The 57671-nt window shown below is 48.2% G+C and carries 47 protein-coding genes and 1 pseudogene (1 of these 48 cut by a window edge); 30 read left to right on the plus strand and 18 right to left on the minus strand.

Annotated features, from left to right (window positions below):
* Both H595_RS0100855 and H595_RS0100860 read left to right on the plus strand, forming a co-directional pair.
* Positions 1–1323, plus strand: partial view of a coiled-coil domain-containing protein gene (locus H595_RS0100855; RefSeq protein WP_027669480.1) — the 3' portion only. The gene continues 462 nt to the left of window position 1, outside the view; the window shows 1323 of its 1785 coding nt (coding positions 463–1785); the start codon falls outside the window, past its left edge; the stop codon is at positions 1321–1323.
* A gap of 127 nt (positions 1324–1450) precedes the next feature.
* On the plus strand, positions 1451–2518 hold the full coding sequence (locus tag H595_RS0100860; protein WP_027669481.1) for an MBL fold metallo-hydrolase: 1068 nt from the start codon (positions 1451–1453) through the stop codon (positions 2516–2518).
* A gap of 14 nt (positions 2519–2532) precedes the next feature.
* Here H595_RS0100860 and H595_RS0100865 read toward each other — a convergent pair whose 3' ends face one another.
* From H595_RS0100865 to H595_RS0100875, 3 genes are read right to left on the minus strand one after another with little or no spacing between them, the layout of a single operon-like run.
* Positions 2533–2811 (minus strand): superinfection immunity protein, encoded by a 279-nt coding sequence (locus H595_RS0100865; protein ID WP_027669482.1) that lies wholly within the window; start codon positions 2809–2811, stop codon positions 2533–2535.
* A gap of 3 nt (positions 2812–2814) precedes the next feature.
* Positions 2815–2970 (minus strand): hypothetical protein, encoded by a 156-nt coding sequence (locus tag H595_RS24235; RefSeq protein WP_169338530.1) that lies wholly within the window; start codon positions 2968–2970, stop codon positions 2815–2817.
* A 43-nt stretch (positions 2971–3013) separates the two neighbouring features.
* Positions 3014–4489 carry an amidohydrolase family protein gene (locus H595_RS0100875; RefSeq protein WP_027669483.1) on the minus strand — a complete coding sequence of 492 codons (1476 nt, stop codon included), beginning with the start codon at positions 4487–4489 and terminating at the stop codon, positions 3014–3016.
* Positions 4490–4664: 175 nt separating this feature from the next.
* Between H595_RS0100875 and H595_RS0100880 the strand changes: the two genes are divergently transcribed.
* Positions 4665–5189 (plus strand): RNA polymerase sigma factor, encoded by a 525-nt coding sequence (locus H595_RS0100880; protein ID WP_027669484.1) that lies wholly within the window; start codon positions 4665–4667, stop codon positions 5187–5189.
* Positions 5179–5760, plus strand: coding sequence for a hypothetical protein (locus H595_RS0100885; protein ID WP_027669485.1), 582 nt, complete (start codon positions 5179–5181; stop codon positions 5758–5760). Before H595_RS0100880 ends, H595_RS0100885 begins: the two co-directional genes overlap by 11 nt.
* A 161-nt stretch (positions 5761–5921) precedes the next feature.
* Here H595_RS0100885 and H595_RS21425 read toward each other — a convergent pair whose 3' ends face one another.
* Positions 5922–6869, minus strand: coding sequence for a glycoside hydrolase family 16 protein (locus H595_RS21425; RefSeq protein WP_051219686.1), 948 nt, complete (start codon positions 6867–6869; stop codon positions 5922–5924).
* Positions 6870–6963: 94 nt separating this feature from the next.
* The gene (locus H595_RS21430; RefSeq protein ID WP_156885893.1) at positions 6964–7791 is read right to left on the minus strand and encodes a kinase; all 828 of its coding nucleotides are present in this window, start codon (positions 7789–7791) and stop codon (positions 6964–6966) included.
* 112 nt (positions 7792–7903) lie between these two features.
* Between H595_RS21430 and H595_RS0100900 the strand changes: the two genes are divergently transcribed.
* The 4 genes from H595_RS0100900 to H595_RS0100920 all read left to right on the plus strand — a co-directional run bounded on the left by H595_RS0100900 (position 7904) and on the right by H595_RS0100920 (position 12055).
* Positions 7904–8491, plus strand: a complete 588-nt coding sequence (locus H595_RS0100900; protein ID WP_037053298.1) for an ABC transporter ATP-binding protein — start codon at positions 7904–7906, stop codon at positions 8489–8491.
* A complete protein-coding gene (locus tag H595_RS0100905; RefSeq protein WP_027669487.1) occupies positions 8481–9566 on the plus strand; it encodes a DUF6136 family protein in 1086 nt (361 codons plus the stop codon). Before H595_RS0100900 ends, H595_RS0100905 begins: the two co-directional genes overlap by 11 nt.
* A 36-nt stretch (positions 9567–9602) precedes the next feature.
* Positions 9603–10910, plus strand: a complete 1308-nt coding sequence (locus H595_RS0100910) for a short-chain fatty acid transporter (RefSeq protein ID WP_027669488.1) — start codon at positions 9603–9605, stop codon at positions 10908–10910.
* A gap of 233 nt (positions 10911–11143) precedes the next feature.
* Positions 11144–12055: an aspartyl protease family protein gene (locus tag H595_RS0100920; protein WP_027669490.1), complete on the plus strand. Its 912-nt coding sequence runs from the start codon at positions 11144–11146 to the stop codon at positions 12053–12055.
* Between the two features lie 62 nt (positions 12056–12117).
* On the opposite strand, the gene H595_RS0100925 is transcribed toward H595_RS0100920, so the two are convergent.
* From H595_RS0100925 to H595_RS0100935, 3 genes are read right to left on the minus strand one after another with little or no spacing between them, the layout of a single operon-like run.
* Complete coding sequence (locus tag H595_RS0100925) at positions 12118–15525, minus strand: 7TM diverse intracellular signaling domain-containing protein (protein WP_027669491.1); 3408 nt, start codon at positions 15523–15525, stop codon at positions 12118–12120.
* Between the two features lie 14 nt (positions 15526–15539).
* Positions 15540–16043: a chemotaxis protein CheX gene (locus H595_RS0100930; RefSeq protein ID WP_027669492.1), complete on the minus strand. Its 504-nt coding sequence runs from the start codon at positions 16041–16043 to the stop codon at positions 15540–15542.
* A complete protein-coding gene (locus H595_RS0100935) occupies positions 16036–16419 on the minus strand; it encodes a response regulator (protein ID WP_027669493.1) in 384 nt (127 codons plus the stop codon). Before H595_RS0100935 ends, H595_RS0100930 begins: the two co-directional genes overlap by 8 nt.
* A 310-nt stretch (positions 16420–16729) precedes the next feature.
* On the opposite strand from H595_RS0100935, the gene H595_RS21435 reads away from it, so the two are divergent.
* From H595_RS21435 to H595_RS24670, 3 genes and pseudogenes are all read left to right on the plus strand, one after another.
* Positions 16730–17038 (plus strand): hypothetical protein, encoded by a 309-nt coding sequence (locus H595_RS21435; protein WP_037053301.1) that lies wholly within the window; start codon positions 16730–16732, stop codon positions 17036–17038.
* Between the two features lie 134 nt (positions 17039–17172).
* Positions 17173–17904: pseudogene (locus tag H595_RS24520) on the plus strand (DUF2235 domain-containing protein); the annotation flags it as partial.
* A 132-nt stretch (positions 17905–18036) separates the two neighbouring features.
* The gene (locus H595_RS24670) at positions 18037–18429 is read left to right on the plus strand and encodes a PilZ domain-containing protein (RefSeq protein WP_276202254.1); all 393 of its coding nucleotides are present in this window, start codon (positions 18037–18039) and stop codon (positions 18427–18429) included.
* An 81-nt stretch (positions 18430–18510) separates the two neighbouring features.
* Here H595_RS24670 and H595_RS0100955 read toward each other — a convergent pair whose 3' ends face one another.
* The 3 genes from H595_RS0100955 to H595_RS0100965 are packed head-to-tail and all read right to left on the minus strand — an operon-like array spanning position 18511 to position 21168.
* Positions 18511–19254, minus strand: a complete 744-nt coding sequence (locus H595_RS0100955) for an ABC transporter permease (protein ID WP_027669494.1) — start codon at positions 19252–19254, stop codon at positions 18511–18513.
* Positions 19251–20180: an ABC transporter ATP-binding protein gene (locus H595_RS0100960; RefSeq protein ID WP_027669495.1), complete on the minus strand. Its 930-nt coding sequence runs from the start codon at positions 20178–20180 to the stop codon at positions 19251–19253. Before H595_RS0100960 ends, H595_RS0100955 begins: the two co-directional genes overlap by 4 nt.
* Before the next feature lie 10 nt (positions 20181–20190).
* Positions 20191–21168 carry an alpha/beta fold hydrolase gene (locus tag H595_RS0100965; RefSeq protein WP_027669496.1) on the minus strand — a complete coding sequence of 326 codons (978 nt, stop codon included), beginning with the start codon at positions 21166–21168 and terminating at the stop codon, positions 20191–20193.
* Between the two features lie 106 nt (positions 21169–21274).
* Between H595_RS0100965 and H595_RS0100970 the strand changes: the two genes are divergently transcribed.
* Together H595_RS0100970 and H595_RS0100975 are read left to right on the plus strand one after the other, a co-directional pair.
* On the plus strand, positions 21275–22435 hold the full coding sequence (locus H595_RS0100970) for an ATP-binding protein (RefSeq protein WP_240474802.1): 1161 nt from the start codon (positions 21275–21277) through the stop codon (positions 22433–22435).
* Entirely contained in the window at positions 22435–23031 is a 597-nt protein-coding gene (locus tag H595_RS0100975; protein ID WP_027669498.1) for a response regulator transcription factor, read from the plus strand. The genes H595_RS0100970 and H595_RS0100975 overlap by 1 nt, the downstream gene beginning before the upstream one ends.
* A 9-nt stretch (positions 23032–23040) precedes the next feature.
* On the opposite strand, the gene H595_RS0100980 is transcribed toward H595_RS0100975, so the two are convergent.
* Positions 23041–23952 carry a CE1 family esterase gene (locus H595_RS0100980; RefSeq protein WP_027669499.1) on the minus strand — a complete coding sequence of 304 codons (912 nt, stop codon included), beginning with the start codon at positions 23950–23952 and terminating at the stop codon, positions 23041–23043.
* A 249-nt stretch (positions 23953–24201) separates the two neighbouring features.
* Between H595_RS0100980 and dgt the strand changes: the two genes are divergently transcribed.
* Entirely contained in the window at positions 24202–25659 is a 1458-nt protein-coding gene (dgt, locus tag H595_RS0100985) for a dGTPase (protein ID WP_156885894.1), read from the plus strand.
* A 3-nt stretch (positions 25660–25662) separates the two neighbouring features.
* On the opposite strand, the gene H595_RS23360 is transcribed toward dgt, so the two are convergent.
* Together H595_RS23360 and H595_RS23365 are read right to left on the minus strand one after the other, a co-directional pair.
* Complete coding sequence (locus H595_RS23360; RefSeq protein WP_051219690.1) at positions 25663–26526, minus strand: alpha/beta fold hydrolase; 864 nt, start codon at positions 26524–26526, stop codon at positions 25663–25665.
* A gap of 20 nt (positions 26527–26546) precedes the next feature.
* Positions 26547–27470, minus strand: coding sequence for a CE1 family esterase (locus tag H595_RS23365; RefSeq protein ID WP_051219691.1), 924 nt, complete (start codon positions 27468–27470; stop codon positions 26547–26549).
* 107 nt (positions 27471–27577) lie between these two features.
* On the opposite strand from H595_RS23365, the gene H595_RS0100995 reads away from it, so the two are divergent.
* The 3 genes from H595_RS0100995 to H595_RS0101005 all read left to right on the plus strand — a co-directional run bounded on the left by H595_RS0100995 (position 27578) and on the right by H595_RS0101005 (position 30749).
* Positions 27578–28654: a winged helix-turn-helix domain-containing protein gene (locus H595_RS0100995; RefSeq protein ID WP_027669501.1), complete on the plus strand. Its 1077-nt coding sequence runs from the start codon at positions 27578–27580 to the stop codon at positions 28652–28654.
* 48 nt (positions 28655–28702) lie between these two features.
* Positions 28703–29644, plus strand: a complete 942-nt coding sequence (locus tag H595_RS0101000) for a TolB family protein (protein ID WP_027669502.1) — start codon at positions 28703–28705, stop codon at positions 29642–29644.
* Between the two features lie 127 nt (positions 29645–29771).
* Positions 29772–30749 (plus strand): aldo/keto reductase, encoded by a 978-nt coding sequence (locus H595_RS0101005; RefSeq protein WP_027669503.1) that lies wholly within the window; start codon positions 29772–29774, stop codon positions 30747–30749.
* Positions 30750–30753: 4 nt separating this feature from the next.
* Here the strand turns inward: H595_RS0101005 and H595_RS0101010 are convergent, their stop codons facing one another.
* Positions 30754–31401, minus strand: coding sequence for a TetR/AcrR family transcriptional regulator (locus H595_RS0101010; RefSeq protein WP_027669504.1), 648 nt, complete (start codon positions 31399–31401; stop codon positions 30754–30756).
* Positions 31402–31403: 2 nt separating this feature from the next.
* Positions 31404–32861: a coniferyl aldehyde dehydrogenase gene (locus tag H595_RS0101015; protein WP_051219692.1), complete on the minus strand. Its 1458-nt coding sequence runs from the start codon at positions 32859–32861 to the stop codon at positions 31404–31406.
* Between the two features lie 461 nt (positions 32862–33322).
* Here H595_RS0101015 and H595_RS0101025 point away from each other — a divergent pair, with 461 nt between their 5' ends.
* From H595_RS0101025 to H595_RS0101075, 11 genes are all read left to right on the plus strand, one after another.
* Positions 33323–36295 (plus strand): TonB-dependent receptor, encoded by a 2973-nt coding sequence (locus tag H595_RS0101025; RefSeq protein ID WP_027669506.1) that lies wholly within the window; start codon positions 33323–33325, stop codon positions 36293–36295.
* 144 nt (positions 36296–36439) lie between these two features.
* A complete protein-coding gene (locus H595_RS0101030) occupies positions 36440–38005 on the plus strand; it encodes a tryptophan halogenase family protein (RefSeq protein ID WP_027669507.1) in 1566 nt (521 codons plus the stop codon).
* 40 nt (positions 38006–38045) lie between these two features.
* Positions 38046–38783, plus strand: a complete 738-nt coding sequence (locus H595_RS0101035; protein WP_027669508.1) for a SapC family protein — start codon at positions 38046–38048, stop codon at positions 38781–38783.
* Positions 38784–38790: 7 nt separating this feature from the next.
* A complete protein-coding gene (locus tag H595_RS0101040) occupies positions 38791–39807 on the plus strand; it encodes a cupin-like domain-containing protein (RefSeq protein WP_156885895.1) in 1017 nt (338 codons plus the stop codon).
* A gap of 45 nt (positions 39808–39852) precedes the next feature.
* Positions 39853–41343: a tryptophan halogenase family protein gene (locus H595_RS0101045; protein WP_027669510.1), complete on the plus strand. Its 1491-nt coding sequence runs from the start codon at positions 39853–39855 to the stop codon at positions 41341–41343.
* A gap of 2 nt (positions 41344–41345) precedes the next feature.
* A complete protein-coding gene (locus H595_RS0101050; RefSeq protein WP_027669511.1) occupies positions 41346–42056 on the plus strand; it encodes a DUF6445 family protein in 711 nt (236 codons plus the stop codon).
* A 69-nt stretch (positions 42057–42125) separates the two neighbouring features.
* Positions 42126–43454, plus strand: a complete 1329-nt coding sequence (locus tag H595_RS0101055; RefSeq protein WP_027669512.1) for a GH1 family beta-glucosidase — start codon at positions 42126–42128, stop codon at positions 43452–43454.
* Between the two features lie 42 nt (positions 43455–43496).
* Complete coding sequence (locus H595_RS0101060; protein ID WP_027669513.1) at positions 43497–44825, plus strand: glycoside-pentoside-hexuronide (GPH):cation symporter; 1329 nt, start codon at positions 43497–43499, stop codon at positions 44823–44825.
* 49 nt (positions 44826–44874) lie between these two features.
* Positions 44875–45876, plus strand: coding sequence for a LacI family DNA-binding transcriptional regulator (locus H595_RS0101065; RefSeq protein WP_027669514.1), 1002 nt, complete (start codon positions 44875–44877; stop codon positions 45874–45876).
* A 375-nt stretch (positions 45877–46251) separates the two neighbouring features.
* The gene (locus H595_RS0101070; RefSeq protein ID WP_027669515.1) at positions 46252–47535 is read left to right on the plus strand and encodes a sugar MFS transporter; all 1284 of its coding nucleotides are present in this window, start codon (positions 46252–46254) and stop codon (positions 47533–47535) included.
* Positions 47532–50096: a glycoside hydrolase family 3 protein gene (locus H595_RS0101075; RefSeq protein ID WP_156885896.1), complete on the plus strand. Its 2565-nt coding sequence runs from the start codon at positions 47532–47534 to the stop codon at positions 50094–50096. The genes H595_RS0101070 and H595_RS0101075 overlap by 4 nt, the downstream gene beginning before the upstream one ends.
* 304 nt (positions 50097–50400) lie before the next feature.
* On the opposite strand, the gene H595_RS0101080 is transcribed toward H595_RS0101075, so the two are convergent.
* Positions 50401–53400: a TonB-dependent receptor gene (locus H595_RS0101080; RefSeq protein ID WP_027669517.1), complete on the minus strand. Its 3000-nt coding sequence runs from the start codon at positions 53398–53400 to the stop codon at positions 50401–50403.
* Positions 53401–53426: 26 nt separating this feature from the next.
* Complete coding sequence (locus tag H595_RS0101085; RefSeq protein WP_240474803.1) at positions 53427–56063, minus strand: glycoside hydrolase family 16 protein; 2637 nt, start codon at positions 56061–56063, stop codon at positions 53427–53429.
* Between the two features lie 424 nt (positions 56064–56487).
* Between H595_RS0101085 and H595_RS24350 the strand changes: the two genes are divergently transcribed.
* Together H595_RS24350 and H595_RS21450 are read left to right on the plus strand one after the other, a co-directional pair.
* Positions 56488–56625 carry a hypothetical protein gene (locus H595_RS24350; RefSeq protein ID WP_205623142.1) on the plus strand — a complete coding sequence of 46 codons (138 nt, stop codon included), beginning with the start codon at positions 56488–56490 and terminating at the stop codon, positions 56623–56625.
* Between the two features lie 11 nt (positions 56626–56636).
* Entirely contained in the window at positions 56637–57656 is a 1020-nt protein-coding gene (locus H595_RS21450; protein WP_205623143.1) for a DUF1996 domain-containing protein, read from the plus strand.
* The last annotated feature ends 15 nt before the right edge of the window (positions 57657–57671 follow it).

Here is a 57671-nt window from a genome sequence, read left to right on the forward strand (position 1 = left end):
CAGCAGGAACTGGATGACGCCAGATCGCAATTGTCGCAACAACTGGATACTATTGAGCAGACCGAATTAGAACTGCAGTCTCAGAAAACGGCTCTTGAACAAGTACAACAACAGCTACAGACAGCTGAGCAAGACCTGGCTGCCGCGAAACAAGAAACTGAGCAAGCAAAGCAAGATGCAGAACAGTTACAGTTAAAAATAATCAGCCTGCAACAGTCACAAGATGAACTGGAACAACAGCTGCAAGGCGAGCAAGAGCTTAACCAACAAAAGCTTCAGCAGTTGCAAGATGAACTGGCGGCTAACGAACAAGAGTTAGAACCGTTAAAAGCCAAATTAGAAGCAGCACAGCAAGCAGAACAGCAGCTGAAAGCGCTGGAGCAAGCCGAAGAAAAAGTTAAAGCAGAGTTAGCCGCTGCACATAAAACCAGCAAAAAGTTACAGCAAGACTTACAAACACGCGAGCATGATGTTACAGAGCTCGAGGCAATGTTAAGTGAGTTTGAAAATAAACTTCAGCAGGCAACCAAGACCGAAACTCAGGCAGTAGCATTAAATAAACGATTGCAAGCTCAGTTAGAGCAAGCGCAACGAGCATTGAATGATCAGGATGACGGAGTTACACCCACAGCATCCGCAGCCGACAATTCAGCGAATAGCGCGTTATTAGCTGATCTTGAGACTGCACAGCAAGAACTGGCAAGCGCGCAGCAAATGGTTGAGCAGCTGAGCGCTGAACGTGACCAGGCGCTAAGCAAACTAGAGCAGGTACAGCAACAAGAAGGTACCGTAGTTGTTGAGGCGCAAGCCAATAACGATGAAGCCCAAGCCAGAATTACACAGCAAGAGCAAGAGTTAGATGCGCTTAATACACAAATTAGCGAGCTGAATAAAGAGCTTGATCATATTCGCCGTGAAGCTGACGTACAGCGCGACAATGCCGTTAAAGCGCAAGAACAGTTAGATGCCATGCAAAAAGCGCAGTCTACTGAAATAGATGACTCACAAGATATTCAGGCAACATTGGAACAGCTGCGCACCAACAATGCCATGTTAAAAGAGCAAAGTGCTATTACCGCGGGTCATCAGTCGGAGCAACGCGAGGTCATTCGCCAGTTACGCGAAGAATTACAGCAACAGCGTGATTTAGTTGCCGATATTCAGCTGGAAAAAGAAAAGCTGAAGAAAGAAAGAGCCCAACTTGAACAACAAGTTAGTTTTGTAAAAGACAATGCCGCGTCAACCATTGAGCGCTTAACGCGTTACCGCGAACAGGCTCAGGAAAAAATTGAAAAGCTGGAGAAAAAGCTTAATAACGCTTAACTAAGCCTTATTGCTTGCACGTTATACAAAACCACTACCGGGCATATTGCCCGGTAACGGCTAAATTTATTCACTCTGCACTTGTAACCACCCCGCGCCAAACTTAGTTGAACCTACAGGATTATTCATGAAGTTGACATTCGTTCTCGCAACGACACTCCTGGGTAGTTTAATGCTACTGAGCGCATGCAGCACATCAAATACCGTGCAACAGCTTAACGGAATACCAGATAACGCCGCCGATATCGTAAAAAATAAAGCCTATTTTCAAAATATGTACCGCGGTGACATTCCGTACCCTGCCAACTGTGAGCAGGATTGCTACTTACCTCACCCGTTAGTAGAGTGCCAAACGCCAGCAGAGCAGTGTCGCTATACCGGCGCTAAAGCATCACCGGAGTTAAAAACCGGTTTTAGCGTGCACTGGTTAGGGCACGCCAGTTTCAGTATTAATACACCAGACGGTCAGCAACTTTTGCTAGACCCGGTAACCGGTCAGTTTGACTGGCCAGTTAACTGGGCTGCACACCTCTTTGGCACTAAGGCTCGACCTACTATGCCTGAGCTTAGCCCAGAACAATTGGCTGCCACTGATGCTGTACTGTATTCGCATTTGCACTATGACCACTTTAGTACCCGCGATATTAAACTTATTGGCACCAGCGCTCATTATTATTTGCCCTACGGTATGGCAGCATACATGCCAAACGGCGGCTATCAAGTCACTGAAATGGCTTGGTATAGCAGCGCGCAACAGGGCAAGCTAACCATTGATGCTGTACCGGCACGTCACTTTAACAGCCGTACCCTAAGTGATGAAAACCAAGCATTGTGGGCAGGCTGGCTAATTCAACACGGCGATAAAAAGCTATTTTTTGCCGGTGATACCGGCTATTCACAGCATTTTAACGACATAAGGCAAAGGTATGGTGTTATTGATATTTGCCTGCTGCCCATAGCCTCTTACCATGGGCCAAATTACCGCGCCGTACATATGACACCAGAAGATGCACTCATGGTAGCGGAAGAATTGGGCTGTAAAGTGATGATCCCCTGGGGGTACGGCAATGCCAGCTGGCAGATGGGGGATCACAGTTCACACTCACCACTGCTGCGTTTACTTTATATGCAGCAGCGGCTAAACAGTAAGGTGCCGCTGCTGATTTTAAATGAAGGCGATCGTGTTGCTCTGTAACGCAGCACTGGGAATTACAGCACCGGTTTTAACCGGGCTTTAGTGGCCAGCCTATTGCTGAGTTTTCCGGTAACGGCCCACACCAGTAGCGCCAGCCAGGCAATCCAGGAAACACCGGCCGGAATATTTAGCAGTGCAATTTTGCCAAAATGCTGGCGGTTAAACGCCAGCGCTAGCAGGCTGGGTAAAAACCACACCGTTAAAAAGAACAGACCAAAGCCAACTAAAAACAGTACATCAGCTTGTTGCCAGGCCGTGCTGAAGGTGGCGATAAAGTGGTTTATAGTTTCCATGTTTTAGTCCTCGTTTGTTACTTTTTTAACTGCAGCTTCAAGCACCACGGCAATCAGCCACATTGCCGCAAAAAAGATGCCGAAAGATACTAACTCGTTGCTATCGACCTGGTACCAAGCGGTTGTCAATGGTGTTATTAAGTGTTGTAGGGTTTCCATTATTATTTCCTCATCATGTGTAAGATAAATTTGCTAATCAGATTTACAGTTCAATTTTGGTCAGGTTTTCCAACTGGTTTTTTAGTTCTTCAACGCGCCAGGCGTAGCCTTGCTGCACCACGGTGTGCACAGTATTTAGCGCAGTAAGATTGGTAAGCGGATTAGCTCGCATCACAATAAAGTCAGCAACAAAGCCTGGTGCAAGCTGGCCGGTGTTAGCCAGGTTCAGATGGCGGGCGCCGCCTATCGTAGCCAGTTGCAATATTTGCCAGTTCGTTAAACCTGCACCCTGGCTAAGTTGTAATTCACGCAGATAAAAGGGGCCGCTGGCTACACTGTCAGTGCCGATGGCTAATGGCACGCCGGCGTCAAATAAACGTTTAAACAATTGCTGTACTTTTGGTAGTTGCTGCTGCGCAGTAGTAAATTCTTCTGCTGTCCAGTCATAACTTGGCGCCGCCATCGTTGCGCGCCAACGCTTGCGCATCTGTGGGTGAAATACCCACATATCATCCTCAGAATAAAGCGCGTCTAACTCGCGGGCGAAATATAACAATTCATTAACAACCAACGTTAAATCAATCCGGGTTTGTTGCTTAACTAAGCTGCCGATCAATCGCTGCACTGGCTCACTGTCGTAGTCTACATGCTGGAACCAGCTGTAAATAAATCGCTGATTAAGCAGATTTTTTCTTTCAGCAAGATAAGAGACTTTAGATGCCCCGGTTAACAGCTCAGCACTGGTTGGCAGAGCATGGGTTAATATATCAACGCCGAGCTCTGCCGCGTACTGCCAACTAACACTGTCCAGATGCGCGACTGTTTTCAAGCCTGCCTCATTAGCCAGGCGCACGCCCATTGCCACCTCATCTTTACTCAGACCCGCATAAAGCTTGATGTAATCGGCCCCCTGCGCTTTTTGGCTAGCTATTTCTACCTGCCAACCGGCTTCATCTTTCGGATGTACAGAGCCTCCTAAAATCGGCGTGGGTTCAAAGATATAACCAGCATAGCTGAGCTTTGGCCCAGGCCAACTCCCTGATTGCTGTTGACGCAGATACTCAGCATTCGCAGCCGCGTCGCCCGCCGGACTAAAAGCCGTGGTCACGCCGGTGGCAAGCGTACTGATGGCGTGATAACGGGTCATTTCACTGTTGCCTTGCAATGTCAGTGCTGGCTTACCGTCCTGCATCACCACCCGTGGTGGGCCGGCGGTCAAATGCAGGTGAACATCAATCAAGCCAGGCATGACATATTGGCCCTGCAAATCAATCTGATTTGCCGCCTCAGGTAAGCCGGCATCTGCCTGAAGCTGCCCCATTTGCACTATGTTGCCATTTTTTACCAACAACCAACCGTCGTTAAGCTGTTGCTCAGTTGCCGGATTTAGCAAGGTAGCGTTGTGATACAGCACCGTGTCTTGCTGAACAGCGCTTAAATTATCTGCCAGCACCAGCTGCGATGAAAAACCTGCGACCAAACAGACAAGTAATGATTTTTTCAAGTTTATTGTTTTCAAGGTAAGGCTCCTGCTATTTTCTGTATTTGCTGATTAAGTCGTTGATTTTTTGTCAGGTGTTACAGATTATTTTTTTATTTATTTGTGTAACACTTGGTCTGACTTAACAGACTAAACGGGTAGGCGCGGTAAAAGCTGCGTAACTCAGACAGACTTAATAAAAGGGCGTCATCGTTTGATAACAGCACCCAACAGCGGGCAAAACGCTACCAATTTCGTTTTGAAACTATGGCAGCAACACCAGGGCGCCATTGGCCGTGCTTTAATGGCCAACGAGGCAGATCCGGCAGCGCGGCAAGATTTAAAACAGGATATTTTTTTGGCATTGCATCAGGCGGCAGACAGGCTAAAAGCTGCAGAAATGCCGCGCGCTTACCTGTTTCGTATCGTGCACAATGTCACTGTCGATCATATAGCCCGTGCACAGCGGCATAAGTGGCAGCCACTGGATGACGAATTACAGCAACAGATGCTGGATGATTGCCCGTCAGAACTATTAGGTGAACAACAACAAAGCCAGCAGTTAATGCGAGCCGTAAGGCAATTGTCTGCAGCTAACCGGCAGGTGATTTTGCTGGCAATGGAAGATTTAGATGCACCAGAGATTGCAGATATTCTGCAAATTAGCCACGGTGCAGTGCGGGTGCGGCTTAATCGCGCCAAAACAGAATTGATGGAGCTGATGCAAAATGGCAGATAACTTTGACTTTGACGCCCTGGCGAAAAGCTGGCAGCAGCAACCTGCGGACGAGGCGGCTCCAAGCACCACTGATTTAGCCGAGGCCAGTCAGCGCCTGCGCGAGCAAAAATTGCTGATGTATGGCGAGTGGCTCGGGGCGGTTATTATGGCTATTACTGCAGTGTGGTTATTATTTAACCTGCCTGGCTGGCTAGGGGGAGTTTCAGCCCTATTTCTGGCACTTGGGGCCTTAAGTACAGCATATATTAGCTGGCAGATACACCGGCCAATACTGGCTTATGACAACTGGAGTAGCAACGGCTTGCTGCAATTTCGCCGCCGGGCCTGCCAGCTTAATGTACAGCATTATCGCTATACCCAGCTCAGCTGCTTGGCACTACTGTTATTTACGCTGGTACTGTGGATTTTGCACCTGTGGCAACTGGACGATACCCCACTTACCATGCTGCTATTTTACAGCCTGATCGTATCGCCGGCCTGTGTGTTTGGCATTTACCGGCTGCAAAAAAAGGTTCATCAAAAAGCCATTGAGTTGGCGCATTTAGATGCGCTGGCCGCGGACTTTGACTAAGCAATTGTCCCAGCACTAAGCTGCCGGCAAACACCGGCAGCAACTAGCACTGACATATACGCCAGAAAGGCAGCTACGATACGCTACTGTAAACATCGCTGAGTAAAAGCGGCTGCATTTCTGCAGCCGGGGAGCAGCATAAGAATATTTACTACCTTGGTTTATAAACCGCAATAGGCCGCTAAGCCTTTGTCGGCAACCTCGTCCACAGCATGTTGTCCGCCAGCGCGCAGCGCAGCAACTTTGGCTTCAACTTCAGCGGTGTTGAGTAATTGATCTTCAACATGCAAAACCCAGTCAATGTCCTGCTGATACTGCCTGGGCTCAGCTGAATCAATCGGACCAACAGAGCCGTCGGCGCCTTTAGGCATAAACCACAGGTTAAAATTCATCGACATCGGCACTTCCGGCGCCACGGCGGCACTGTGCTCGCCAATTTCGCTACCATCAACATAGTAGCGCACCGACTCTGACGTTACATTCATCACCAGCGTATGCCAGCCGGCATAATCACCCGGTACGCGGCTAAACTCGTTCACTTTAGTCCAGGGCTCTAACTGAAAGGTTTCCCAGGTGGTGGTCCACATCGCACTATCGCTGTTTTCGCCCCAACCACCGTTTGGCAGATACTCAAAATCCACTTCGCTGTAATCCGGATCCAGTGGTGCGGCAAGCGGGCTTATAGCATAAAAGGTCTGGATCACTTCATCGCCATCCGCACCATAAGTGGGCTCGTTGCGAAAAAACACTCGTGCAGCATAGGTGCCGTACAAATATTTACGCGCATGACAAATTTGCGTATGGCGTGTGCCGGCACCGCTACCATCCGTGACCGAGCTCATACGGGCAATGCCGAACTGCGCTTGCTCTGGTGCAGGGTGAACACTTATGCCCTCTGCCGACCAGGTGGCAGCAGCAATACCGGGATGGCCGGTTTCGGTGCGGGCAGTCCAGCCATTGGCAAACAACGCCTCAGCACTGGTGTAGTTAAAATCGTCAAACATCAAACCAGTTTGATCAGGCATTGCCGCAGTTTGATTTGAATTGGTAACCGTAGCTGGCCCACAACCGCCCAGTAGCAGCAATACAGCAAATGATGAATAGCGCATAATTTTCCCCGTTTTTTGTTTAAAAAACAGCCTAACGGCTAAATGACAACGCTGTCAATTGCTAATTCCATATACTCTTCTGTTGTTTGGTTAATTATCTGCCAGTAATTAACGTCATATTTTGTTGCTGATCTAAAGTGATAATACTATTAGCCCGCTGCGGCATCTGCTGCCAACCGGCCTGCGTTAAACGTTGAAACGGCAACATAAAGCGTGCCAGTTCGATATCTGTCATGCCGCTGCCGCGTTGTTGCCATAACTGTTGCTCTTGCCTGGCGCGCCAGCGGCATACGCAATCCCAGTTGGGTGCTTGCAGCCAAATAAGCGATTTTAGTAAATGCCAATATTCAGTATAAGGCCCGGCAAGCTGCGCATTAATGTAATGGCGCCAGCGGCCATCTTCATCCTCACTGGCTTCCAGCGTATTTACCGGCATAGCCAATTCAGCCTCTGTTTGTGGGGTAACACCAACACACCAGCCTTCAACAATCAGTATATCCAGCTGTTGCAACGGCAAAGGCGCAGCCGGTTCATCCAGTGCTTTATCAAACTTCGGCAGCGTAACGGCCTCTCCCGCCAGCACTGCGTAAGCATCTTTAATAGCTTGCTGAATGTTGTGGGTACCCGGCACCCCGCGCAGTGCCAGCAAAGGATGAATACTCTGCGCCAGCTGCGTACGCTGCACCTTGCTCAAATAGTAGTCATCAAGCGACACAGCTGCTGCTTTGATGCCGTGCAGGGTTAGCTGCTGTACTAACAATGCTGCCAGCGTACTTTTCCCACTACCCTGAGCACCACTGATGCCAACAACTGCAGGGAGCGACAGCACCGCCATCTTATGCAGTAACAATGTAATGACAGAGTCATAATGTTGCTGCGCTGTGGGGTCAAGCTTTAGTTGTAACGGCAATGTCAGCGGCATGTTTTTATCCTATTGCCTTTCACAGGGGGCTACTTTATGGTGAGCATATCCGGCCGCTTAGCCGCCAAAACAGTACCTTACAGTGTTGCAGAGAAATAAGTAGATAAGCGCTATGTCAGTCAAAATCAACAACCTTAGTGTACACCGCAGCGGAAAAATAGTATTGCAGCAGTATGAGCAACAATTTACTCAGCGCCTTAGCTGCATTACCGGCGCCAATGGAAGTGGTAAATCCAGTTTACTCTGTGCTATCGCCGGCATTTTGCCTTATCAAAGCGGTGACATTCGCTGGCAGGACGCACTCATTACAAAGGCGCGCGCCGATATCGCTATTGCCAGTGACGCCATTACGTTGCCGGATTTCGCCAGCGCACGGGATGTTATATTGCTAACCCAACAACTTTGGCAATTAGGCTGGCCGCAACAGTTAATTAACGACTTTCAGTTTCAGCCCCAACTTGATACTCAATGCGCCAGCTTATCCACGGGTAATCTGAAAAAATTACAGCTAATCCTCGCTTTTATGCGCCAGCCAGCCCTGCTCCTGTTAGATGAAGCTAATATTGCGTTGGATGCACAGGCCCAGGCATTGCTATGGCAACTCATCGCGAGTTTTAACGGCTGGATCATTGCCGCCAGCAATGAAGCCCAGTTATATGCTGATAAGGGTTTTACTCTGGTTGCCCTGCATGAGGTTTAGCGTCTATCTGCGCTTTCGCTGGCGCTGTTTTGGTAGCGCCACGCGACAGTTAATGCAGCAACTGCAGCAGCTAATGTTATGGCTTGTCATATTACTGGGGCCTGCACTGGCTGCTTTATTATTTATGCTGCTATTGGCGTTGGGTGTATTGTACCGACCCGATCTGCCGGTGCAGCAACGCCTGCTGCTGTGCTGGTGTTTAATTTGCGGTCAGACCTTGCTGTTGTGGTTGTATCAGGATGCCGTTCTGGCCAGTCGCTACCAAATATTTTTACGTAGCTTCGCTGTGCCGTCGGTCTGGCAGCGTAGCGCTGATATGCTGTTAATGCTGCTATGCAGCCCAATGTTACTGCTGCATTTGCTGATTATCGCTAGCGCAGATCTTAACCTGTGGCACACGGTATTACCCCAGCTAAGCTTTGCCATACTGCAACTGCTTTTTACTGTAAGCGCCCTGTACCGGCCTCAGCCGACTGCTTTGCTATTATTGCTTTGTTTACCGGCCATGCTGCTATGGCCACTTTCTTTTAGTAGCGGCCTTGGATTACTGGCGCTACTTTGGCTTAGCGCTCTTTTGCCGTTTCGGTTTCCATCACTACAGTTTAGAAGCCGCAATGCGCTGTTATTCTGGTTAAAATGCTGGCGCCATCAGCTGCCACAATGGTTAAGCCGCTGTATGCTGCTACTACTATGCCTGCTCATGGCTTATATCAGCCTGCAACAGCGGCCGGACCTTAGTGCGTTAATCAGCTTTATCTGCGGTCTGTGTTTACTCGTGCTAAGCACCAGTATGCAGCTCAATAGTAATAACACCGTGCAGCACTATGCGTTGTTTTTTAACTTGTACCCACAAGCTTTGCAACGTTGGCAGTATCTTCCGCCATTATTATTGTCAATGCTTAGTCTTAGTCTGCTGTATATTATCTGGCCAGAACCGGGCCTGATTTTAGTACTACTACCCACTTTTGCAATTAGCTGGTATCTGGCCTGCCACCAACCAAAGCACTTTATTAGCGGCTGGTTAACAGGCGCAAGTTGCAGCACATGCCTGTTTATTCTGGTTGGTTTTGGCTAAAGTATAACCACAACAATAGCTTACCCTGGTGAACTGATGCTAAACGCCGCTGCCAAACCCTTAGTTAAACTGGTTGAACGTTACCTGCCTGACCCTTACATTTTTGTGTTGCTGCTCAGCATAGTGGTGTTTGTTGCTGCAGTATTGGTTGAACAGCAAAGTCCACTGCAAGTACTGCAATATTGGGGTGATGGTTTCTGGGGTCTACTTAGTTTTTCGATGCAAATGCTGTTGGTGCTGGTTACCGGCTTTATGTTAGCCAGTACACCGCTGGTAACCGGCATACTAAACCGCCTGGCAACACTGGCTAAATCAGCTGGCCAGGCCATTATTTTGGTAACGGTGGTATCGCTGGTTGCCAGCTGGCTAAACTGGGGCTTTGGTTTAGTGGTCGGAGCCTTATTTGCCAAAGCTTTGGCGCGGCGTATTAAAGTGGATTACCGCTTGCTGGTAGCCAGCGCCTACTCTGGTTTTGTCGTCTGGCATGGCGGTCTGGCGGGCTCTATTCCGCTGACTATTGCTACCCCCGGCCATTTTAGCGAAGCGCTTATTGGCGTTATAAGTACCAGCAATACCATTTTTGCCGGTTTTAACCTGTTATTAGTCGCGTTGTTGTTTGTGGCAATACCACTGGTCAATTATCTGATGCTGCCCAAGGCCGGCGACAGTGTTTATGTTGACCGCGCCAAGTTGCAGGATACGCCGCCCGCGCAAAGTGGTAACGCCCGCCCGGCTGATAAACTGGAAAATAGCCTGCTGCTAGCATTGCTAGTGGGTTTAGCCGGTATTGCTTACTTGGTACAATATTTTGCCAAGGGTGGCAGCCTTAACCTGAATATCGTTAACTTCCTGTTCTTGTTTTTAGCGATAGTGTTGCACGGTACGCCACGGCGGTTACTGCATAGCCTGCAGCAGGCCATTCAGGGCGGTGCTGGCATTGTTATTCAGTTTCCGTTTTATGCCGGTATTATGGGCATTATGCTGCAATCTGGCTTAGCGCAAAGTATGTCACAGTGGTTTGTCAGCTTTGCCAGCGTCGAATCACTGCCGTTCTGGAGCTTTATCAGCGCAGGCATTGTGAATATTTTTGTGCCCTCCGGCGGTGGCCAGTGGGCTGTACAAGCGCCGGTAATGCTGCCCGCAGCATTGGAATTAGGTGCCGATGTCAGCCGCATAGCTATGGCCGTTGCCTGGGGTGATGCCTGGACCAACCTTATTCAACCCTTTTGGGCCTTACCGGTACTGGCTATCGCCGGCTTAAAAGCGAAAGACATTATGGGGTTTTGCCTGGTGCAACTGCTCATCACCGGCGTAATTATCAGCCTGGTACTGAGCTTTGTCTGAGCCGAACGAGTATGGCGCTATTTAATAACCTGCCTAGCATTACAAACTTGGTAGCTGGGCAACTAATCACTAGCAGGGATTTACCACCAAATCTATATTTGTCTCTAATAGCTATTAGAACTAAAAAAACCGCACCCCCATTAAAACTTTTAATTAACTTAAATGTACTTTTAGCTGCTGGTTGTTTAACATGCGTTTTCGGTTTTTTTAATTAAGAAAGGACGCTTTCTGTTATGAAAGTATTATTCACTTTGTGCTTTGCAGTTTTAACAGCCCTACCGGCTCTTGCTGGCGTTACGCCTTGGATAGAACTTAAGATTGAGAATGGCCATATTTCAATACCCATCACCATTTCAGGCATTGAAACAAAAGCAATTATAGATACCGGCTCACAAATTAACGCATTAAACAGCGCGTTTCGTAATAAAAACGAGCTGAGCTTCGGCACTGGACAGAATTATAAACTCAAGGGCGTGCACGGCACGGAGATGGTCAACAGTTTTAACCAGGTACCGGTAAATTTGTTCGGCGCCGAGATGAAGTTGGATGGGCTAGCTGACATTTCCTTAGGCCACCACTCAACAGGGTTATTATTGGGCGCCGGTTTCCTCGAGCAATTTGTATTACAAATTGACTACCCTAATCAGCGCATCCGTTTTGTCACCCACGGTGTACTTAAGATGTCTGAACTACAAAATATCGACTTTCAACTGCAAAAAGGCAGTGGTATGCCAATAGTAAAAGTGGGGCTGGGAGAGGATAAATCAGCCTGGGTGCTTTTTGACACAGGTAGCAACGGCGGCTTACTGTTTAATAAATCCATGTCTGAAGCTATGGGCTGGCATGACACCTTGTCTGCTGAGCAAAGCCTTTCTAAGGGCGCTACCAGCCATGTCGCCGTAATGGACAACTACCGTGTTCCAGAGGTCGTGTTTGGCCCTTATACTCTGGAACATGTGTTGGTTAGCATTCCTGCTGATGACAGCCGCATTTTTCAGCAAGCACAGTATAAAGCGCTCGGGTCTAATATCCGGGGCAAAAAAATACAGGGTATTCTTGGTTACGATATACTGCAACACTTTGTATTAACTGTCGATTATAAAAACGGGTATGCCCATGTTGGGCTGCCAGAAGACAGTGAATAATATAAACGGCTTTGAATAGACACTTAACGGGGTTTTGCAGTAGCGTTGAAGCTTTGTACTGTCTAGCTGAGCGATTCATTTGCCGTCTGATCGAGTATAAAAGTACCTCCCGCCAGCGGGACAACCATTTCAAAGCTACATCCCTGGCCCGCAAGAGAACTTACCCGGATCGTAGCGGAAAACTTGCTACACTGGTGTTTTAATGCTGACAGCCCAACACCCCGGCCTGACAACTGTGTTACTGCAGATTTTGTTGTCAGCTCTTCTGCAAAAATAAGATGCAAAATGTCATCATCATTCATTTGCTGCAGGGCCGCGTTGTCGGCCAGTGCCTTTTCCACAGCATAGTGTTTAACCTGCTCAACGGCGATGCCTCTGCCATCATCGGAAATATTGATAAATAGACGCTGGTCCCGATATTGCACATCACAGCTAAGGGTAGCGGCAGCGGTTTTGCCATCCGACAACCGTTCTTCCGGCAGTTCAATACCATGGTCTACCGCATTGCGGAATAAATGCACCATGGCATGTATTAACGGCTGGTAATAATTTGTATCCAGAAACACGGTATCACCGAGGTAGTTTACCGGTTGCAGTAACTTACCTTGCTGGCGGGCCAGCCGTTGTGCGGTAACAAAATGACAAGCTAGCGCCTCTTTTAGCGATTTATACTGCAGTTGCTGCAGCAATTTAGCTAACGGTTGGTTACCTTGAGCGGCAAAGTTTGCCTGTAGTTGCTGCACTAAACTCAATGGTACCGGCAACATTTTTTCCTGGGTAAAGAAATTGCCCCCCAGGTGTTGCTCTAGCACAGCCATAACATCTGCTAGTAGCGCAGAAAGCTGTTCAAATTGCGCTTCAGACAGATGGAAACCTACTGCCATTGCCGGGTCATTGAGTATGTTCTGTAATGCTTCTTCCAATTGATGTAATACTTCAGGAAAATGTGGGCAGTAAATTTGTGCCAGCAGCCCCTTGTAGGTATGGACCTCGCGGAACAACTCCCTCAGTTCGGCGTTACCGGGGTTTGACCAGATTTTATTGGCCAGCTGAGTATCGATAAATTGACGGAAAGCTAATAAGGTGGCCCGGACCTCATCAGACTGCGTAAGGGCATAAACAATAAATCCGGCCTGCTGTTGCTGCTGCAACAGTTCGTGTTGCAATGTTTTTTGTTCGGTAATGTCACTTAAAATCACCATCACCTGATCAACACTGATTTTTTTGTACTGTAGGTCGTAATACCGGCCTGCCAACTGCAGTTCGTTCGGTAACAGACTGAGGTAGGTATGCACCATATCCGCTGGCTGATCAGCCATCAGCACTTCGGGCAAAACGTCCTGATATAACGCTTGCAGGTTGTTATTGTCAGCCGCCAGTAAGTTCACAATATCGCCACTAAGACGAGGAGCATTAAAAATTTTCAGACACTCTTTGCTGTAATCCGGCTCTAACTGCAATGCACTATTACAGGTTAAAAAGCCCTGACCTGTATTGTCCAGCAGGGCTTTAACTTGTTTCAGATGCAGCTGAGTTTGTTTATCCGCCAGATTAAGCTGCCGGTTAACCTGCTCCAGCGCTTGCATACTGTCACGATAAGCCTGAGTTCTTTCTTGCACCTGCGCTTCGAGTTGTGCCCGGTATTGTTTGCGTTGCAGCGCCTGTGAAATATGCCTCGAGACGTATTCCAGCAGTCGTCGCTCCTCGTCGGTATACCCAGGCCGATCATCATAAATCTGCAAGCAAAGTACGCCGTAGGTTTGTTGCTCGCTAAATAAAGGCAACCCCAGCCAATATCTGGCAACACTGCCAAACCGTGGCTGCAAACCACTTTGCTTAACAATTTTATCTTCATCACCATACAAGGCTATGCCATGCTGCAGGATCCATAAGGTCCAACTGCCGTTTAGCTTTTCGACCGCGACCTTGTCTTGTGGTTGCGGTAAATCGGTATCCTTTTCATCAGCGATGTAGGGAAATTGTATGGTTTGTTGTTGCTTATCGTACAAGGCGACAAAGAAATTTCTGGCAAATAGTAATGATGATATGGATTGATGCACGTCTTTTAGAAAACTGTGCATGTCAGCATCACCTGCCGCCAACTCACTGATAGTAAATAAAGTTTTTTGTACTTTTTCGGTCTGAATCCGCTCTGCTACCTCTTGTGCCAACTTGGCGTTAACGTCAGACAGCGCCTGCAGAGACGTCTCTTTACTATGTAATAAGCTAGCCCTGGCCTGGTCTTTTTCCTGCTCCAACCTGTCGGCTCTAAGTGCTAAACCACTGGATAAAACAATCGCCTCAAGAATGGCACCTAAAAACAAAATATATTCCGTGGCAGGGTAGGCCGCAATATAACCATAGGTTTTCAAAAATTGCAGTACACCGCCGGTCAGCACAAAAAAGCGGCCAACCAAATACAGTCTGGCACCCTGCATGCCTTTGAGGCTAGCTAGCAACGCCACGGTAAACAGAATAAACACCATCACCAGGGCATTATAAACGGCCAGCAACATAGCAGTAGCGTAACTAAACAAGCCGCTTAACAGCAGCAGTAAAACCGACCAGCAAACCAGCGCTTTTAAAGCGATTGCTACCTTGCCTGGTAAGGCTCTGCTATGGAAATACTCCAGCGTAAACAAGTAACTAGATATACTGAAGGCATATAGTGAAACAGGCACCAGCCAAAGCATGTTAGGGCCAGCATCCGGCCACAAATGAGTACTGCCTATGCCGGTAACAGAAATAAATACTGATACTATAGTTACCAGAAACAGCACATAAATGGCGTTGGCTTTATCTTTTGTCCAAATAGCGACCAAGGCGTTGTAAATAACTAACAATAACAACACACCCAGGATAAAGCCTACCCAAAGGTATTTTTGTACAATACGTTGCTCACGCTGTGTTGCAGAAACAATTTCAACCGGCACCGACACGCTGGTGTTACTGACAATACGCAACAAAAAAACGTTCTCTGACGCTGCAGCGCCAACCGGAATATAATGTACTGTGGTGCCGGAGGTCCGCTCGGCCATGGGTATCGCGCTGCCTGCGCGGCCAATACGTTCCGGCTGACTATTGACCGGCGCAGTACGTGGCAGTTTGTACACTTCAATATCTTGCAATAACGGGTAATCCAGGCTGATAAAATGAGGCTCAGCTAATCCCTCCCAGCCTTTGCCTGGAGTGATCCGTAACCAGAAAGCAGACTGACTGTAGCCGGCACTAAACTTCGTTAAGGCTAATGGCGTGAAAGCCGACTGGCTTGCATCAGAAGCAAGCTGCATAACGGTTAGCTGTTGTTCTTTATCTTCTAATACCGCCAACGAAAACGTTAATTCGGGTAGTGGAGCGCTGTGCTTTGATAACGCCGCATCTGCTGGTGAAAATAGTCCGGCGCTTAGTAGCAACAAGGCCAGCAAAGCCGGAACTAATAAGGTTAAGGTATAACGCAGGTTAGTGATCACTTAGCGATCAAGCCTTAATCCGTTTCAATTGCATCGGGTATCGCCGGAGTAACACAATACACGTCTAATTTCCCCAGCTCATGTTCCAGGCTGGAACGTTGGATCAGCACCTCATTCAGGCCAGGCCGTATTTTGGCAGAGCGAAAAATCAAGGGTAATGACAAATGCACAGTCTGCCCGGCAAAAGCCAGGCTTGTAGTGGCATTGCCACCGATAATATTAGTGATTTCACCCAACACCGCTTCAAGCGTTTCGTCATTTTCTGTCATCCCCAGCTCCCGCACTTCTTCCTGCATCAGTCGCCAAGCCATGGCATAGTCAAAGTTAAGCAATAGCATCACACTGACAGGTCCAGTAAGACTGATCATTGAAGAAACATCGCGAATTGGTTCAATAACCGACACGGATTCAAACGGGGTAAAAGCATGACCTTTAGCCAGTAAGTGAGCAAGAGAGGTGTTTAACAGGGGAGTAAAAATCTGGTCCGGCTTTAGGCCGGCATCGGCATTTTTACTCATACACCTTCCCCAACTCCAACGCTCGCGCTAAATGCTCACTGAGCTTGGCTGCATCAATAGGTTTCATTACATACCCTTTGGCACCCGCTTTTAATGCCTTTACTACCATATTCTGCTGCCCATGGGACGTGACCATGACAATACGCGCATCCGGGTGCTGGGCCAGCAACTGCTTCGCCGTTTCAATGCCGTCCAAACCCATCATGGTGATATCTAATGTCACTACATCAGGGATTAACTCTGGGTACAGCCTAAGTGCATCATGCCCGGATTGTACTGTTGCACAAACCTCATATCCCAATGATTCAATTAGTTGCTTGAGTTTCGCTAACATTATTGGCGAGTCATCAACACACATCACGCGCTTTCCAAGCATTCCCGCCCTCGTTAGTATTCAATGATTAATGGATAAGGAGTCCTGTTCAAAGTAGCGCAACTTCGGGTCATAGGATTGTTTTATTAATGTTTTTTTCTAATTTAGAAGATATTGCGATCACCGCTTTGGTACATGTTCGTAAAAAATTTGTTAGCAGCTGCACAGCAAATGGCGCCATAAAAGGGTTGCACTGCGCACAGGTAACAGCCACACTTAAATTAAAAATATATTCGACAAACAAAGCTTAATTACCAGCACCTCAGCAATGTATTAGCCAGTGCGCCGGTATAAGACAGTAAAAGGATGCTTCATGGGCGTAACAGCCGTTATTTTTGCGCTGGATGTGCTATTAACGTCCTGCTGTGTCTATCTGGCCAGTCGCTTAGCCTGGGTTAAGGCTGAGCTAAAAGTATTATTGTCCGTCGTGTTTGTGGTATCTGTCATAGCATTAATCCCCAACTATGGCTGGCTGCTCAGTATTATTGCCTACATTTATCTGCTAATGCGTGCCACCAACGCCGATTTCAAAGACTGCGTCTGGATAGTGATTTTTACCAAACTTTTATCAGCGCTGATAGTACTGTTTTTATACCAGGCCGGTTTGCTGAACATAGTTTAATCTGCATCTGACACTGCTCACTAATATCACCCTAACTGTGCATTTTTTAATCAACATTAGACTATACTTGATGCTCTAACCGACACCGTTATCGCTAAGCGATATGCCGGTTATTTTTTAACAGGAGTAAAGTTATGGCGGCAGCAAAACGTATTATCATTTGTTGTGATGGCACCTGGAATGAGCCTGATGACATCCCGACTAACGTCACTAAAATGGTTAGGGCTATTTCCCCTGTCAGCCCTGACGGCATTCATCAGGTGGTATTCTACGATCAGGGCGTAGGCACCGGCGGAAAAATAGATAAATTTATTGGTGGTGCCTTTGGTAGTGGGCTGGAAAAAAATGTACTGGATTGCTATCGGTTTTTAATTCATAACTATCAGCTGGGCGATGAAATATATGCTTTCGGATTCAGCCGTGGCGCCTATACCGCTCGCGCCTTTGTTGGCCTAATTAATGCGGTTGGGCTGTTGTAAAAAAGCACGCTGGATAAGCTAACTCAAGCCTACAAGCACTATCGCACTGAGCCTGAAGAACGCCAGCAAGGACTATACGAAGACAACTATCGCCCAGATATTCGTATGGTTGGCGTGTTTGACACGGTTGGCGCTCTTGGCGCACCAACACCTTTACTTGGTAAGTTTACCCGCAATTGGGTGGGCTTTTTTAATACCCGCATCTGTGCACAAGTTAAATATGCCTACCACGCTCTGGCACTGGATGAAAAGCGGGCGCCATTTCAACCCGATATGTGGACCGGCACCCTGCAAGATGACCAATATATGGAGCAATGTTGGTTTGCCGGTGCCCATTCAGATATTGGCGGTGGCTACGCCGAATGCGGTTTGTCCGATATCGCCTTGCAGTGGATGGTAGGCAAGGCTTCGGCACTAGGATTGGTGTTTAATCAGACCTATTTGGATGCACAGTGCAAGCCAGACCTGCATATGCAACCGCATGACTCTTACAGCTTTAGCTATAAATTGCTGGAAAAAATGGCCAGTGCAGAGTCGGTACGGCTCGTGTTCGGTGATCCAGCAAATCCGCCAATCAATGTCAGTATTCACGACAGTGTCTACCAGCGTGTTGCGAAAGGTAATTATCAGCCGCAAAATCCGGATTTTCCTGCGGCTGATAAATTGGCTGACCGGCGTAATGCCATGCGCTTTCAGGTAAACGATACCCCGCAAGCGCAGCTGACACTAAAAGAGTTTGCCGCCAGCTGTAAGGTGCTCGACTTTAGTAAAGGCGGTGGCGCCCGCATTCAATTTGACGGTGAGTTAAAAACGGGCGATAACGTAAGCATTGACAGCGAGCGCTTTGGCCACAATATCGCACAGTGTGTCTGGCAAAAAGGCAACCAGTATGGTTTACAATTTGCTGCCTGACATGCCAGGCAGTAAATTGTATTTTCCCCCTGCGCTTGCTGGTTCAGATAGGTTCGGTTTAGTTCAGGCTTATTCATTGTTTCATGCTTTCTGTCCTGTCAGGCGTTTAAACGACCACACCGCCAGGGCAGCTAACAGCACACTGCTGACAACCAGTACTAACAAATGTAGCCACAGCGCATGGCCCTGATCCATATCGATAACTTTGAGACCCAGTTGTGACAAGTGATAGCTGGGCCAAATCCAGCTGGCTTGCTGCAATACCGTTGGCAACAAATGAATTGGCAGCCACAGGCCGGATAAAAACGCCATCGGTAGATAAAGTAAGTTGACCACACCCGGCGCAGCTTTATCGCTAAGTGTTAAACCTAAAATCAGCCCGATTAAGGCAAACGGCAAGGTGCCCAACAACAATACCATCGCCAGTAGAAACCACTGTGCACTATGCAACCTGACATCAGCAAACAGGGCGGCCACGGTGAACAACGCCACGATAATTACCAGCGAAAACACCAGCGCGGTACTGAATTTAGCCAGTAAGTAAGCCGGAACCGGCATTGGCGATAGTCGTTTTAGGGTTAACCAACCGTGAGCGCGATCGCTGGCAATATTCATGGCAAAGTTAAACATCGCCGGCCCCATAATGCCAAAACATGCGTAAGTCACCAGCATATAAGTACTGGCAGCGCCTGTATTGAATACCACACCAAAAAACAGATAAAACATCAGCGGAAATGCCAGCGACGGTATAACAAAACCGGGCGTACGCCAAACACTGATTAAGTCGTACCAGGCTTCTTTACGATAGATTGCGGCAGTGCTCATGCGGCTTGCTCCTCTGTTGTTTTGCTACCTTGGGTCAGCTGCAAGAAAGCCTGTTCCAGCGCTACCGACCGCACTTCCAGCTGATGTAAACTTTCGTCTGCCAGTAGCAGGGCTTTAACCGTTTGTTCAGGCTGGCTGCTATGTAAGGTAATCCGTTTGTTGTCACGGCTTAGTTCTTGTACGCCGGGCAGTGCAAGTAAAGCGGCATTGTCCAGTGCACTATGACAGCTGATAACTTTGTACTGCGTTAACGCTTTAAGCTCAGCCGGGCTACCGCTGGCAACAATAACCCCCTGATCCAGCACTAAAACGCGGTCGGCCAGTTGTTCGGCCTCTTCCAGGTAATGTGTGGTTAGCACCACAGCAACGCCTTGCTGTTTTAACCGGCCAACCTGCTGCCATAAACTACGACGGGCTTCAACGTCCATACCCAGTGTCGGCTCATCCAGAAACACCAGTTGCGGCTTACCGGCAAGTGCCAACGCAAACAATAAACGCTGCTTTTGGCCACCTGACAAGCGACTAAAACGTTGTTTAACATGGCCCTCCAGTCCGGCAAGGCCAACCAGTTCTGTCGGGCTATAGCCGTTGTGGAAATAACTACTGAATAAATCGCATTGCTCAAACACGGTTAAATTGGCGCTAAGGCTGCCCACTTGCATCATCACACCCAGCTTCTGTCGTATAGCCATACTGCGCGCCATGCTGTCTTGCCGTTGGCCCAAGAGGCGTATTTCACCGCTGTCAGTCTTAACCAGGCCTAAAATAGCCGAGATCAGTGTGGTTTTACCTGCACCATTTGGCCCCAGTATCGCAAGTACTTCGCCAGGAACAACATCCAGTGTTACCCCTTGCAGTACAACGTTGCTGTTGTAGCTTTTGTGCAGGTTGCTTACCTTTAGCGCTGCATCGGTCTGTGGTTTCATCTTGCCCCCTTTAACCTTGCTGCTTAGACAAAAACTGCTGAATGTGCTGGTTTAGCCACTCAGGTGCGTCAGCCATAATAAAGTGTTTGGAATCATGGGCAAAAGCGAAACTGTGAAACGCTGCCGGGGCATTAGCCAACTGACTTTCGTAATTTTTCTGCACCTGTTCTGGTGTGCTGTAAGGCGCGCCATGTTGCAGAGCACCCAGCGTAAGCACCGGTACGCGAAGATTAGACAACTGTGGCCGTAAATCTGCCCGCATCAGTTCGCCAAATACCCGGCCTGAGGTTTGGCCATCCGAGCGATACATATCCGCCACGATGCGCTGCTGCCATTGCTCGTTGTTTGCCATGCTTTTTGCCATTGCTACAGGGTCAAAGCCACCCCGTTGAGGCTGTGGTTTGCTATCGCCAGTCCCGGCCGTGCTTTGTGATGCGTTTTCTGATGTATTTTTTGATGTACTTTGTGATCTGTGTTGCGTATTGCTCTGTCCAAGCATCGCACCGAGTGCCGGCAAACCATCAACATTAATCGCAGCACTAATATGCTCCGGTGCATCCGCAGCCAACGCCAGCGCCAGATAGCCACCCAGTGAATGACCAATGATTACCGGCTTATCTAACTGCTGTTCACTGATATAGCGAAGAATTGCTTGATGCTGTAATGCCAGATAGCCTTCACCCCAGCTTTGCATAGGTATTGGCTTGACGCCGGCAAATCCGGCCAGCGTAAAAATATGTAGCTGATAGTCAGCTTTCAGTGCTTCAACCGTGCTTTGCCACACCTCACCAGACGAGGCTAAACCCGGAATAAGAATTACCGCAGGGCCTTCGCCGACCACTTTCACTTCAAAACAAGCGCATGCCTGCTGCTGTAGTGCCGCTGTCGCAGGGACAGATTGTTGCGCCGCGGCAGGCAGGCTCAGCAAGCTGCTGCCCAAACCTAATGCCAGAACCAGATTACAAATTGTCGTATTGAATGCTTTCATGTCGTAGACCCCGTCAGTGTTTAGCTGTGTGTGATGTTGATGGAGCCAGTGTAGGTTGGAAGTTCAAATGCCACAGGTAACGCTTGTCAGCAATAGTGGATGACAAATGCCACCTTGTAATATGACCTTTGTCACTGGCGCCACAAACCAGTTACTGATTACACTGGCGACTAAACCCAAGCAGGAGAGCGCGATGACATCCTACGAGAAGCTTGAAAGTAAACTCAGCTGGATTTACCTGATCAATCTGGTGTTTTATGTCATTCCGTTATTTGTCATGCACTTTGCTATTTGGGAATACCTGAGTATGGCATCTGCTTTAGTGCTGTTTTTGCTCTGTTACTTTTGGGCTTACCGCTGTCAACGAACCGAGCTACACTGGCCTATCGTAGGTATTGTGCTGGTCGCCAGTCTGATTACACCGATTAACTCCGGCTCTATCGCCATGTTTTCTTATGCCGGCTTCTTTATTGGCTTTGCCTATTCGTTAAAACGTTATCTGTTATTAATGGCAATGCTTATAACACTGTTGGTTGTACTGGACGTAAGCCTTAATATTGAATGGCAGCTGTTTTTAATCATGGGGCTACCTATCATAGTGGCGGTAAGCTTGCTAGGCCGTGCCGAGCAAGCTAAGCAGCGCCATCGCCTGGCAGAACTGCAAAGCGAAGATGAAATTAAACAGCTGGCGACCATGGTAGAGCGCGAGCGTATCGGCCGCGATTTGCATGATATTCTCGGTCACACCTTATCCAGTATCATTCTAAAAGCAGATTTAGCCGAAAAACTACTAGCCCGCCAGCACACTGACGCTGCACAGCAACAGCTTACCGAGCTTAGTCAGATAGCGCGCGATGCGCTAAGCCAGGTACGACAGAGCGTGTCGGGTTATAAACATCAGGGGCTGACGGCAGAGATCGCTAAACTACTAAACCGGTTACGTGATGCCGGTTTTCAGGCACTGCTAATCGGTGATATGCCTCAGCTGGACAACCGGCGCGAAACTGCATTAATACTGGCACTAACTGAATTAGCTACCAATGTTATTCGCCACAGTAATGGCGATTGCTGCCAACTGAGTTTTGATCAACAGGATAAACTGTTGCATATTAACCTGCATGACAATGGCAACGTCACTAAAGTAACCGAGGGCAATGGCATCAAAGGTTTACGTGAACGCTTATCCGCTATCGGTGGCCAGCTAACAACCACCTACACCGACGGTTTTAACGCCGCCATCCAACTGCCGCTGCAGGAGCAAATGTAATGAGAATTTTACTGGCTGAAGATCAGGCCATGGTGCGCGGGGCACTAACAGCGCTGCTGACACTGGAAGGCGATTATCAGGTAACAGAAGCGGCCGACGGCACTGCTGCATTAGCCTTGTTAAAACAACAACCATTTGATTTACTGCTCAGTGACATTGAAATGCCTGGCCAAACCGGCATTGACTTAGCGCAATACGTAAAGCAACAAAAACTGGCAACCAAAGTAGTAATCATTACCACCTTTGGCCGCGCCGGTTATGTTAAACGTGCTATGGATATCGGGGTCAGTGGCTTTTTATTAAAAGATGCGCCAGTGGAGGAGTTAGTTAGCGCCATCACGCAAGTAATGGCAGGCAAACGCGTTATCGACAGCGAATTACTGCTTAATTCGCTGGGAGAACAAGACCCATTAAGCGATAAAGAGCGCCAGGCGCTAAGACTTGCCGCTGATGGACAGAGCACCAGCGAGATTGCCAGTGCTTTGTTTATAGCTGAAGGTACCGCGCGTAATTATTTGTCTGAGGCCATCAACAAGCTTAATGCAGCCAACCGCATCGACGCCGCACGCATTGCCCGGCAAAAAGGCTGGTTGTAATGAGCAAGATTAAAAGGCTGAGTCAAATAGGGTATGCATCAACGTGTGAAGTTCTGTCTTAATGTAATCCGGTTGATGTTCTGTTGTTTCTACCAGGGTATAACCCGTTACCTTTAAACATCCTTGATACTCGAAGCGTGTTGCCAGGTTGCCAGCAGTTTGCAGCTGTATAGGTTCGATCTCCTCATAGGTTGAAGCACAACCATTTATTTGCCTGAAGCGTGCCAGCGTATCCGTTAAGCTGTTAATCTTCTTACCCGATATGGTCACGCGGCCGTTTATCGGCATTTCGGTGTCACCGGTGCCATGTAGATGATGTAATGCAACCGGCAGTGCGGGCTGGCAAGCAGCAAGCTCGCCTACTGCCTGACCAGAAATAGTAAACGCGGCTTTAACTTGCTCTGGGATCTGACATATCAGCTGGTAAGACATCATAGCACCTGCCGAAAAGCCTATCGTTGCGACCTTTGAAGCATCCGCATTGTGAGCACTAACCAAGCGGTCAACGATGTCTTGAGCATACTGGGTATCAACGCTTTTGGTTGCACCAGGTTGCAACTCGCTGCTCCACGCCCAATCATCACCACCTTGCGGTAGAGCAATCAAGTAACCATATTGATCAGCAAACTGCTGCAAGGCTAAAAATTGATTTAGCTTTTCCGGTGTACCATATGAAGGTGGCGAACCATGAAAGGCCAATAACACCGGACGAGGCTCAGCCGATGCGGCAACGGGTGAAATCAGTTGAAAAAGCCGACCTGTAGCAATATCACATTTTGCTCCAACGCCAAATATTGCACATTTATCTTTCGATACAATCGGCGGCTCACTGGAGGAACCGCCACTGCAGGCACTAAGAATACTGGCTGATAATAAAGTTGTTAGGGTAAAAACCGGCGAAGATATTGTTATATTCCACATTTGAATTCTCCTTGTATTACCCCGTTTTCAGGCACCGCACCCGAACCGAAGCACGCTAGAGAACTTATTTGTCTATTGGCTTACGCAACAGGCCTTGTGGCTAATATTTTGCTTACGAAAAGCTTACGCAGTGAAAATGGTTAAAAACCAGCAATATAGATTATCCGGCATTTGCGTATTGTCTGTCGTACAACAGGCTGTTAATGTCCAACTGACCGAATAGCCTTTTCATCAATAGCAGGCATGCCAATGGATTTTCGCAATAAAATCAAAGCGGATCGCGAACTACAAAGTCGCAGTAGCGATTTGCAAAGTGCATTGGAAAGCGACCGTGGACGCATTATCCATTCCGCTGCTGTGCGCCGGTTGCAGCAAAAAACACAAGTTTTTCCGCTGGAGCGCAATGCCGCCGTGCGTAGCCGCTTAACGCACTCGCTGGAGGTGCAGCAAACCGGCCGCTTTATAGTGCAGACTATTTTTCGCAGCCTGACTGCAGAACAACTCGAACAATATGGCCTTACTGATTTAGAGCGACCGATAGAATCGATGGTTGAAATGGCTTGCCTGTTACACGATGTGGGCAACCCGCCGTTTGGTCATAGTGGCGAAAGTGCAATAAACGATTGGTTTAGCCAGGTGTTGCCTGAGCTGACAACAACACATAACTTACAGCAGCAGCCACAGTGGCCCGTGCTGTGCACTGAACTAGCGCAATTTGAGGGTAATGCCCAAGCGATACGGCTGGTGCACAGCTTACAGCGGATGAATCTGACCTATGCACAAACCGCCTGTATTTTAAAATACACCCGCTGCGCGACCAGTAGCAAACCTGATAAACAGCAGCCTCTTAGCTATTTACAAAAAAAACCGGGGTATTACTTTTCTGAACAGGCGTTTGTTGAGCAACTGTGGCAGCAGCTAGACACTGCGCCGGGTTGCCGACACCCACTTACATATATCATGGAAGCGGCAGATGATATTTCCTATTGTCTGGCTGATATTGAGGATGCAGTAGAAAAAGGTTTATTTAGCCTGACAGAACTGGCCTATCAGCTTAACACCGCCTTTGCTGAGTTAGAGCCAGAAGGGCGATTAATTAAGACCGAGCGCGGTGGCAGTGCCAGTTTTTCAGCGCTGATAAAAGCCGCGTTAGATAGCGCACATACCGAGCCGGTGAATACCGCGTCGACCTTTTTTATTAAACTGCGGGTAATGATGATACACCCGCTGGTAAGACACGCCGCACACCAATTTGTAAGCAATATTACTGCTGTGTATGACGGCAGTTTAAACCGCGCCTTGCTGGAAGATAATAGCCAATATCATGCTATAACCAGCACATTTAAGCAGGTTGCCCGGCAGTTTGTTTTTAACCAACCAGAGGTAGAAACCCTTGAAATACAGGGTTTTCGTATGCTTGCTGGGTTACTGCAGTGCTATAAACCGTTATTACTGCTGCCAGCAGCTGAATTTAGCGCTGTACTGCAAAACAACGCCTACCACTTAGCGCAGCAACAACGGCTGGCGCACCGGCTGCCGAAAAAGCATGTTGGCGCCTACCAGCTTGCCGTGTCAGCGATGCAGGAAGAAGATAAGGCACTGGAGCTTTACTATCGCTGCCGGCTGATTCAAGACTTTATCAGCGGTATGACCGACCATTTTGCCTTTGATGAGTATCAGACACTGGTAAGTTGCATTAGCGGCTGATATTCAGGGTAACTGTGCCTGCCTGAACAACCAATCCAGTGCTAATTTAATTTGCTGCGGCTGTTGCAATGGCACCAGGTGATCGCTGTCAGCCAAAGCAATATATTGGCCATTAGACAACGACGCTTGCTCTGCGCTCCAGGCACTGCCTTCCTGCTGCCACAGCTGTAACGCTGCAGCCAGTTCCGGTTCATTGGCGGCCTGTTCGATTTGTTGCTGTTCAAAGTCGCTGTCGATCACACTAACTGGAATGGCCGATATCATAGGCAGTGTGGCATAGCTGTCCAAATCAGCAATATAGGCCGCTATTTCAGTCGCCCGTGCCTGCTGCTGTGGAATAAGCAAACGTAGCTGCATAATTTGCTCAAAGTAATTCCAGTCCACAGAGACATTATGCTGTGCAGCCAACTGCTGTACTTCCTCATATTCAACAGCCAATTTATCTTTGGTTCTGGCGCTCCAGTTACCGGCAGCCAGATGCGGTAATAAGGCAGGCAAATTCGCCAAATACCAGTCTGCCGGGTAGCCTTGATACAAGCTTAGTGAATGTGGCAACGGGATATCAGGGTCGATATACAACATAGCGTTAATTGTAAACTGTTGCTGATATTGTTGATAAAACCAACGCGCGCTGATACTGCTGCTGGCAAAAGCAACCAGTGTAACTTGTGTTTCTTGCAGTTTCTGTAATACCAGTGCCAGATCGTCAGCAAAGCGGCGATAAGATAAATCGTCACTGGTGCTGCTAAAAGCATTACCCAGCCTGTCAATACTGTACACGCGGTACTGTTGTGCTAACAACGGCTGCAAAGCCGCAAACCAGGCGCTGTCACTGTGGAAGTTGTAATTTGGTCCGGCCAGTAACACTATCGCCGGGCCGGGGTTATTCAGCCCATAGCACGAACATGAAACTGTCCCTGTTCAGTGCTAACCCGTTGCGAGTGTTCAGGTAATTCGGCTTGCTCTGCGGTGGCGAAAAAATTCAGAATTTCCCGGCGGGTATCAAAGCCGGAGAATTGCCAGTTGTGCTCACCGTCTTTCATACTGAACAGCTGGAATTTCTGTTTGCCATTATGGTAGCTGGTCAGGTTAACGCTGGCATTCAGTGCTTTTTCTAACACATAAGGTAAAGCCGCATTTTTGCCAGCCAGTAAAGCTATAGCATCTGGAGAACTAATCAAACCAAAGTTACTGTGCACCATGCCGTTGTAAGGCAACACCGGATCGGCAGTACCGTGCACCATCATTATTGATACCGGCTGCGGTGGCGCGCAGCTGGATGCCAGTTGAACAGACATTGGGGCGGCTACCACGGCCACAGCTTTAAACTGCTGTGGCAGGTTGCAAGCCAGGTTTTGCACAAAAAGCCCGCCTTGAGAGTAGCCAGCAGCATAGACTTCGCCGGGCGTCACAGTATGACGCTGCTGAATATCGACAATCATATCAGAGGTAAATTGCAGATCATCTGCACCCAGGCGGTGAGCAATATTGCAGTTACAGCCTTCGTTCCATTCTACCTGCTCGGAATCAGGATAGGCGACAATATAGTCGTTGTTACCCTGTTCAAAATGACTTAGCGACTGCATTCCCTTGCCGCTGCCGCCTGATGGATGAAACGCCAACAATAGTTTATAGCTTTTGTCAGATTGATAGTGTTGCGGCAATGCCAACCAATACTGCCGCTCACCGAGTTGCATCAACTGTAACTGTTCTAACGGATCTGTGTTTAACTCTTGCTCAGAAGACCGACAACTGCTCAAGCAAATCAGTAGTGTTACAACAGCAACTATTGTGTTTATTGGCTGTTTCATATTAATGTCCTGTTAACCTGGCTACAGACCAAGCTTACGCAAAAGAGATGTTTTTGCCTCGGCCTTACTGCTAATGATTTCGTGATGAAAAGCTTACCGGACACTAAATGACCCTTGCGACAAACACGGCACACACCAAAACCTGGCAACTGGGCAATATCGTTTATGTTGCAGCTAGCCGTCAGTTACAATGCAGTGGACAACAGCTTTATCTGGAGCCTCGTCAGCACAAGCTGTTGCTCGTGCTGTTACACAATGCGTTACAAGTCGTTAGTCGAGAGCAACTTATTGATACCGTATGGGATGGTAGAATTGTCAGTGAAGGCGCCATTAATCGCGCTATCTCAATGCTGCGTAAGGCACTTTTCAGCCTCGACCCACAGACAGAATATATTGAAACCCTGCCCAAGCTTGGCTACAGGCTGCGCCAACACGCTACCGTTATTACACTGGTGCCGGAAACATCACAGCCAACTGTGTCAAAATCATCAACACCGAAGCTCTGGCTTGGATCGACACTGCTCGCCACCGCGCTCTGCGGTATGGCAATCTGGCTTATAATAACGCAAGCTTCACCTCAACTTAGCGCCAGCGGGGCAACTCCTCACACCAGCTTTAAAGGTCGGGAAAGCCAACTTAGTAGTAATAGCGAAGCAAATGCATTGCTATACCAACGAACCGCTGATAACGGTAATAACCAAATTTGGCTTAATACGTTGGATGACAACCAGCATCAGATGCTAACAGATGACGCAACGGATAGTCGTTATGCTGTGCTTAGCCCTGATGCTAAAGCGTTTGCTTTTGTTGCCTACACGGAAAATAGCTGCAAAATTATGCTACAACCGATATCACAGACAACTGAACCCGGTTCGCAGCGAGAATTACACCAATGTCCTATCGACAACATACCCATGTTAAGTTGGCGTGCCGATGGTAAAGTTTTATATTTGCGCCAGCGCGCTGATAAAACGCAACCTTATCAGCTGTACCAGCTGGTTGTTGCCACAGGTAAATTACGCCAGTTAACCTTGCTGCCCGCTAATTATTCAGGCCAGGGCGACACGGCTCTTGCCGCTTCTACAACTTCAGGTAGCATGGCATTACTGCGCTATTTGTCGCCCGACAACACAGAATTATTGCTGGTTGACAGCAACAATGGCCAAATAAAGACATCGCAATAATTACCGATAAACGCAACAGCGTTAACGTGGTATAACGACAATATACTGTTGCTAAGTGCCGGTAAAACCGTCTATCAATATCATATAGACCGAGCTCAACTCATACCGCTATATCAGGCAGCGGATCCCATTGACTCACTAACCGTGCTGGGTAACACACTGTATTACAGCAGTACTGAAGTGCACGCCGATATTTGGCAGGCAGATAGCACCGGCGCTATTTCAGAACGTATTAATAGCTCACGGCTTGACACTATGCCGCGTTTGTCGCATGACGGCACCCAACTGGCTTTTCTTAGCACGCGACAAGGACACTATCAACTGTGGTTGCAACAAGCCAATGGCGCTTTGCGACTGCTAACGGAGCTCCCCGGGCAGCCCGGTTTTATTCGGCACGAATGGTCACCTGATGATAAAAAGCTGCTGTTCAGTAAAGATGGTGCAGCCTACCAGGTGGATGTCGCCAGCGGTGCTTTACATACGCTACTGCCTGGCGAAAAGCAGGTAATGGTAGCAAATTGGGGAGAGGACATTAACAGCCTGATTTACAGTAGCCAGCGCGATGGAGACTGGCAGTTATGGTTACATGACATTGCAAACGGTAATGAACATAAAATTACAGAGCGCGGCGGATACAGCGGGCGCATCTGGCATGGTCAATTGTATTTCAGTAAGTATCATCACGATGGTCTATGGTTTAAAGATTTACGTACAGGCAACGAAGAGTTGTTACTAGCGCAGTTTGATAAAATAAACTGGTTAAACTGGCAATTAGATGATGGCTTATTGCATTATTATCAGCCAGACAAAGGTATATATCAGCTGGACTTAACAACCGGTGACAGCAAGCTACTAGTATCGGAACCCAGCCAGTTTGTCAGGCATTTTAGCGTACGGCAAGGTTTAGCCGTATTTGGCCGCCACAGCGACGTGCAAGGCGATATTTATCGGCTGCCGTTGACGCTGGTTTATAAAAAGCCACTGCAATAACTGCGCTTGTGTTATTACAGCAGACAATTATGATGATTTATCCGCTTAATATTTGCCGGGCACTGCCGGACAATGTGTCAATTAAACGGTAGTAACCGCCTTCTTATTACTTTACTCAGGATGCCTTATGTATATACCCGCTTACCCCCTTGCCAGCTACCTTACAAAAACCAGTCCAGTTGTATTTGGCTGTATGAATTTAGGCGGCGGCTGGAACACGAACCCAATAACAGCTGACGATATTCGTCATACCCATGCGGTTATTGATAGGGCGTTAGAGGCCGGTATTTGTGTGTTTGACCATGCTGATATTTATACCTTTGGCAAAGCCGAGCAGGTATTTGGCCAGGTATTGCAACAACGGCCTGAACTTCGTGAGCAAATAACACTGCAGTCTAAATGCGGTATTCGTTTTGCCGATGCAAACACGCCGCAACGCTATGATTTTTCTGCTGGCTGGATCAGCTCATCTGTCGATAACATTCTATCCAGGCTTAACATTGAGCAGTTAGATGTCCTGCTGCTGCACCGGCCTGATCCGCTGATGCAACCTGAAGAAGTGGCAGAGGCTTTTGCCCAGTTACAACAAGCGGGGAAGGTAAAACAGTTTGGCGTGTCGAATATGCAGCAGCACCAGATGCAGCTGTTGCAGGACGCATTGGCCACGCCTCTGGTCGTCAACCAATTGGAGCTAAGCCTGAGCCATTTGGCCTGGCTGGATGAAGGTACCACCGCAGGTTGTAGTGGCGAACCGGGTGTTAACTTTAGCAGTGGTACTATCGAATACTGCCGCCGCAACAGCGTACAACTACAAGCCTGGGGTAGCTTAAGTCAGGGCATGTTCAGTGGCAAAGATGTCAGCGCCGAACCCAAGCCTGTTCAAGCTACAGCGGCGCTGGTGGCAAAATTGGCGGCTGAGTATCAGGTCAGTAAAGAAGCCATTGTATTGGGCTGGTTAATGCGCCACCCGGCCAATATTCAGCCCGTTATCGGCACTACTAACTTGCAGCGCATTAAAGCCTGTGCCGAAGCCAGCAAAGTACAACTAAGCCGCGAGCACTGGTATGCGTTATACCTCGCAGCCCGTGGACGTGCACTGCCATAGGGGCTTAACTACTTACTGCACCTAACCACAACCGGCGGATAGCTATACTAAGCTCTGTAGCAAAATCGCGCTGCAATTGCGTCAACCCGGCCTGTTGCAGCAAGGTTTGCACCGTAGTGGGCAGCTGGGTGCTTTGATACAATCCCAATGTTAGGGCGTAGCTGTGCAGCAGTAACTGACTGGCATCAGCCGCTGTCATTTCGCTGTAGCGCGCAGCAAGTTGGCCACCCAGTTTATCCAGCGCCCCCGCAAGCTGCTGCTTAAAAGCTAATAACTGCTGCTGTTGCAGGTTTTGTTCTAATACCGCATTAAGCAATGCCAACAGTGGCAGTAAACTGGGCGACTGCAGCAACAATTTAAGGTAAGCATCAGCAAACGGTGCTGCCGCCGCAGGCAGCGGCTGTGGTAATTGTGGTATCACTATCTCCAGCTCACTAAACAGCTGGGTAAAGTCTTCTGTTAATAACGCCAAAAATATTTGTTCTTTGCTTTGAAAGTAGCGATACACCGTGCCCTTAGCTAAACCAGTGTCGGCGGCTATGTCAGCAACGGCCGGCAATTGCTGCTGCTGTAAAAACAAACGCCTGGCCGCATGCAAGAAATCCTGCCGCCGCTGCTGTTTAGCTTCTGGAGTTAAGGCATTTTGCTTCATGTTCAGCCTTTAAACTTAATTAACCAGTCGGTCATTTTATTCGCCAACCAGCCGTAAGGTGGCATCAACAAACTGACACTGTTGTAAGCTCCCTGTTTAAAGATTGGCCGCAGCTTACTAAAGGTTAAAAAGCCTTCAAAGCCATGATAGTGCCCCATACCACTGTCACCGATACCGCCGAACGGCAAGTCATGCTGACCCACATGTAAAATGGCGTGGTTAATGGTTACGCCACCGGACATCACCTGTTCAAGATAAAACTGTTGCAGGCTTTTATCATGGCTAAATGGATAAAATGCCAGCGGCCGGGGATGTGAATTTATATACTGCACCACGTCTTGTGCATTACTGTAGGTTTTAACCGGCAACAGCGGGCCAAAAATTTCCCGCTGCATCACCAACATATCATCGGTAACATCAAACAGCAGCGTTAACGGAAATTTGCGCAGCCCAGGCACACTTTGCTGGCCGGCCATTAAATTCACTGCCCGCGCGCCCTTACTGATAGCGTCATCCAAGGTAGTTTGCAAACGCTGATACGCCCGCTCATCAATAATGGCAGTGTAGTCATTATGATTAATGTCGGGGTAACGCTGCGCCACTAATTGCTGCGCCAGTTCAGCAAATTGTTGCTCCGCACCTTGTGGGATAAACACATAATCGACATTGGTACAAATTTGGCCGGCATTAAAGGCCTTAGCCCAAATAATACGGTCTACTGCTTTGTCCAGGGCAAAATCCGGTGCCACCACGGCTGGCGACTTACCGCCCAACTCCAGTGTTACCGGGGTTAAGTTTTTTGCTGCGCTGGCCATTACCGCACGCCCCGTTTGAGCCGAGCCGGTAAAGAACAAATGATCAAACGGCTGGGCCGAAAATGCCGGGCCACTGCCGCCGTTATCAGCAAAAACCTGCAGTTTTTCCGCAGCAAAATACTGTGGTACCAACTTAATAAGCAATTGCGCCAGATGTTCTGAATTTTCAGACATTTTCACCATTGCGCGGTTACCGGCGGCAAAGATGGAAACGATGGGCGCCAGTGCTAACATAATAGGGAAGTTCCACGGCACGATAACGCCAACAACACCCAGTGGTTGTGGCACAACAACGCAGCTGGAGGTGGGGAACAATAACCGGTCAATATGCCGTTTTTGTGGCTTCATCCATTTCTTCAGCTGTGTTTTGCTGCGATTGATATCTTCCAGCACCATTAAAATTTCTGAAAAACGGGTTTCAAAGCGACAACGGCTGCCGTAATCAGCATTAACCGCCTCTACCAACTCAGTTTCATGATCCCGGATAAGCGCTTTAAGCGCATCCAGATCAGCGATACGTTGCTGTATTGTCGGCACCGGGTTGACATGATAAGCACGCCGCTGCGCTGCCAAACATTGGCTAAATTGTTCAAACGCAGCGGTATTGTCTGATATTTTCGTCTGTTCCTGCTCTTTGCTGTTCATCGCCTGTCCTTTACCAACCCATAAATGACCAACGGTCATTCGCACACACAAACAATAGTGACCGCGGGTCATTTTGTCAAATAACGTATCCAATTAGCTTCACAGCCAGATAATTAACGATCTTTTTTATTTTCTATGCCAAAAATGCAATGTAAGCGTTTACATTTACTGTGTATAGCGACGTAATTTCAAACGACTACTTTTCAATTTAACGGCTAAATATCTGTAAACAAACTAAGCATAAATATTTAAACCCCACAAATATACAGGCTTAAATTTATGATATTTATCAAAAAATGCAAAAAACCGTTAAAGATTAATTTTTTTACATTGACGGTTGAAAAAAAATCACCTAAGTTTATGAAAGCGCTTACAGATGCGTCATCGTGCTTTTTGGCGACCTGTTCGGCGTTAACGCTTTTTTAAAACTAGAATTAAATATTGTCGACAGGGAACTACACATGAAATCGCACACCTTTAAAAAGACTAGGCTGGCTACCAGTTTATCTTTGGTCCTTGGTATGGGCGCATCGATATCCGCCATGGCTCAGGAAGCCCCCGCACAAGCACAAAATTCAGAAATAGAAGTTATCTCCGTTACTGGTATTCGTGGCAGTTTAACGAAATCAATGGATGTTAAACGTGGCTCTAGCGGTATTGTCGACGCTATTTCAGCCGAAGACATCGGTAAATTCCCCGACACCAACCTGGCAGAATCACTGCAGCGTATCAGTGGCGTGTCAATTGACCGCGTCAACGGCGAAGGTAGTAAAGTGTCGGTACGTGGTTTTGGCGCCGATTATAACCTGGTCACGCTAAATGGCCGTCAGATGCCCGTAACCACTGGCTCTCGCTCATTCGATTTTGCCAACATCGCCTCAGATTTAATCAGCGGTGTTGAAGTGCATAAAACTAGTTTCGCGGCGGACCCTACAGGTGGTATCGGGTCTACTATCAATGTGCAAACTTTGCGTCCACTGTCCTATGGCAACACCAAAGCAATTATCAACGTTGCTGCAGTAAGCGACTCCTCAACCGAGGAAGGCTCGTCAGTGACACCTGAATTATCGGGTATATATTCAACCACGTTCGATAATAACAAATTCGGTGTACTGGTTTCCGCCAGCTACCAGGAGCGTGATAGCGGTAGCCAACAAGCTAACGTCGGTACGGGCTGGCGCAGCTTTCCGGGCATAACAGATAACGATTGGTCAGGTGGCAACGCCGACTGGGGTGGCGTACCACAGGATAATCAGGTTAACCGCCCAGGCCCTGGTGATGTTTACTCTGTGCCGCAAACCACCATTTACAAATTCGAAGAACAGCAGCGCACCCGCACCAATGGCCAGTTAGTGTTGCAATATGCACCTACTGATGCCGTAAAAGCGACGCTGGATTACACTTACATGCGCAACGATATCGATACCCAGTACAACGATGTGTCGGCATGGTTTACCTTTGCGCCATCGCAAAACGTTTGGACAGATGGCCCGGTATCATCACCACTTATATACTCAGAAACGTATGACACCCCAGCCGATCTTTCAATGGCTGCTGGCGACTACGGTGTGCGTAATGAAAGCGGCTCACTTGGCTTTAATATCGAGTGGCAAGCCAGTAACGCACTAAAACTTACCTTTGATGCGCATAATTCAACTGCTGAATACAAACCCAACCATGAATTTGGGTCAAATAACACCTTAAGTACGGCGGCTTTTATCCGGACTAGTGCGGCAACAGACTTTAGCAAAGATTTACCTTTGCTGGCAGTAGGTGGCGGCAACAGCGTACAGCCATCCGATATGGTTGTTACCGGCAGCGTGTTTGGTAGCGCAACCAATAAGTCTGATATTGATCAGTATCAGCTAACCGGCGAATATGTGTTTGAAGAAAAGGGCAGTATCGACTTTGGTATTGCTTTAAACAACGTCGATAACCACTCTAAATCAGTGAACGTACAGCGTAACGATTGGGGCGGTGTTGGTCAGGCTGGCGACTTTGACGAGTCATTCTTTCCGGCGGACACCATCCACGATAAATTCACTGCCAGCAAAGGTGATTTTTCTTTAGCATCAGGCCAAACGTTTGAGGTACTTAACCGCATTTTCATGTGGGATTTTGCCAAACTCCGCGATCGTGCTGAAGAGCTATATACCCCAGCAGGTTACGTCGGTGCCGGTGATTGCGGTACTGATTTCTGTCCTTCTACTGACTATGCCAGTGACGTAGATCGCTACACCGAAGAAGAATCGCAATCATTGTTCGTGCAATACAACTATGAATCAGACTTTAACGGCCGTCAGTATGATTTTCATATTGGTGTACGCTACGAAAAAACAGATGTTACCTCAACTTCAGCTGTAGCCAGCTATGATGGTGCCAACTGGATTGCCGAAACTGAAATTGAACTGCAGGCGACCGGCATACGCGAATTCCAAACACAGAAAGGCAGCTACGACTACTTCTTGCCCAGCATTAACTTTAATATTGAAGTGATTGACGATGTTATGCTGCGTGCAGCTTATAGCGAAACTATTGGCCGGCCAGATTATGTTGCTATTCAAGGCGGTACTGTTGTTAATACACTGGCAAATCGTGGTGGTGGTGGTGGTTCTTCGGGTAACCCAAGCCTGTTACCACTGGAATCAAAAAACATCGATTTCTCAGCAGAATGGTACTACGCACCATCAAGTTATGCGTCTATTGGTTACTTCCGCAAAGACACGTCAAACTTTATTAGCAACACGGTGGTTGAGTCGACTATTTACAATATTCCTAACCCGGTAAATGGTCAGAAATATGCCGAAGCTATTGCCGCAGTAGGTTCAGATGCACTGGCCATTCGCAACTACATCTTCGCTAACTACCCTAATGCCCCAGGCGTAGATGTTGCTAATGGCGTAATCAGTGGTGTCGCAGGTGAAGACAACGATTTGGTGTTTAAAATAAACACGCCATCTAACAGCGACGTGTCTGAAGTTATCGATGGCTGGGAATTTGCGATACAGCATGTGTTCGGCGAATCGGGCGTGGGAGTCTTAGCAAACTACACACTGGTTAACAGCGAAAATGAATACAACAACTTTATTCTGGCCGATCAACCGGCAATCCTGGGTATTAGTGATACTGCCAACGCCGTATTGTTCTATGAAAAAGATGGCTTCCAGGCCCGTATCGCTTATAACTGGCGCGACGAGTTCTTAAGTTCTCGCGGGCAGGATACCGGCGCCAACCCACAATACACTGAAGCCTACTCACAAATTGATGTGTCAGCCAGTTATGACCTCCCCATGGTTGAAGGACTAAGTGTGTATGTTGAAGCGCTGAATATTACCGATGAATACAAACGCGTGCATGGCCGCGCTAAAGAACAGGTGTTAAGCCTGGTTGAGGCCGGTCCACGTTACAGCATTGGTGCACGTTATACCTTCTAACCCCTGACCAATATCTAGCAAGGCCATAGCAATATGGCCTTTTATTTACTAACAACTTCAATGCAGCTTATAGATGCGTTATCTTGAAGATACTCTGCAAATACAGCCAGACCTATACAGGTCGCTATAGCGGTAAATAGCCAGATGGAACAACAGATTAAGAGTATTGTGATTGTCGGTGGTGGCACTGCAGGTTGGTTAACTGCAGCGATACTGGCTGCCGATCATAATGTTGATCAAGGCCAACTTTTATCACCTACGGCCCTTAACATTACTTTAGTTGAGTCACCTGATGTCGCTACCATCGGCGTTGGCGAGGGGACTTGGCCGTCAATGCGCCATACCTTGCAACACATTGGTATCAGCGAAACCGAATTTATCAACAGCTGTGACGCAAGCTTTAAGCAAGGATCGCAGTTTAATAACTGGTGCACTAACAGCGCTGACACTTACCTTCATCCATTTAGCCTACCGGTGGGTATTCCGGATTTTAATATTTGCCCATACTGGTTGCCTTTTTTACAGCAGGTCAGCTTTGCTGATGCCGTTAATGCTCAAGCTCGGCTTAGCTTAGCAGGGCTCGCACCCAAACAAATATCCACAGCTGAATACAGCTTTATCAATAATTACGGTTACCATTTAGACGCAGGTAAGTTTAGCAACCTGCTGCAGCAACATGCCACCTCCAAGCTCGGCGTGCAGCATGTTAAGGCGCATATCGCGCAGATCCGCAATACCGTAACGGGCAATATTGACGCCATTATCACAACAGATGGCCGCGCACTGCATGCTGACCTGTTTATTGACTGCAGCGGCGCGGCTTCAATGCTGCTGGGTCAGCACTTAGCCGTGCCATTTATTCAACAAAAGCAGGTACTGTTTAACGACTCTGCCCTGGCCGTGCAGCTACCTTACCCACAAGCGGATGCAGCAATAGCTTCCTGCACACAGTCAACCGCACAGCCAAACGGCTGGGTGTGGGACATTGGCCTGCAATCGCGCCGCGGTGTTGGCCACGTATACTCGTCTGCCCATTGCAGTGATGATCAAGCCGAGCAGCAACTGCGCCATTACCTGCAGCAATCTGGTGCTGAAAACACAGAGCTGCTGACGCTGCGAAAGCTCAGTTTTAACCCGGGCCATTATGCGCGCTGCTGGCAGAAAAACTGTGTTGCCATTGGCATGGCCGCGGGGTTTATCGAACCGCTTGAAGCCTCGGCTTTGGCGCTGGTAGAGTGGAGTGCTAAATATGTTTCAGCACAGCTTCCGCTGCCTAACTCGCTGCTCAGCATTGCGGCTGATCGGATGAACCAAGCCTTTAACCAGCACTGGCAGCAAATTATTGAATTTTTAAAATTACACTATGTACTGAGTAAACGCCGTGATCACGACTACTGGCATGATCATCGAGAATCGTCCTCTATACCCCCAAGGCTGCAGCATTTGTTACAATTTTGGCAGCATAAAGTGCCGTCAAACCAAGATATTACGCACAGTGACGTGCTATTTCCGGCCGCCAGTTATCAGTACATCTTGTATGGTATGGGTTTTGAGACTCAGCAATCTGCGCCGTTAAAACCATCGCAGCAAAAAAAGGCCCAGGCCTTATTTGAAGAAAACATAAAACGTGTCCAGCAGTTGGCCGCTGCGCTGCCCCCTAACCGGCAGTTGTTAGACAAAATTCGCCAATATGGCTTACCACCCATTTAACGATAATAATAATAGCTCACGTATTCAACAGGATAAGACGATGACCAAGCATGTATTACTAAACAGCATAGAGCATCTGGATTTAAAAGTTATCACCGAGCGCGGTGCTGAATTTGGCGACAATGTTTGGTTTACGCCAACCTTTCCACTCGAGTTTCGCAGCGTTCAGGCGCATTACCCCATTTTCTTTCATAAAGATGCATCTACCGGGCAATTTTTCTCGGTCGCCGTATTTGGCTTTTCGCACCAGGAAAACCTGTTTTTACATGATGACAACTGGCGGGGCTACTATGTACCACTAACACTGCGGCGCCAGCCGTTTTTAATTGGCAAGCAAGTGGTACGCGAAGACGGTGCAGAACAAACGCAAACGGTTATTCACCTCGATATAGACAGCCCTCGCGTCAGCAAAGAGCAAGGCGAAGCGTTATTTCTTCCTTTGGGCGGCGGCAGCCCGTACTTAGATGAAGTATCCAATATGCTAAAAACCATTCATTTGGGCCTGCAAGATAACGCTGCCTTTGTCGCTTTGCTGTTGGAGCACAAACTGCTGGAATCTTTTACCTTAGATATTCAGCTGGACGATGGCAGCAAGCACCAGATGATAGGTTTTTATACCATCAATGAAGACTCCCTCGCAGCCTTATCTACCGAAGTACTGGGCCAGCTGCATGCCAAAGGTTATCTGCAGGCCATTTATATGCTGATTGCCTCGCAAGCCAATGTCCGCAGTCTGCTTAAGCTGAAAAACCAGCTTAACGCCACCGCTGCTTGCTGAGATAAACATGATGACGGCCAGCCTCACCTCCATTGAAACGCTACCCGCTTGCGACAATGCCAGCCTGCAGCAGATCATTGCAGGGGCAACTGCACCATTAGTGTTTAAACAGCAATGCAAAAACTGGCCGCTGGTGCAGGCGGGGTTAAACAGTGCCACTGCTGCGGCAGACTATTTGCGCCAGTTCTATCAGGGCGAGCCGGTAACCGCCTGCTTACTGCCTGCCGAACAGCATGGGCGGATTTTTTACAACGATGACTGCAGCGGGTTTAACTTTCAGGGTGGAAAAATTGATTTCAACCAATTTATTGACCGTTTACTGACGCAGCCAGAAGACGACAACAGCACCTTATATATGGGGTCTACTGAGATAAACCGCTGGTTTAACGGTTTAGCGGCTGATAACAGCATTAGCCTATCGAACGTTAATCCTTTGACCAGCGTGTGGATTGGCAATCAATCACGTATCGCAGCGCACTTCGATTTCCCGCACAACCTGGCTTGTAATGTCGTGGGAACCCGAACATTTACCCTGTTTCCACCGGATCAAATTGGCAACCTGTACCCCGGTCCTATGGAGTTTGCGCCTGGCGGACAGGACATTAGCATGGTCGATTTTGAGCAACCGGATTTTCAGCAATTTCCTCTTTTTTCTCATGCACTTGAAGCAGCACAAAGTGTTACTTTGCAGCCGGGCGATATGTTATTTATCCCCAGTATGTGGTGGCATCATGTTAAAGCGCATACACCGTTTAATGTGCTTATAAGCCATTGGTGGCGCGACACGCCAGCGTATCTTGGTAGGCCCAACAACGCCTTATTGCTGAGCATACTTAGTTTACGCAGTTTACCCAAAGCGCAGCGCCAGGCCTGGAAAGCCATTTTTGAGCATTATATTTTCGACCACGACGACATATCACAGCAGCATATTCCGGAGCAAGCGCAAGGAATGCTAAGCAAACCACTTAGTGAGTTGCAAGCGCGCCAGCTACGCGCCGATTTACTCAATAAACTTAAGCGTTGAGCCATAATGACAACTAAAAATGCCGACGTAGCCATGGAGACCTGTATGAACAACGCACAACGCATAAAAAAAGTGGTGATTGCCGGCGGTGGCACCGCAGGCTGGATGGCAGGTGCCGCCATTGCCAAAATGCTGCAAAAAAATGTTGAGGTGGTACTGGTGGAATCTGACGATATTGGTACTGTAGGCGTAGGCGAAGCTACTATCCCTACCTTACATATCTTTCATCGTTTACTTGGCTTAAAAGAAGCTGAAGTTATGGCCGCGACCAATGCCACCTTCAAACTGGGTATTTCGTTTGAAAACTGGCATGACATCAACAAAAACTACCTGCACTCCTTTGGTTACTTAGGCAAAGATTGCTGGGCGTGTGGTTTTCAGCATTTTTGGCTTAAAGGCCGTCAGCGTGGTATCGCCGAAGATATAGGTGCTTACTGCACAGAACACTTAGCTGCACGTGAAGGCCGTTTTGCGGTGTTGCCTAATCAGGATCTTAACCATGCCTACCATTTGGATGCGTCACTCTATGCGAAATACCTGCGCCAGCTGGCAGAGCAGCATGGTTTAACACGCATTGAAGGTAAAATTGCTACCGTAAAACAACATGCAAATGGTGATATTGCTGGCCTAACTCTACAAAGCGGCGAGGAAATAGATGGCGATCTGTTTATTGATTGCACCGGCTTTAAAGCATTGTTAATAGAGCAAACCCTTAACACCGGGTTTGAAGACTGGAGTCACTGGCTACCTTGTGACAGCGCCGTCGCCGTACAAACTAAAAGCATTGCGCCGCCCATTGCTTATACCCGCTCGATAGCACGGGAGGCAGGCTGGCAATGGCGCATACCGCTGCAAAGCCGGGTGGGTAATGGTTTAGTGTATTGCAGCAAATACCTTAGCGATGATGCGGCAATTAAATGTATTACTGACAATGTTGAAGGGGAGATGTTAACCCAACCCAGACTGATCAAATTCCGCACTGGAACCCGACGTAAGCACTGGCATAAAAACTGTGTTGCCATCGGGCTGTCCGCGGGCTTTTTGGAGCCGCTGGAATCAACCAGTATTCACCTTATTCAGCGCAGTATTATTCGTTTGCTGCAAATGTTTCCGGCGCAGGGCATCCAATCTGCTGATGTTGATGAGTTTAACCATCAGACTGAAGTTGAATTGCTCAACATCCGTGACTTTATTATCCTGCACTACAAAGTAACTGAGCGCAGCGATACGCCGTTCTGGCGTTATTGCCGTGATATGGACGTGCCAGAGTCATTGGCGCATCGCATCGCCTTGTTTAAACAAAGTGGCAAGGTATACAAGTTTGCGCAGGAGCTGTTCGGCGAAAGCTCGTGGATCCAGGTGATGTTGGGGCAAGGCCTGAAACCGGAGCAATATCATCCTATTGTCGACGCCATGTCCGACAGCGAGCTGGAAAGCTTTTTGCAACAAATTCAAGCTAATGTGCAGCGTAGTGTGGCGAAATACCCGCTACATAACGACTTTATTCAGCACTACTGTAAAGCCACGGCGATATAACTATGCCGCAATTTGATTTTGGCATAAATAAAGCGTTGCAACCCGAGATAGTGTATCTGGGGCATGAGGGCACGCCGTTAATCATTATTGATGATTTCGCTACCGACATTGATGTGCTTAAACATACTGCACAGCAAAGCAACTTTCAGCCTGATGTAAATGCCTATTATCCGGGCCTTAAAGCACCGCTACCGAAAGACTATGTTGGTGCTACGCTAAGCACACTTTATCCGCTTATTTACGATATTTATCAGGTGCCGACACAACTAAGGCTAAAACCGCAAAACCTGTTTTTTGCGCTGATTAACCAAACCGAAGACACTCTAAAACCGCTGCAATGTATGCCGCATTTTGATACATCAAGCGGCTATTACTTTGCTTTTTTACACTATTTAAACTCACAGCCACATGGCAGCACCGGTTTTTTTCGCCACATCCCCACCGGGTACGAGCGTATCAGCGATAACCGCCGTGAACATTATTTTAACTGTGCTCAACAGTTTATTGATGACCACGGCAGTCCTAAACAACAGTATTTTGTCAAAAGTGATGCCCATTTCGAACTTTACTATCAGGTACCTTATAAAGCCAACCGGCTAATTATCTATCCCGGCAACCTGCTACATTCCACCATTGTTGATACAACGACCGACATCGACAGTTCAGCCGTCAGTGGTCGACTGACAGCAAATCTGTTTACAAGCTTTATATAAACCAGGTGAGCATTAAATGAAACTTACGTTACGCCTATTTAGCAGACACAAAATGAAAGCGATTACATTATGAAATATAGCTTACCTAGTACGTCAAAATTGCTTGATAAAGCCTTTACCTTTGGGGTGGCTACAGCCTCTTTTCAAATAGAAGGCGCCTCAGAAAGCAGACTACCCTGTATTTGGGATACCTTTTGCGCCACCGCAGGCAAAGTACGTGATGGTTCCAACGGCGATGTTGCTTGCAACCACTACAACTTATGGCAACAGGATGTTGAGTTGATAAGCTCTTTGGGCGTTGATGCCTACAGGCTATCAATATCCTGGCCACGCGTTATGCACAAAGACGGCAGCCTGAACCCGCAAGGTGTTAACTTTTATATTGGTTTGCTAGATGCGCTAAACGCGAAGGGCATAAAACCCTTTGTCACGCTGTATCACTGGGATTTGCCGCAGCACCTTGAAGACAATGGCGGCTGGTTAAATCGTGAAACAGCCTACCTTTTTCGCGATTACGCTGACAAAATTACTCAGGCGCTGGGCGACAGAGTATACTCTTACGCCACCTTTAATGAACCGTTTTGTAGCTCTTATCTCGGCTATGAAGTTGGCATACACGCACCGGGGTTGGCGAAAAAATCCTATGGCCGTCAGGCTGCGCACCATATTTTACTGGCTCACGGTTTAGCCATGCCAGTACTACAAAAAAACAGCCCGCATAGCTTAAACGGTATCGTGCTTAATTTCACACCTGCTTACCCGCTCACCGATAGCGAGGCAGATAACACTGCCGCCAAACTGGCCGACGAGTACTTTAACCAGTGGTATATCAAACCGCTGTTCGATGGCGCTTATCCAGACAGCTTTGCCCTGTTATCTGACGAAGACAAACCGGTTATTCATGATGGTGACTTCGACATTATGCAGGCGCCACTGGATTTTCTTGGCGTTAACTTTTATACCCGTACCGTGTATCAGGCCGCCGCAGGCAAGCCGTTTGCGGAAGTTGATATGCTGGATGCTCCTAAAACCGACATGGGCTGGGAAATATATCCGCAAGCCTTTACCGATCTACTTGTGTCACTGCATGAAAAATACGCCCTACCGCCGGTGTATATTACTGAAAATGGTGCGGCCATGCCCGATAAGTTGTTAAACGGCGTGGTAAATGATCAGGATCGCATCGGTTACTACCAGATGCATTTAACCGCGGTACATAATGCCATTGAGCAGGGTGTCAATATCGACGGTTATTTCGCCTGGAGTTTAATGGACAATTTTGAGTGGGCCGAGGGTTACCTCAAGCGCTTCGGTATTGTTTATGTTGATTATGCTACGCAGCAAAGAACGATAAAAAACAGCGGTATCGCCTTTAAAACACTGATTGGCTCACGCTAGTCACAACCAAAACATAAAGAAAAGAACAGGGTTGAGGTAAGTATGGTTAGCATCAAAGAGAAAATGGCCTACGGGCTGGGTGATACCGCGAGTAATATCGTGTTTCAAACCGTGATGTTGTTTTTAACCTTTTTTTACACCGATATTTTTGGCATTTCACCGGCTTTTGTTGGCACGATGTTTTTAGTGGTCAGAATAATTGATGCTATTACGGATCCTCTTATGGGGGCGTTTGCTGATCGTACACAAAGTAAGCACGGCAAGTTTAGGCCCTACTTACTTTGGTTTGCACTGCCCTTTGGCGTGATCAGTGTGCTGGCGTTTACCACACCGGATTTTTCTGAAACCGGTAAAATGATCTACGCCTTTGTGACTTACACCCTGTTAATGATGGTTTATACCGCAATCAATATACCCTATTGCGCTTTGGGCGCCTCGTTAACAGACGACCCGAAAGAGCGTGTGTCTGTACAAACATACCGCTTTATTTTTGCTTTTATCGGCGGCGTACTGGTTTCAGCCTGCACTTTGCCACTGGTCGAATATTTTGGTCAGGGTGAAAAAGCCAAAGGCTATCAACTGACTATTCTGGCAATGAGCATTTTAGGTGTGATGATGTTTTTAGTGTGCTTTTACGGCACTAAAGAGCGTGTGATACCACCTAAAGAGCAAACGGGTACCTATCTGCAGAACTTTAAAACTTTATGGCAAAATGATCAGTGGCGCGTATTAGCATTGGCCACACTCTGCTTAATGAGCGGTTTTGTATTGCGTACCACACTGGCTATTTACTACATCAAATATTACTTAAATATGCCCGACAGCATTTCACTGATTATTACGCTGGGCATGTTTGGCAGCATTATTGGCTGTATTGTTGCCAACCAATTGGCTAAGAAATTTTGTAAAGTTAAACTGTACATAACCATTCAACTACTTGCAGCAACGCTGTGTGCCGCCAGCTTCTTTGTGCCGGCTGAACAAGCGATCCTTGCAATAGCATTGTATGTACTGTGGAATATGGTGTTTAATACTGGCACCCCTTTATTGTGGGCTAAGATGGCAGACACCGTGGACTACGGTCAGTGGAAAACGGGGATCAGAACCACTGGCATGGTGTACTCATCAATCGTGTTTTTTATTAAACTGGGTATTGCGGTAGGCGGTGCTACAGCAGGTTGGTTGCTCGCGGGTTATGGCTATCAGGCTGATGTCGCGCAAACCGATGCAACCAAAGCCGGTTTATTGTTATCATTTAGCCTATTCCCTGCTATTGGCTCTGTGCTAGTGGCCGTTATAATGCGCTGGTACATGTTAAACAATGATAAAATTACAACGATTACTCAAGAATTAAAACATGCGCCGGAGTAACCCTGGCGCTTCAAATACGTTTTATAGGTAAAATAAGCGACTGCAGACTATGGCGACAATTTATGATGTATCTCAACTGGCTGGGGTGTCTTTAGCCACCGTATCCAGAGTGATGAACAAAAACACCAATGTCAGCGATAAGACACGACAGAGGGTGCTCGACGCCATGGAAAAGCTGGGCTACCGGCCCAATACTTTTGCGCAGTCGCTGGCGTCCAATTGTTCTAACAGCGTAGGGGTGCTGGTATCTCAATTGGATGGCCCTTACTACGGCCCGATGATGGCAGAAATCGAATCCTCTCTGCGCTTAGAAAACAAACACGTTATTATTGCCGTAGGCCATAGCGACGCTGCTCAGGAAAAAGACAGCGTCGAGTTTTTACTTGACCGTGGTTGTGATGCGCTGATTTTAGACGTTGAAGCGGTTTCTGATGAGTACTTGATCAACCTGAGCAAAGGGCCAACACCAATTGTGCTTATCAACCGCTACATAGAGCAAATAAGCGAGCGCTGTATTTATTTAGAGAATGAAGTAGGCGGTTATATGGCTACTAAGCATTTAATTATGCAAGGTCATCGGCATATCGCCTATATATCCGGACCAGCAAAAAAACATGATGCTATCGAACGTTTAGTGGGGCATAAGCGTGCGCTGAGTGAAGCCAATATAGAATTTACTTCCGCACTGTGTTTCGAAGGCGACTATAGCGAAGAAAGTGGTGCCACAGGTATGACCTATTTACTACAACAACGCAGCAAAAAACCGTTTACTGCTGTAGTGTGTGCAAATGACCAAATGGTTTCCGGTGCAATATCAGTTTGTTTAGAAAGCGGTATGCGTATACCGCATGATTTATCTTTTGTTGGTTACGATAACATCCCTTTTGCCCGTTACATATCCCCTAAGCTTACTACCGTGAACAACCCCATACACGAAATGGGTAAAATGGCTGCGCTGTGGTTATTGAAAAACCTGTATAACAAAAACATCGACGTGAACAACGTATTTATGCCTGAGTTAGTAATACGCGAATCGTCCATCCCGGTTTAACCTGCCCAAACACTGCGTTAGCAAACAAAAAGTAATTTCATTGATCTAAAACGAAGTAATACTTATATCCAGAGCGTTCAGTATTGTACTGAGCGCACTCTTATCAATATCTGCTGCCATGACTAACTTTGGTTTAAAAATTTGTCCGCCGCCTCTTAACTGCCTTACTTGCCAACGAGCCGCTATACAGCCTAATAAAGCCAATAATTTTGAACGATCAACAATGACGTCTTACCACTCTAAAGTAGTAAGCTAATAAGCGACAAAAAATTTACCAATTGTTTGATATATGCTATACATGAAAGCGCTTACATGACACCAGACGGCCAATAGTAGCACGTCAATAAAAAACACTATTCACCCCAGGGGGACAAGATGGCAGCAACACCAATTCAAGCAACGGCTGGCCTTAGCGCCAGTGGCGGGCAAGCCAATTATCGCTTTGCACTTACCGCACTTACCTCATTGTTTTTTATGTGGGGGTTTATTACCTGTCTGAATGACATTTTAATACCTTATTTAAAAATGTTATTCGATTTAAGCTACACCCAGGCCATGCTAATTCAGTTCTGCTTTTTTGGCGCCTACTTTATTGTTTCTGTCCCCGCTGGCATATTGGTGAGCAAAATAGGCTATAAAGCTGGCATTGTGACCGGCTTATTGATTGCAGGTGCAGGCTGTTTGTTGTTTGTGCCAGCGGCCTCTGCTCATGTGTACGCCATGTTTTTACTGGCGTTGTTTGTGTTAGCTTCTGGCATCACTATTTTACAGGTCGCCGCCAACCCTTACGTTAGCGTACTAGGCAAAGCTGAAACCGCCTCTAGCCGCCTTACTATGACCCAGGCTTTTAACTCACTGGGAACCACCGTGGCACCCTTTTTTGGTGCCTGGCTGATTTTTGGTGGTATGGATGCACCCGAGCCGGGTGTCGTCACGGAGTCGACCGTTCAGTTACCTTATTTAATTTTGGCCGCCGCACTTGTTGTATTGGCCATAGCTTTCGCCTTATTAAAACTGCCTGCTATGGGCAAAAAAGACCCCACCGAAGCTTTACCTCTGGGTGGTGAAGCCTGGAAACAGCGGCATCTCATGCTGGGCGCACTAGGCATTTTTGTCTATGTTGGCGCAGAAGTCGGTATTGGCAGCTTTTTAGTCAGTTATTTATCAATGGCAGAAATTGGCGGTATGTCAAAAGCAGCCGCCTCACATTATATTGCCTGGTACTTTGGTGGTGCAATGGTTGGCCGCTTTATTGGTGCGGTGGTTATGCAAAAAGTCAACGCAGGCAAAGTACTGGCCTTTAATGCAGTTTGTGCTGTTTTGCTGCTGGCATTAACCATTTTATCATCCGGTAAACTGGCAATGTGGTCGTTACTCCTGGTAGGCCTGTGTAACTCTATTATGTTCCCAACCATTTTCAGCTTAGCCATTACCGGATTAAAACAATATACCAGCCAGGGCTCGGGTATTTTATGTCTGGCAATTGTTGGTGGTGCCATCTTGCCGTTGCTGCAAGGCGTGTTTGCCGACAGCTTTGGGGTGCAGATAGCATTTATCCTGCCGTTACTGTGTTATATCTACATTGCCTTTTACGGGCTGAATGGCTGCAAGCCACGTGAAATAGCCGCTCAAGCTGCTGTGGCTAAGGAAGCATTATGATGTTACGAATAAAACCAATGTATCTTAAACCCTTATTACTGGCACTAAGTAGTGGCTTGCTACTCGCAGCCTGCTCAAAACCGGCACCGGAGCAGGCAGCCACCGAGCAGAGCAGTGAAGATGTTAAAGAGAACCATATCTGGCCCAAACTCACCTTGCCGGTACCACAGGATTTAGCGATGGAGCAGTCAATTACTGCATTGTTAGCAGAAATGACCTTGCAACAAAAAATCGCCCAGATGATCCAGCCAGAAATACGCGATATCAGTGTTGAAGATATGCGTAAGTATGGTTTTGGCTCCTATCTGAATGGCGGCGGTGCGTTTCCGAATGATGATAAATACGCCACACCTGCCGACTGGATTGCCCTGGCCGATGCACTATATCAGGCATCTATTGATGATAGCCTTGATGGCAGTCGCATTCCCACCATGTGGGGGACCGATGCAGTACATGGCCATAACAATGTGATTGGCGCCACCATATTTCCGCACAACATCGGTTTAGGTGCAGCGAATAACCCGGCGTTAATTGAACAAATAGCCAAAGTTACTGCCCGTGAAGTTATGGTTACCGGCATTGATTGGGTGTTTGCACCAACTGTGGCGGTTGTGCGTGATGATCGCTGGGGCCGCACCTATGAGGGGTACTCGGAACAACCTAAAATAGTCCACGATTACGCTGCCGCTATTGTTACCGGCTTACAAGGTGCAGCAGGTGAAAATTTTCTAGGTGACGAGCAGGTTATTAGCACCGTAAAGCACTTTGTCGGTGACGGTGGAACTACGGGAGGCGTTGATCAAGGCAACACCGAGGTAACAGAGCAGCAGTTGTTTGATATTCACGCCCAAGGCTATGTGGGCGGTTTGCAAGCGGGGGCTCAGTCTGTGATGGCGTCATTCAACAGCTGGAACGGCAGTAAAGTACATGGCAATAAACACCTGCTAACTGATGTGCTGAAAGACCGCATGGGTTTTGATGGTTTTATTGTTGGTGACTGGAACGGCCATGGGCAAATACCTGGCTGTACTAACGACAACTGCCCTCAAGCGGCAAATGCCGGCTTGGATATTTACATGGTACCCACTCAAGCCTGGAAGCCGCTGTACTACAACCTGATTGCACAGGTAGAAGCCGGTGACATTAGCATGGCCAGAATTGACGACGCCGTACGACGCATCTTGCGGGTTAAAAAGCGCGCAGGTTTATTTGATAAAGCCAGCCCGGCTAAGCGCCCCTTGGCAGGTAAAACGGAATTAATTGGCTCGGCAGAACACCGAGCGGTTGCACGCGACGCCGTGCGACAATCGTTAGTGTTGCTGAAAAACACCAACCAGCTATTGCCGTTAAACCCAGGGCAGCGCTTATTAGTTACCGGCCCGGGTGCAGACAATATTGGCCAGCAAGCAGGTGGCTGGACAATAAGCTGGCAGGGTACCGGCAACAATAATGCTGACTTTCCGGGCGGTAGTTCTATTTATGCCGGTATAAAGCGCCAGGTAGAGGCGGCTGGCGGCTCAGTAGAGTTATCCAGCGATGGCAGCTACCAACAAAAACCCGATGCCGCTATAGTGGTATTTGGCGAAGAACCCTATGCAGAGGGTAATGGCGACATTGATAACCTGGAATACCAGCGCGGTAACAAAACCGATCTGGCGCTGCTAAAACAGCTAAAAGCCGATGGCATTCCAGTGGTGTCGCTGTTTATCAGCGGCCGTCCAATGTGGGTAAATCCTGAACTCAATGCTTCGGATGCCTTTGTCGCTATTTGGCTGCCAGGTAGTGAAGGTGAGGGCGTCGCAGATGTCATTCTGACTAACGCTGACGGTTCCCCTCAATATGATTTCCATGGCAAGTTATCGTTTTCCTGGCCTGCCAGCCCACAGCAGACTGTGGTAAACGTTGGCGATGCCAATTATCAGCCGTTGTTGCCCTATGGTTTTGGTTTACGTTATGGCGAAAGCAATGTGCTAAACGCTGATTTACCAGAGCAAATAGAGCAAACAACCCAGCTGTCAGACTTAGTTATTTTTGAACGCGCCCCGCGCTCACCATGGCAGCTACAACTGCAAAGTGGTACTGAAAATGCCGCCGTTGTCAGTAGTATTCAGCAGCTGGGAGCTATTAGTAGCCGCACCTTTGATAAAGACGTACAGGAAGACGCACGCCGCTTTGAACTGGACGGCAGCAGCAATGCCGCTTTAGCTTTTATTAGTACGTTTCCGCGGGACTTAAGAGCCTATACTGAAACTGATAGTCAGCTTACGCTGCTGGTTAAACGCCTGGGTGACATACCCGCCAACGTGACCCTGAGCATGGCTTGTGGAAATAACTGTGGCGGCAAGGTTAATATTAGTAAAGCGCTAACCAGTATGCCAGAAGATGCATGGCAGCCATTAGCAGTGAGTTTAAGTTGCTTGCAGCAGCAAGGCATGAACCTAAGGCAGGTTTCTAAAGTGCTGGCTATTGAAACGAGTGGTGCGTTAACCCTTAGCCTGGCTGACGCCCGAATTAGCCCGGTAACCAACAACACTGAGCTTAGCGCCGTCGCTTGCCAGTAATTTGCAATATCACTTTATGTTAAAAAGGGCGCCAGCAGGCGCCCTTTTTGTATGCTTAGAAGAGCAAGCGCAGACCAAGAGACTGGTGCGCTTACATTACAGCTGCAGGGATGCCGAGTAAGCTGAAACGGAAAAAGGATATGTTACTCAAAGCTGGCGCAGTAAGCATCTGCAGGCCTCACCCAGCCTATCGCGTATGGCATAACTTTGCAGCTATTGTATTGCTTTAACCTTTACGCCTATTCCGGGCAAAAAAATACCCGGCTAGCCGGGTACTTTCGTTATCAAACAGTCTTGACTATGGTCAATTGCCCATGGCGTATCTGACCCCAATGGCATACCGTGGGCCGTATTGAGCAGCACTTAAGAACTGTCTTTCGAACCGGCCAAAGTTACGCTCGGTTTCGTTGGTCAGGTTAATGCCTTCGAAGAATACGGTCAGGTTGTCATTAATGCTGTAGTTAACGCTTAAATCCCACTGTAGGAATTCTTCAGCATAATTAGGCGGCGAATCGGTGGTGTCTGGCTGGCCCGTTCCGGCCAGATATTCATCACGCCATGCCGCTGTTAACTTGATCGACCAACCATCTTTCTCGTAGAACAGCTGCCAGTTAGCCGAGTTACTTAGGCCGGGCAGAACAGCCTGATTCATCAGCACGAAGTTATCGTACTCTACATCACCGTCCACCAGTGTGGCGTTTATACCGGTACCGAATCCGCTGTCGCCAAACAGGTGTTGCACCGCAAGCTCCACGCCATTTACCTTCCTGACACCGACGTTTTCAGGTGAGTTAATTGTCCAGGCAATCAACGGGTCCGTATTAGGGTCTGGTAACACACGGTTGTTTTCACCTAACCCCACACCGTTGGCAACAATTTCATTGTAAATAGCGCCGTCGGTGGCCTGCTCGCCACGTGCCTCGATAGCGGCCACCGCAGCGTTCCAACGCTGGCCCTGATAAACGTCATGCAAGCCTTCGAAGGTAGTGGTGACTTGTGAGTTATCGATCCAATCATCAACATCTTTCCAGAACAGGCCTATGGCGGCGTAGCTCGCCTCGGCATAGTAATACTCTAATGAGATATCCAGATTGGTTGACGCAAACGGCTTCAGATTAGGGTTGCCGCGACTACCACTTCTGGCGCCTATCTTAGGTGAAGGCGTCAGGCTAAGGTTGCCAAGCATTTGCCCCAAGCCGGGCCGGGTAATGGTTTTGCCTGCCGAGAAGCGCCCCACCCAGTCATCGGTAATATCCACTTTCAGGTCCAACATCGGCAGCAGTAGATCATAGTTGCCGGTGAAATCAACCTCAACAAACTCGCCGCCACTGGCAAACTGCGTTAGCCACTCTGACCCGCCGGCCCAATAGACATATTCTGGCACGCGGCTCTTAGCCGGGCTGACAATGTCGGTTTCCTCATATCGCAGACCAAGGTTTACGTCGACATAGTAGCCTTTTACTTCAAATTCCCACGCCGTTGATACATAAAGGCTGACCGTTTCTTCTTCGATACGATTTACCGGAAAGCTGTCGAAGGTGCCAATCTCGTAGGCGTCAGAGCCCAGCACATCTTCAGTAAGCGCGGCCAGTTGCCGGGTGATGGCTTCATCGATATTAAAGGTATAGGCATAGCCTGGCGATACACCCGCTGAGCCGAAGGAAAATTCATCCAGGAAGTTACTCAAGTCAACACGGGTAAACATGCTATCCGGGAATATCTCAGCAAAGGTGCCGTTATTAAAACCTGGCGCATTTGCGTTGTTGGAGCCGCCAGAGCCGCTCAGCGATTGCTCGGTGTAAGCCGCACCGAATGAAACACCCACCAGGCCATATCCGAGTTCGGGCAGCCACTCACCGCCAAATTGATACTGCGTCACTTCCGACTCACCCGGTGTGCGGGTGAATATACTGAAGTTCGAGCCTATTTCATTCGGGCTAAGTTCATTGCTGCCATTTTGCCATTTAATGTTGTAGCCAGGAACATCACCGTCGCGGAAAAGATATTCCTTGGATGACAGTGCAGCCGACCCTAAAATAACCCGAGCCTGTGCCCCCAAGCCCTTATCCATGCCATTGTCTGTGGTGGTTTTGGACGTGTGTGCATCAAAGTTGAAGCTTAATGCATCAGAAAATGCCCACGCCACATTAAAGCCAGTAGCTTTTGAGTCGACTTCGCTCGTTTCCCTGAACCCCGTAAAAGAGCCATCATCGCCGGATGAGTTGTAATAAATCGCCGTGCCATTTTCATCCAACTCATAGGCATTAGCGTTGCCGCCGAAAGAACCGTTCCATACCCCCCAGGACAGCGAGTTATTGCCAGTTACCGCGTTGGAAATGGTGTGATCCAAAGTCAATATCACATTATCCGTTGCTGCAAACTGAAAGGTCACCTGACCATTGGTTCGCTCACGCTGAATATCATCGCGGGCGAAACTGATTTCCTGAGGAAAGAATGCTGCCGTAACAGGTTGTAAATCGCCGTTAGCATCGGGAGCCCAGAAGCGGGGAATGACCGCGCCGTTGGCATCTACTGGTCGGCCATCCACAATATCCGACTCATCCACCGACAAGGAAGGGTTTAACTGCCAGGAGCGGACATTAGCCGACTGCCGCTGGAAATCTCTGCGGTGAAAGGAGAAGTTTGCGGTAACACCAAAACGCTCATCCATAAAGGTATTGCTGTAAATACCCGCAAATTCAGGTGTCACATCGTCGCCGGCTTTATTCGAGGAGTCATGCAGGCCTTTCGCCATAAAAGAGTAACGCTCTCCTGGGTTTTGCAGCGGTTTTGCGGTAACAATATTGACCGTTGCGCCAAGGCCGCCTGTTGGCACATCGGCCCGGGCAGTTTTGTAGACCTCTAACGCACTGACGCCCTCGGAAGATAAGTTTTCGAAGTTAAATGACCGTGAAAATCCCGTTCCGGCCATCTGACGGCCATTGAGCGTAATCAGGTTAAATTCAGGACCAAAGCCCCTTACGGTAATCTGACTGCCTTCACCGTTTGCCCGGCTTACCGATACCCCGGTAATACGCTGCAACGACTCAGCCAGGTTGGTGTCGGGAAACTTACCCATTTCTTCTGCTGAAATGGCATCCACCACGCCCGAGGCTTCGCGTTTCACGTCCATTGAACGCGCTAAACTACCGCGAATACCTTTAACCTGAATAATCTCAACCTTTGCTTCCTGTGCCTGTTCATCTGTTGTTTCCTGAGCTTGCAACGGCATTAACAGGCCAGTGGTCAGTACGACTGATACCGCAATGGCAACCGGGCTTTTATTAAATAATGTTGGTTTCATAATGGTTTTACTCTCGTCGCACTGAATTAGTTATTAGAAATTTCAACGTTATCAATTTGATAAACTGCACCTTGTCCGGTGCCCCACGCAGGAAACACCATAATCACGTTGATGTCGCTGATATCTAAGCCAGCGTCAAACAGGCTTTGCAGACTAAAGCGATATTTTGCCCACTCGCCGGTTGTTGGTGCCTCGCCGTTGTTACCGCTAGCTAATGGCAACTCTACTGCGCTAGATGCACCGGTAGATTCAATTTTAAATAACCAGGTAGAATCCGGGTTAGCAGGCGCATCAACGACCCGCATATCAAAACTGACGCTACCGCTGGCCAGCAAAGCTGTTGCATCAAAAGACACGCCTTCGTTGGCTAAAATACCCTGTACGGTTTCTGGCGAGCCAAGCACTGAAAATTGTGCCACATTGCCATAAGGCGCACCGGCATCGACAACCTGAGGAGTTGAACCAGCACAGCAATCCCATAGCGTCCAGTCCGGATTCACCGCATCACGAAACAGCGATAACATACCTGCACTTTGGGCGTTAGGGTTGTAAATCCGAACGTTATCCAGCCGGTACACTGCACCATTACCGGTATCCCAGGCAGGGAATACCATCAGCACATCAATCGCGCTGATATCCAGACCCGCATCAGACAAACTTTGAATGCTGAAAGTGTAAGTTGCCCACTGGCCTGTAACAGGTTCCTGGCCTGCGCTACCAGCACTTAACGGTAACTCAACGGCTGACGCGGCACCATCGGCTTCAATTTTAAACATCCAGCTGGAATCGGGGTTGGTCGGCGCGTTTACCACTTTCATGTCAAATTGCACGACACCTTCGCTAAGTAAAGCAGACGCATCAAATGGCTCTGCTGCGGCCTCAAGCAAGCGAGTGTTAAAGCCCATTACTGTTGGCGAAGCGCCAATAGAAAACTCAGCAGTAAGACCATGAGCTTCATCGTCCATTACTTCAACCGGGGTAGTACCACCACAACAATCCCACATTGGCCAGGCTGGGTTTTGCTCGTCAGTAAAAATGGTTAACGCTGGTGATGCACCATCAGGCTGAGCAATTTTTACGTTATCGACCTGATAAACGGCACCATTACCGGTATCCCAGGCTGGAAAAATCATCACCACATCAATAGCCGATAAATCCAGGCCGGCGTCAGCCAGCATTTGCAATGGGAAGGTGTAGGTTTGCCATTGACCGGTAACGGGTGCAATGCCCTCGCTACTGGCGGTAATAGGCAGTTCGGCGGCTGTGGTATTCTCGTTGCTCTCTACTTTAAACACCCAGGTTGAGGCTGGGTTTGACGGCGCCGACACGACCAGCATATCAAAGCTGACACTGCCGTTTTCAATTAACGGCGAGGCGTCAAAAGGGCTGGGCACCCCTGCCGGATCAGTAATAAAGGCAGAGCGGGTAATAAAGCCATTTACGGTAGGCTGGGCATTGACAACAAACTCATACACATTACCACGGCTCTCAACTTCCATCAGCGCCGGGGTAGAACCACCGCAACAATCCCAGGCAGGCCAGTTTGGATTAGGCATATCTTCGAAAATAGTTAAATTTTGTGCCACACCTGTTGATGGTGGCGAAGGAATGGGTGCCTTGCCTTCTACTAGTGTGTTTTCATCTTTATAGCCGGCACGAACAGTTTCACAACCTTTGCCGCTGTCCAGATCCTGACCGCACTGGTATACCCGCACATAATCAATCTCATAGATTTGGCCATCAGCAAAAGCGTCTGCATCAATACCCAGATTATTAACGTTCTCAGGCCAGTTACCACCTACAGCTAGATTCAGCAGTAAGTGAAAGCGCTGGTCAAAAGGGGCACTGCTCCACTGCGTTTTAAGTTCACCAGTGATGATATCAAAGTTCTCAGTGAACCAGCCACGATGACTAAGGCCAACCGCTTCGCCCCGGCTGTTAAAACGCACTGTTGATGCCATTTGGGTTTGAAACAGGTAACCATCGACATACCAGCGAATTTCGCCTTCCTGCCATTCAATGGCATAGGTATGGAAGTCATCAGCCGGATTGGCGCCATCTGGTAATAAATAGGCCTTGCCAGAACTGGCATTGTCCGGCCAGGCGCGGCCATAATGCAGGGTGCCATGAACGTTAGCTTCGGCCACGCCATCTTCACCCGCTACTTTGAGGTTAACCGCTTCCAGTATGTCGATTTCGCCAGATTTAGGCCATTCACCATAAACATAATCAGTAGGCAGCATCCAGAACGCCGGCCAACTACCCTGGCCAGAAGGCAACTTAGCACGCATTTCAAAACGACCATATTTCCAGTCACCCTGGTACTTGGTATTTAACCGAGCTGAGGTGTAAGGCTGCACCGCGCCATCTTCAGCTGGCAGGGCAACAATTTTGAGGGTGCCGCCTGACACAAACGAATTGTCCGGGCTGTCGGTATAGCATTGCTTTTCGTTATTACCGCCGCCGGCGCAATTTATTTCATGCGTCCATTTGTCGTCATCAATGCTGGTGCCGTCAAATTCGTCACTCCAGACCAGTTGCCAGTCACTTACCGGCTCGGCTGGGTTAACCGCCGTTAAATTGGTCGTGGTAGCAGTATCACCACCACATCCGGCCAGGCCTGCCGCCATTAGTAAGGCGGTTAACGTTGTAAGTTGTTTCATTTTTATAGTCATCCCCTGGGTCATTGCTATCTGCTGACTGAAGCGCCAACACCATAAGCAAGATGCCAAGAAAGATGTAAGCGCTTCCAAAAGCTAAATGATTAAATTTCAACCGTCAATAGCAATGCAGCAAAAAGCTGACCCAAAGTAGGGCGTTATATGACAAAAAAATGACTTTCCCATTAAATTTCAACAAATAAGCGCGCACCAATAAAATGAATAATAAAACCACCTTGCCAGATTATGGTGCAGCATATCGCTGAGCTGCCACAACCTCACTTTACGCGCCTCTTGCGCTAGCTTGACACTTATTTACATCGCCTGTTTTACACTTATCCGTTCAGCCAGCGAGCACCATAAACCGCCGAAATTGGGACGGCACGAGATAAAAATGACTGGCATTCAAATTAACAGGAACTAAAAGATGAACACTGACAAACAAGTACTGACTTTTGCGATAGTAGCGTTTTTAACTGGCTGTGGTGGCAGTATGTCAACAGATACACCGACCGACGATGCCACTTCAAGTACGACCACAGCGCCGCCGTGCACCCGGATTTAATAGCAACACAGGTGCAACCAGCCGCCACAACCGACAATAGCTGGCGTGGCATACTGCGCATCAACTGCGATTTGTCGCATTCCGGCTACAATGACCCTATCGTTTACCCTGGCCAACGCGATGCCGCCCACCTGCATCGTTTTTATGGCAACACCCTGCTGGATGAGCACAGTAATCTTACTTCACTCTTCACCACCGGCGAGTCGAGCTGTCAGGGCAACGAGCTGAATCGTTCTGCCTATTGGGTGCCGGCCCTGTTGGCACCGTCTTACGAACCCACCAGCGGTGAGCGTTTACTTGATAATAACGGCGAGCCAGCCTGGAAAATCGTGCCTGCCGTCGTAGGCAACGACGATGAAGCGCATGAGATATTTTATTACTCAGCCGGCGTCGACGACCTGGCCTCTATTCAACCAATCCCGCTGGGGTTAAAAATGATTGCCGGTAACCATATGGGTATGCCAGGCATGGAGCAGGATACCTCGATAGTGCGCTGGCATTGTCAGTCTTGGGAGTCAAATGATGCCACCAACCCACGCTGGAGCAGCAGCATTCCAGAGTGTCTGGCACCCGATCGGTTACGGATGGATATTTTCTTCCCCAGTTGCTGGAATGGCACCGATCTGGATTCCTATGATCACAAGAGCCATTTAGCGTATCCGGTTAATAATGGCGGCCCCAATGGCACAGTATGCCCAGCCAGCCACCCGGTGCCGATTATCCGGGTTAGTTTTCATTATGCCTACGGTGTAAAACCCGAAGTGTACGATCCACAAAGCCGCTCTAGCCGCGGCTGGCGTTTTGCTTCTGATATGTATGACGTAAGCAGCAGTACCCCTGGTGGTATGTCATTACACGGCGATTGGTTTAACGCCTGGCACCCGGAAGCCTTGCAAGCTATTTTGGATGGCTGCATCCGCCAACGGCTGGACTGCCACGACGGTAACCTTGCCAACGGCTACCGCTTAACCGGCACCCGCGCTGGTAGCCAAACTGAGCCACCTATCGTTAATAAAGGGTTAGGGTACTAGTCTGAAAAAAGCCAT

The organism is Rheinheimera baltica DSM 14885, assembly GCF_000425345.1.
Classification (GTDB): Bacteria; Pseudomonadota; Gammaproteobacteria; order Enterobacterales; family Alteromonadaceae; genus Alishewanella; species Alishewanella baltica.

Bases quoted from the DNA above. Each gene is read 5' to 3' on its own strand.
- H595_RS0100860 (WP_027669481.1), top strand. From the start codon at position 1,451: ATGAAGTTGACATTCGTTCTCGCAACGACACTCCTGGGTAGTTTAATG.
- H595_RS0100865 (WP_027669482.1), bottom strand. From the start codon at position 2,811: ATGGAAACTATAAACCACTTTATCGCCACCTTCAGCACGGCCTGGCAA.
- H595_RS24235 (WP_169338530.1), bottom strand. From the start codon at position 2,970: ATGGAAACCCTACAACACTTAATAACACCATTGACAACCGCTTGGTAC.
- H595_RS0100885 (WP_027669485.1), top strand. From the start codon at position 5,179: ATGGCAGATAACTTTGACTTTGACGCCCTGGCGAAAAGCTGGCAGCAG.
- H595_RS21425 (WP_051219686.1), bottom strand. From the start codon at position 6,869: ATGCGCTATTCATCATTTGCTGTATTGCTGCTACTGGGCGGTTGTGGG.
- H595_RS21430 (WP_156885893.1), bottom strand. From the start codon at position 7,791: ATGCCGCTGACATTGCCGTTACAACTAAAGCTTGACCCCACAGCGCAG.
- H595_RS0100900 (WP_037053298.1), top strand. From the start codon at position 7,904: ATGTCAGTCAAAATCAACAACCTTAGTGTACACCGCAGCGGAAAAATA.
- H595_RS0100905 (WP_027669487.1), top strand. From the start codon at position 8,481: ATGAGGTTTAGCGTCTATCTGCGCTTTCGCTGGCGCTGTTTTGGTAGC.
- H595_RS0100910 (WP_027669488.1), top strand. From the start codon at position 9,603: ATGCTAAACGCCGCTGCCAAACCCTTAGTTAAACTGGTTGAACGTTAC.
- H595_RS0100920 (WP_027669490.1), top strand. From the start codon at position 11,144: ATGAAAGTATTATTCACTTTGTGCTTTGCAGTTTTAACAGCCCTACCG.
- H595_RS0100930 (WP_027669492.1), bottom strand. From the start codon at position 16,043: ATGAGTAAAAATGCCGATGCCGGCCTAAAGCCGGACCAGATTTTTACT.
- H595_RS0100935 (WP_027669493.1), bottom strand. From the start codon at position 16,419: ATGCTTGGAAAGCGCGTGATGTGTGTTGATGACTCGCCAATAATGTTA.
- H595_RS21435 (WP_037053301.1), top strand. From the start codon at position 16,730: ATGGGCGTAACAGCCGTTATTTTTGCGCTGGATGTGCTATTAACGTCC.
- H595_RS24670 (WP_276202254.1), top strand. From the start codon at position 18,037: ATGGCCAGTGCAGAGTCGGTACGGCTCGTGTTCGGTGATCCAGCAAAT.
- H595_RS0100955 (WP_027669494.1), bottom strand. From the start codon at position 19,254: ATGAGCACTGCCGCAATCTATCGTAAAGAAGCCTGGTACGACTTAATC.
- H595_RS0100960 (WP_027669495.1), bottom strand. From the start codon at position 20,180: ATGAAACCACAGACCGATGCAGCGCTAAAGGTAAGCAACCTGCACAAA.
- H595_RS0100965 (WP_027669496.1), bottom strand. From the start codon at position 21,168: ATGAAAGCATTCAATACGACAATTTGTAATCTGGTTCTGGCATTAGGT.
- H595_RS0100970 (WP_240474802.1), top strand. From the start codon at position 21,275: ATGCCACCTTGTAATATGACCTTTGTCACTGGCGCCACAAACCAGTTA.
- H595_RS0100975 (WP_027669498.1), top strand. From the start codon at position 22,435: ATGAGAATTTTACTGGCTGAAGATCAGGCCATGGTGCGCGGGGCACTA.
- H595_RS0100980 (WP_027669499.1), bottom strand. From the start codon at position 23,952: ATGTGGAATATAACAATATCTTCGCCGGTTTTTACCCTAACAACTTTA.
- dgt (WP_156885894.1), top strand. From the start codon at position 24,202: ATGGATTTTCGCAATAAAATCAAAGCGGATCGCGAACTACAAAGTCGC.
- H595_RS23365 (WP_051219691.1), bottom strand. From the start codon at position 27,470: ATGAAACAGCCAATAAACACAATAGTTGCTGTTGTAACACTACTGATT.
- H595_RS0100995 (WP_027669501.1), top strand. From the start codon at position 27,578: ATGACCCTTGCGACAAACACGGCACACACCAAAACCTGGCAACTGGGC.
- H595_RS0101005 (WP_027669503.1), top strand. From the start codon at position 29,772: ATGTATATACCCGCTTACCCCCTTGCCAGCTACCTTACAAAAACCAGT.
- H595_RS0101010 (WP_027669504.1), bottom strand. From the start codon at position 31,401: ATGAAGCAAAATGCCTTAACTCCAGAAGCTAAACAGCAGCGGCGGCAG.
- H595_RS0101015 (WP_051219692.1), bottom strand. From the start codon at position 32,861: ATGAACAGCAAAGAGCAGGAACAGACGAAAATATCAGACAATACCGCT.
- H595_RS0101025 (WP_027669506.1), top strand. From the start codon at position 33,323: ATGAAATCGCACACCTTTAAAAAGACTAGGCTGGCTACCAGTTTATCT.
- H595_RS0101030 (WP_027669507.1), top strand. From the start codon at position 36,440: ATGGAACAACAGATTAAGAGTATTGTGATTGTCGGTGGTGGCACTGCA.
- H595_RS0101035 (WP_027669508.1), top strand. From the start codon at position 38,046: ATGACCAAGCATGTATTACTAAACAGCATAGAGCATCTGGATTTAAAA.
- H595_RS0101040 (WP_156885895.1), top strand. From the start codon at position 38,791: ATGATGACGGCCAGCCTCACCTCCATTGAAACGCTACCCGCTTGCGAC.
- H595_RS0101045 (WP_027669510.1), top strand. From the start codon at position 39,853: ATGAACAACGCACAACGCATAAAAAAAGTGGTGATTGCCGGCGGTGGC.
- H595_RS0101050 (WP_027669511.1), top strand. From the start codon at position 41,346: ATGCCGCAATTTGATTTTGGCATAAATAAAGCGTTGCAACCCGAGATA.
- H595_RS0101055 (WP_027669512.1), top strand. From the start codon at position 42,126: ATGAAATATAGCTTACCTAGTACGTCAAAATTGCTTGATAAAGCCTTT.
- H595_RS0101060 (WP_027669513.1), top strand. From the start codon at position 43,497: ATGGTTAGCATCAAAGAGAAAATGGCCTACGGGCTGGGTGATACCGCG.
- H595_RS0101065 (WP_027669514.1), top strand. From the start codon at position 44,875: ATGGCGACAATTTATGATGTATCTCAACTGGCTGGGGTGTCTTTAGCC.
- H595_RS0101070 (WP_027669515.1), top strand. From the start codon at position 46,252: ATGGCAGCAACACCAATTCAAGCAACGGCTGGCCTTAGCGCCAGTGGC.
- H595_RS0101075 (WP_156885896.1), top strand. From the start codon at position 47,532: ATGATGTTACGAATAAAACCAATGTATCTTAAACCCTTATTACTGGCA.
- H595_RS0101080 (WP_027669517.1), bottom strand. From the start codon at position 53,400: ATGAAACCAACATTATTTAATAAAAGCCCGGTTGCCATTGCGGTATCA.
- H595_RS0101085 (WP_240474803.1), bottom strand. From the start codon at position 56,063: ATGAAACAACTTACAACGTTAACCGCCTTACTAATGGCGGCAGGCCTG.
- H595_RS24350 (WP_205623142.1), top strand. From the start codon at position 56,488: ATGAACACTGACAAACAAGTACTGACTTTTGCGATAGTAGCGTTTTTA.